Genomic DNA, 56,368 nt, shown 5'->3' with positions numbered 1-56,368 from the left:
CGCAAGCAATACCCACCTAGGCGCGAGATCGAGGGGCTGGCAGTGCGCTTGCACGGGGAGGCGCCGCAGTTGGCACAGTTGGTCAGTGCCTTGGGTGGGGTGTTGGTCTAAGCAAGCCTTGTCTTGATCTTGCAGGTAGGTGCGGTTGCCCGTTGGGGCGGCCAAGCCCACTGGCTGGGCAGATAAAAACCCGGCGCAAGCGCCGGGTTGCAAAGAATTCGCCGATCAACCTTTGCGTACGCGCTCGACACGGCTTTCTTCCAGGGCCTTGCAGGCCTGCTGGATCATCTGCTCGGTGATCGGCACTTCGCGCCCCTTGGCGTCGATGATCGAACCGCATACTTGCTGTTGCGGGGAGGTCTGGGGCTTCTGGTTATCACTGCCATGCTGCAAGCTCATGCACTGTCTCCTCTTCAGGTTCAAGCTCAGGGTAGCCCTGCGCCGTGACTGGCCTGTGACAGCTTCCGGGTCACGGCAGCAACAGTCCAGCAGAAACCCTGTGAAAGCTCCATAAGCTGTTTAGATCGATGCGTTATAGCAACCTTCATGCAGTCTCCCGACCGGGATGAGTGGTAGGCTGCCGCTTCCCCACCTTTTGTGGTCGTCGTCATGCCCGAATCGGTTTCCCCGCGCCAACGCCGCGCCTTGCGCCTGGCTTGGCAGTTCGTTCGCCCTTATCGCCGCCAGGTGCTGCTGGCATTGCTGGCGCTGGTGGTCACCGCTGCCATCACCCTGTCGATGGGCCAAGGTATCCGCCTGCTGGTGGATCAAGGCTTCATGACCCGCTCCGCGCACCAGCTCAATCAAACCATCGGGCTGTTCCTGCTGCTGGTGCTGGCGCTGGCGGTGGGTACCTTCAGCCGTTTCTATCTGGTGTCGTGGATTGGCGAGCGTTGTGTGGCCGATATCCGTCGTGCCGTCTTCAATCACCTGATCGGCCTGCACCCAGGTTTTTTCGAGGACAACCGCAGCTCCGAGATCCAGTCTCGGCTGACTGCGGACACCACCTTGCTGCAATCAGTGATCGGTTCATCGCTGTCGATGTTCCTGCGCAATGCGCTGATGGTCATTGGCGGTGTGGTATTGCTGTTCATCACCAACCCCAAGCTCACCAGCATCGTGGTGGTAACGCTGCCGCTGGTGTTGGCACCGATCCTGTTGTTCGGCCGTCGTGTGCGCAGCCTGTCGCGGCAGAGCCAGGACAGGGTCGCCGATGTGGGCAGCTACGTGGCTGAGACGCTGGGGCAGATCAAGACCGTGCAGGCCTACAACCACCAGGCGCACGACCGCGAACTGTTCGCCGATACGGTCGAAGCAGCGTTTACTGTTGCCCGCAAGCGGATTACACAGCGTGCCTGGCTGATTACCCTGGTGATCGTACTGGTGTTGGGGGCGGTGGGGGTGATGCTGTGGGTCGGCGGCATGGATGTGATCGCCGGGCGTATATCCGCAGGCGAGCTGGCTGCATTCGTGTTCTACAGTCTGATCGTCGGCAGCGCCTTCGGTACCCTCAGTGAGGTGATCGGCGAACTGCAACGGGCCGCGGGTGCCGCTGAGCGCATTGCCGAACTGTTGGCAGCGCGAAGTGCCATCCTGCCGCCCGCCGTGGCGCAGCTGCTGCCACAGCAGCGGGCCAGCGGGCGAATCGAACTGCAGCAGGTGGTGTTCGCTTACCCCTCACGGCCCACGGTGGCAGCTGTCGACGGCCTGAGCCTGACCATCGAGCCCGGGCAGACCGTCGCCCTGGTTGGCCCTTCCGGGGCAGGCAAGTCGACCCTGTTCGATTTGTTGCTGCGCTTTTACGACCCACAGCAAGGGCGCATCCTGCTCGATGGCCAGCCGGTTACCGAATTTGATCCCGACCAGCTACGCCGGCAGTTCGCTTTGGTGGCACAAAACCCCTCGCTGTTCCGTGGCACAGTGGAGGCCAACATTCGTTATGGCCGGCCCGAGGCGACCTTGGCCGAAGTCGAGGCAGCAGCCCGCGGCGCCCATGCCGACGAATTCATCCGGCAACTGCCCCAAGGCTACCAGACACAACTGGGGGAGGGCGGCATCGGCCTTTCTGGCGGGCAACGCCAGCGCCTGGCGATTGCCCGGGCCTTGCTGGTCGATGCGCCGATCCTGTTGCTCGACGAAGCCACCAGTGCCCTTGATGCACAAAGCGAATACTTGATCCAGCAAGCGCTACCCAGCCTGATGGCCGGCCGTACCACGCTGGTGATCGCCCATCGCCTGGCCACGGTGCAGCATGCCGAGCGCATCGCGGTCATCGACCAAGGCCGGCTGGTGGCGGTCGGCACCCACCGTCAGTTGATCGAGGACAGCCCGCTGTATGCGCGGCTGGCAGCGCTGCAGTTCACCACGGCCTAGCGTGTCGTGGCTTTGTAACATTTCTGTAGTAATTGCCTGAGAAGATTTGCCTCAACTGTTGCGTAAGTGCTCGACCTGGCTGCCATTGCGTGATGGCAGCTTTTTTTTGGCCTGCCAGTAATGAGGCTGTACAGCGGCCTCAGCCTACTCCCTCTGGTTCCGAGACCCTCGATGTTGCGTAAATCCCTCAGAGTGCAAATTCTCTCGCTGCTCGGCGGCAGTGTGCTGGCGATGCTGCTGATCGCCCTGGTGTGTTTCCAGTTCCTGTCGTCCAGCGTGCGTGGCTACGCCGAGCTGGTCGACGGGCCGCTGCGGGCCTCGCAATTGATTGACGAAGCCAACCTGCAGTTCAAGATCCAGGTGCAGGAATGGAAGAACGTGCTGCTGCGCGGGCGCCAGCCTGCGGAGATGGACAAGTACTGGCAGCAGTTCCAGGCCCGCGAACAGCAAGTACAGCAACTGCTCGGGCAATTGATCGACAACAGCGATGCCAGGCTCAAGGTGTCGCTGCAGCAATTGCGCGACAGCCACCGCCAGTTGGGCCAGGCCTATGCGCAAGGCCGCCAGGCCTTCCTTGCGGCAGGCGGCGACCCGGTAGCGGGCGACCGGGCGGTCAAAGGCGTGGATCGTGCCGCCAGTGAGCAGATGAGCGAACTGGTCGAGCAACTGCGCGCCGATGCTCGCCAGCGTGCAGCCAGTATCAATGCCAGTGCCGAGCGCACGGTATGGTTGGGCCTGGTGGTGATGCTGGCTTCTGCGGGGCTGGTGGGGCTGCTCAGCCTGTGGCTGGTCAACCGAAGCTTGATCGAGCCGATCCGCCAGTTGATCGAGTACGTCGCGCAGCTCAGCCAGGGCTGCTTTGCTGCCCGGGTCGACAGCCGTCGGGAGGATGAGCTGGGGCGCCTGGCGCGAGCGGCCAACACCCTGCGTGACTTCCTTGCCGATACCGTCGGCCGGCTGCAGGACAACGCTCAGGAGCTGGAAGGTGCCAGCGGCCAGTTGCGCAGTATTGCCGGTGACATGGCCCGCGGTACTCATGACCAGTTCCAGCGTACCGACCAGGTGGCCACGGCCATGCACGAAATGTCCGCCACTGCCCAAGAGGTCGCTCGCCACGCCGCCGAGGCTGCCCGCGCGGCCGATGACGCCGACCACAGCGCCCAGGCCGGCGAGCAGGTGATGCAGCAGACCATCGACATCATCGGGCTGGTCAACCGCGAAATCGCCGGCACGGCAACGGTAATTCGCGATCTGGAGCATGACAGCACACGGATAGGCAAAGTGCTGGAAGTGATCCGCGGCATTGCTGAACAGACCAACCTGCTGGCGCTTAACGCGGCCATCGAAGCAGCCCGCGCTGGCGAAGCCGGGCGTGGTTTTGCGGTGGTCGCCGATGAAGTGCGTAGCCTGGCCCAGCGCACGGCAGCGTCGATTGCAGAAATTCACCAGATCATCGAGGCGGTACAGTCGGGGGCTGTGGAGGCGGTCAAGGCCATCGAAAGTGGCCAGCAACGTAGCCGGGAAGGGGCTGAGCAGGTCGAGCAGGCCGGCCAGATGCTGCAACGTATCACCCAGGCGGTGGAGGCGATCCGCGACATGAACCGGCAGATCGCCACAGCGGCCGAGGAGCAGACCAGTGTGGCCGAAGATATCTCGCGCAACCTGATCGAAATCACCAGAATTGCCACGGCCAACCAGGAAGCGGTGCAGCATACCGAGCAGGCGGGGCAGCGCCTGCATGGTTTGTCAGGGCAGTTGGGCGAAGTCACCTCCCGCCTGAGTGCCTGACTGGATCTGCAGGGGTTGCAGGTGCCCATATAGGCTGAAACCGCGCACTGACGTATTTTTCGCACACAACAAAAAGCCCGCACATGGCGGGCTTTCTGACAAGGATTTGGTCGGAGAGACAGGATTCGAACCTGCGGCCTTCTCGTCCCGAACGAGACGCGCTACCTGGCTGCGCTACACTCCGATGAACAAAATCCTACTGCATCCCGTTTTTGCTCGCAAGCCCTTGTTGTTTAAAGGGCCATAGCCTGAACGGGGCCTTGATCAGAGCTCTTTGACGGTGCGGATCTGGTCCTTGTTCAGGCGTGTGCGCTTGCCGTCGAGTTGCTCGAATTCATAGAAGCCAGAGTCTTCGTCGTAGGACGGTTTGTCGGTTGCCTGGATCTCCCGGCCATCGTTCAGGGTAATGACGGTTGGGGTCGAGCAGCCAGCAAGGGCGCCCAAACCCAAGGCAAGCAGGAAGGCGGGTAGGGTCCGTTTGATCATCGTGTTTCTCCAAGTGCGATGGTGCTAGATGACATTTATGACGCAGGACGTTAGTGCAAGTTCACTCCAAGTGCAGCATAGCGACTAATTTGTCCCCTTGACCCAAGGCAAGGCTTAGGGGGGCAACGCTGGAAAAGGTGCGCTGTGATATAACTGCGTCCATCTCATCCTGTTGTGACGGACACCCATGAAAGCCAAGGCAGATACCCCCTTCGTGGCGCTAAGCATCGCCGTACTCACGGTCAGCGACACCCGTACCTTCGACACCGACACCTCTGGCCAGATGTTCGTCGACCGCCTGAGCGCCGCCGGTCACCGCCTTGCCGAGCGCGTGCTGCTCAAGGATGACCTGTACAAGATCCGGGCCCAGGTCGCCACATGGATCGCCGATGACAACGTGCAAGTGGTGCTGATTACGGGCGGTACCGGGTTTACTGGTCGCGACAGCACCCCAGAGGCGGTGGCGTGCCTGCTGGACAAGCAAGTAGACGGCTTTGGTGAGCTGTTCCGGCAGATTTCCGTGGCCGACATTGGCACCTCCACCGTGCAGTCGCGTGCCTTGGCCGGGCTGGCAAACGGCACACTGGTGTGCTGCCTGCCGGGCTCCACCAACGCTGTGCGTACCGGTTGGGATGGCATCCTGGCCGAGCAGCTCGATGCCCGTCATCGCCCTTGCAACTTCGTGGCGCACCTGAAGCAGGCAGCGGCCTGTGACAGCCGTGGCTGAGGTCAGCCAGGCCCGGCCGCTGATGCCGGTGGAACAGGCGCTGGAGCAACTGCTGGCGCTGGCCGAAGCTGCACCGATCCGCGAGACCGAAAACCTGCCGCTGGCCGAAGCCGAGGGCCGCGTGCTGGCCACCGACCTGATGGCCTCGCTCGACCTGCCGCCCTGGCCGAACAGCGCCATGGACGGCTATGCCTTGCGCCTGGCTGACTGGCAGGGACAGCCGCTGCCGGTCAGCCAGCGTATTTTCGCCGGTCATGCGCCCCAGCCGCTGCAACCGGGTACCTGCGCGCGGATATTCACCGGTGCGCCTGTGCCGGAGGGAGCCGACTGCGTCGAGATGCAGGAAAACACCGAAGTACTCGAAGATGGCCGGGTGCGCTTTCTCGAAGTGTTGCGCGCCGAGCAGAACATACGCCCTCAAGGCCAGGAAACCCGCAAGGGCGAGCAGGTGATGAGCGCCGGCACCCGCCTTGGGCCGATCGAACTGGGCCTGGCGGCGACCTTGGGGCATGGCCGTCTGGACGTGGTGCGCAAGGTGAAAGTGGCGGTGCTGTCGACCGGCGACGAACTGGTCGAGCCAGGCCTGCCGCTTGGGCCCGGGCAGATCTACAACAGCAACCGCAGTCTGCTGATCAGCTGGTTGCAGCGGCTGGGTTGCGAAGTGGTCGATGCCGGCATCCTGCCGGATGACCTGGCGCGCACTCGCACCTGCCTGGCTGAACTGGGTGGTGTAGACCTGATTCTGTCCACCGGAGGTGTCTCGGTGGGCGAGGCCGACTACCTCGGTGCTGCCCTGCGCGAGGCCGGCGAACTGGCGTTGTGGAAGCTGGCGATCAAACCGGGCAAGCCGCTGACCTTCGGCCACTTCCAGGGCGTGCCGGTGATTGGCTTGCCGGGCAACCCCGCCTCGACCTTGGTCACCTTCGGTCTGCTGACCAGGCCCTACCTGCTGCGTCGTCAGGGTGTGATTGACGTTACGCCGTTGCGTTTCGACATGCCGGCTGGGTTTGACTGGCCCAAGCCGGGTACGCGCCGCGAATATCTGCGCGCGCGCATCGAGCAAGGCCGGGTGAGCATCTACAAGAACCAGAGCTCGGGTGTGCTGCGCAGCGCCGCCTGGGCGCAGGGGCTGGTGGAAGTGCGTGAGGGCAGCACGCCGAAGCAGGGCGACAACGTGCCATTCATCCCCTTCAGCGAGCTACTTGGCTGAGCGGCCCAGCCAGGCACTGGCCAGCGGCGCGGCCTCGGCCGGTGCCGCCTGAGTCAGGCGTATGTGCACAGTTTCCAGTTGTTGGGCAGCCACGCTCCAGTCGTGGCGCTGGCGGGCAAACTGGCGCCCGGCATCGCTCAACTGGCTCATGCGCCAGGGCTGATTGAGCAACTGGGTGATCAGCAATGCCAGTTGATCACCGTCGTCACTGCCCAGGTAGTGCTCGCCGTTATTCACGGTCAGGCCTGAAACGCCCTTTTCGGTGGTGATCACGGGTAAGCCTGCGGCCATCGCTTCGAGGATTTTCACCTTCGAGCCACCGGCATAGCGCAGGGGGGCAAAGAACAGTGCGGAACGTCGTTGCAGTTCACGCAGGTCGGGGCGGTAGCCGAACCATTCAATGCGTGGGTCGTTCCAGTGAAGCTTCCAGTTGGCCGGCATGGCATGCCCGGCGATCGCCAGACGCACCGCCGGGTTGCTCATCCACACCTTCGGCATGATGTCGTCCAGTGCCCACTCGATGGCCTCCAGATTGGCGCCATATTCGAAATTGCCGACGAACAACAAACGCTGGCTGTGCAGCGCAGGTTGCACCTGCTGGTAAAAATCACAGTCCACGCCGTTGACCACCACATTCACCGGGCGCCCGCTGATCTGCGCGATCAGCTCGGCATCGTGGGCGCTGACAGCCACCAGTTCGGTGGGCTGGCGCAGCACACGGTGTTCCCAGCGCCGGTAGCGCCAGCGGTCGAAGGCGTTGAGCGGGCGCAGCCACAGCGGCAGGCGATCGTGGCAGGCACCGCCCATTACCGACTCCAGGGTGTGCTCGCTAAGCATGTAGGGCAGCCTGCGAGCCTGCAGGGCTTTTTCGAACGGCTGGAAGCTGTAGCTGTGCTCGATCTGGATCACGTCCCAGGGTTCGTCCAGCAGTTGCTCGAACCGGTGCCGCAGGCAAGGCGCCAGGCCATTGATGATTGCCCGCATGGGGTAGTCGATGATGGGGGATGCCAGTAGGTTGAGTGGGCTGTGCAGCGGCCTGCGGGGTAGCACGATCAGGCGTTCGAGGAGTGGCTCGAGGGCCTCGCGTGCTGCATCGCTGAGAGGGATTTTCGACTGCACCAGCAGGGTGATCCGGTGACCGCGCTGGGCCAGCGCACGCAGCAGATGGTATTGCCGGGTCTTGTGGCCGCTGGTGGTCGGCCAAGGCAGGTAGGGCAGTGTCCAGAGAATGCGCATGACCCGAAGTCCTCAAGAAAGGCTGCAGATAGCAAAACGCGCCCGTTGGCAGCAGTGGGGGAGCCACTGCCGGGCGCGTCCATGGCAATAGGGGTATTTTCTGAGCATAGCCGGGATTGCCAAGTGTGGAAAAAATGACCGGCGACGCGATCAGTTGCCGGCGTGGCGCCGGCCCAGTGTTTTTTCCAGGGCATGCAACGATCCGGGCGGGCCAGTGGTCGAGATAGGGGGTGGTCCATTTTACGGAGACGCATACATGCAAGGGCGCAAGGCAATGCTGGTGCTGCACGGCAAGCAGGCGATGAACGAAGACGTGCGCAGCGCCGTGGGCGACCTGCGCGATAGTGGCTGGGTGCTGGACGTACGGGTTACCTGGGAGGCGGGCGACGCCCAACGGCTGGTCGCCGAGGCACTGGCAGCGGGCTACAGCCATATCGTCGCCGGTGGCGGGGACGGCACGTTGCGTGATGTGGCTGAGGCAATGGGCCTGGCTGCTGCTCAAGCCAGCCTGGCCTTGTTGCCCTTGGGGACGGCCAACGATTTTGCCAAAGCCGCTGGCATCCCCTTGGAGCCGGCACCGGCGCTGGCCTTGCTGAATGTCGCGCCACAACCGATAGACCTGGGGCAGGCTGGCGATCAGCTGTTCCTCAATATGGCCACGGGTGGCTTTGGCAGCCAGGTCACTGCCAATACCTCCGAAGACCTCAAGAAAGTGCTGGGCGCTGCGGCTTACCTGTTCACCGGGTTGTCCCGCTTCAGTGAGCTACAGGCGGCTTCGGTGGAGCTACAGGGGCCGGGCTTCCATTGGCAAGGGGATTTGCTGGCGCTGGGTATCGGCAATGGCCGACAGGCTGGGGGAGGGCAGGTGCTGTGCCCCGAAGCCATGGTCAACGACGGTTTGCTTGACGTCGCTATTCTGCCTGCCCCACAGGAAGTGGTGGGGGCTCTGCGGGACCTGTTGGGTGGTGACGGCCTGTTCGTTCGGGCCAGGCTGCCATGGGTCGAGATCAAGAGTTCGCAAGGGTTGGACATCAATCTCGATGGCGAGCCGTTGCAGGCTGCCAGCCTGCGCTTTCAGGCAAGGCCGGCGGCGTTGCACCTGCACCTGCCGGCCGGGTCGCCGTTGCTCAGTCATCCAGGCTGATGATTTTTTCGCGTACGGCGAACAGCACCAGGCCGGCCACGTCGTGAATCTGCAGGCGCTTCATGATTTGCGAGCGGTGAGTTTCCACGGTCTTGATGGACAGGCCCAGGCCCCCAGCGATCTCCCGGGTGGACTTGCCGCGCACGATCAGGCGCAGGATCTCAAGTTGCCGTGAAGTCAGATTATGCCGTTCGCCAGCGCTTGGCTTGCCTTGTTGGGTGTGCCGCAGCGCCTGGTTGATGACGGTGTGGGCGATGGCCGGGCTGAGGTAGCGCTCACCGTGGCGGACGGCACCCAGCGCCTGTTCCAGCTCGTTGGCGCTGGTATCCTTGAGCAGGTAGCCGTGGGCGCCGCTTTCCAGGGCCCGCATGATCAGGTCCGGGTCGGTGTGCATGGACAGGATCAGCACCTTGCAGGTACTGCCGCTGGCCCGCAGTTGGGTGAGGGCGTCCAGGCCACTGGTCGAACGCATGGAGATGTCCAGCAAGATGATGTCGGGCGCCAGTGCGCGCACCTGGTCCAGTAGCTGGTTGCCGTCGTCGGCTTCGCCGACCACGTCATAGCCGGGGATGTCGCAGACCAGTGCGCGCACCCCGGCGCGGATCAGCGAGTGGTCATCTACCAGCAGTAGTCTACAGGTCATGGTTGATAATACTCCTGGCGCGTTGCTGGGTGCGCGGGGACCACGGGAACATCGCTTCGATCTGCGTGCCTCGGCCAGGCTGACTGGTGATCTCGAGGCTGCCCTGCAGCGCGATTACCCGCTCCTGCATGCCGGCCAGGCCGCGCTGACCGGCCTCGGCCGGGTGCCGGGCAGGGGCGAAACCACGACCATCGTCGTGGATCGACAGCGCCAGCCCCTCAGGGGTGCGTTGCAGGCGGATGACCAAGTTGTGTGCCTGGGCGTGGCGCAGCATGTTGGTCACTGCCTCCTGGGTAATACGGAACACTGCCATGGCCACGGCTTCGTCGATGCCGCCCAGGCGCTGGTTGCACGCCAGGCTCCAGTGCACGCCGCTGCTGGCCAGGGTGCGTACCAGGTGTGCGCGCAGGCTGGCTTCCAGGCCAAGGCTGGCCAACTGCCGGGGGTTGAGCAGCGCGGAAACATCGCGCACGTTACCGAGGGTGTCATCCAGCGTGCTGTGCAGGGCGTCGCAGTGCCCCTGCAACTCGTCGGGCATGCGCCGTTGCAGCCACTGCAGTTGCAGCTTGGCAGCGGTGAGCAGTTGACCGATGTCGTCGTGCAGTTCCCGGCCCAGATGCTGGCGCTCGTCTTCTTGCACCTTGAGCATGCGCTCGGCCAGCTCGGCGGGGCGCAGGTGGATCGATCTGGCGCCCAGGCCCAGTTGTACAACAGCCCCCAGCGTGGCGACCAACTGCAGCACCAGCAGGCTGGCCGGGATTGTCTGGTTGGCCAGGTACAGCGCCATGTTGGCAACCAGTGAGGCCACGCACAGCCCGACTGTTGCCCAGCGCAGCACGGCGGCGCGGGAGCAGCAATGCAAAGAAGTCTTCAAGCGTGGAAACATAGGTAGGGAGGCCACTGAAGTATTGCTGATGGAGGCCTTGCACAATGCTGCTCAGAGGCTTTGGCGCAGTACTTTCGTTGTTTTTTTGAACACGTATTCTTGCCACCGTTGTTCCGGTCGCAAGCGTTTGTGGGGGCGCATATTACCACTTTGCATTGCATCGGTCGCGGCCGGGTAACGCGTTGAAACGCCTACTGGTCGGGCGCTTTCGGGTAGCAAAGTGCCACCCTTTAATCGCGCTGTACCCACTTGTGCTGTAACTAGCGCGGCAATGATTCAACGGCATGCACCGAAAGCCTGGTGAACTTTCAAAGTTCGACCATGGTCGGGTTTCAATAAAGTTGCTTAGTTGCACTTTGCGTCAGGTTAATGCATGCGGTTAGAGCGGTTGGGGAGAGTGCCGGTTGCCGCGTCACTGTGCGGGTGAATACACGCGTTGCCTTCTTCATCGCAGGACGCACAGGCTGGCGCAAAGGGGGGTTGTACGACCTTGGCCAATTCACCCAGCAGCACCAGTTGCTCGCCGATGTCCAGGTTCAGCCGCCCTGTACGGCTATCGACCAGCTCCAACTGCCAGGCCAGCAAGGTCAGGCACGCCCCTATCGCGGGTAGGGCTTCACGCTGCAGGCAGCCACCGTGACAGGCCGGGGCGAGCAACTGTTGCAGGGCGGTGGTGTAGTGGGCAACTTCACGCAGGCCCAGGCGCGTAGCTTGACGGGCGATAGTGTCGAGGGTGTTGTTCAGGCAACTGCAGGCATCCGGGTCATTGTCTATAAGCTCCAGATGCTGCAGGCATTCCTGGGCCTGGGTCAGCAGTACCTGGGCATCCAGCAGAAAGCCCTGCAGGGCGTCATCGAACGATAAGGCAGTGTCCATCATCATATCCCCGCGCGTGGGGTAGGCGCAGGGGGCGGGCACGCCGAAACGATAGCTAGCAAAAGCCTGACTCCATTCATGCAATGAGAATGGCGTCACATTAATGGCTAAAGGATATCGCGAACATCAGGTTGCACCCGATTGCTGCTAAGGGTTTCCCTGATCAACGGCTAGGGTAGGGAACTTTTGTCGTGCCCCTGATTTGCCCCGGCGTGTCGGCAGTAAAGCATGATGGTAAAGTGATATCAATTATCCGCGCGGCATTTTCCTGCAAGGGTCAAGGTGTGCGTGAAGCCGCCGATACAGGGTAGATGACTTCACCTTTTACGACTCAAGCCTGGGGGCTTTCCAATGGCTGGCATTCTCGACACGGTAGACCAACGCACACAACTGGTGGGTGAGAACCGCCTGGAAATTCTGATGTTTCGCCTGGCCGGTCGCCAGCTGTTCGCGATCAACGTGTTCAAGGTGCAGGAAGTACTGCAACTGCCCAAGCTGACCCTGATGCCCCAGCGCCACGCCTATGTCTGCGGTGTGGTCAACCTGCGTGGGCAGACCCTGCCGGTGATCGACCTGTCCCAGGCGATCGGTATGCGCCCGCTACAGCCGGGGCCGGACAGCACCATCATCGTCACCGAATACAACCGCTCGGTGCAGGCCTTCCTGGTGGGCGGTGTCGACCGCATCGTCAACATGAACTGGGAGTCGATCATGCCGCCGCCTTCCAGTGCCGGTCGCCAGCACTACCTGACTGCCATCACCAAGGTCGATGAGAAGCTGGTGGAGGTGATCGACGTGGAAAAGGTGCTGGCCGAGATCGTGCCCTACAACGCCCGGGTCTCTGGCGACAAGCTCGCCGACCCAGTGCTGGCCCGCGCCCGCGGCCGCGAAGTGCTGCTGGTGGACGACTCCAGTGTGGCCTTGGCGCAATTGCGCGATACCCTGTCCCAGCTGGGCATGAAGCTGCATGTGGCCAGTGATGGCCTGAAGGCGCTGCGCATGCTCAAGGCTTGGGCCGACGCCGGCGAGGACGTGTGCGAAAAGCTGCTGATGGTGTTCACCGATGCAGAAATGCCGGAGATGGACGGCTATCGGCTTACCACCGAGATCCGCAGCGATGCCCGTCTGCGCCAGCTCTATGTGGTGCTGCACACTTCGCTGTCGGGCAGTTTCAACGAATCCATGGTGAAGAAGGTGGGCTGTGACAACTTCCTTTCCAAGTTCCAGCCTGATCGCCTGGTCGATGTGGTCAAGCAGCGCCTGCTGCTGGATACCACCGCTGCGTGAACGTTGTGCCGGCCAGGTATAAGCTTGGCTTTTGGCATGAAGCGAGGCAGCAGGGATGTTTCTCAGTGAGTTGTATCGATACCCGGTGAAGTCGGGGCAGGCGCAAAGCCTGAAGGCATCACCGGTGGGGTTGCTGGGGTTGCAAGGCGACCGGCGCTGGATGGTGGTCGAGGAAGAAAACGGACGCTTCCTGACCCAGCGTGCCTGGCCACAACTTGGCCAGATCGACGCGAGCGATGACGACAGCGGCCATTTGCTGCTGCAAGCCCCTGGACAGGCGCCGTTGCGGGTGCCAGTGCCGCCTGCCGATGACGCCCTGCGCGGCGTGACGATCTGGCGCGATACCCTGCGTGTGCCGGACGCTGGCGATGCCGCGGCGGCCTGGTTGAGTGAGTTGCTGGGCAAAGCCGTACGCCTGGTACATTGCCCGGAGCAGCGTGCGCGTTACCTGCCCAATGGATACGGCTTCAACAGTGACCGTGCGGCGTTTCCGGATGGTTTCCCCTTGCTGCTGATTGGGCAGGGCTCGCTGGATGAGCTTAACCGGCGTATTGGCCGCCCCATGTCGATGCGGCGCTTTCGGCCCAACCTGGTGGTGCAGGGCGCGGAGCCGTTTGCCGAGGATGGCTGGAAGCGGATTCGCATCGGCAGCTTGGTGTTTCGCGTGCTCAAGCCCAGTGTGCGGTGCATCTTCACGACCATCGATCCAGCCACCGGGGAGCGCAGCGCTGACCGTGAGCCGATGGTTACGTTGAAGACTTTCCGCGAAAAAGAAGGCGACGTGCTGTTCGGCCAGAACCTGGCTGTGGATGGCAGTGGGTGGCTGGAGGTGGGGATGGAAGTAGAAATCCTGGAATAGGTGTGTTGCCTGTGCCGGCCTCTTCGCGGGTGAACCCGCTCCTACAACGACCGCGTAACCCTTGCAGGAGCGGGTTCACCCGCGAAGAGGCCGGTTCAGGCTCAACAGCAATCACATGTCATCGAAATACCGTTCATGCCAATCCACCAGTGGCTGCGGTGAATTCAGCTTCTGCCCGTATATCACTGAATACGACAGCACGTTCTGTACATACTGGCGCGTTTCGTCGAACGGGATCGACTCCACCCACACATCGAAGCTCAGGTGCTTGGCCCCTTTGAGCCACTGTCGAACGCGCCCGGGCCCGGCGTTGTAGGCTGCCGAAGCCAGCACCCGGTTGCCGTTGAACTGGCTGTGTACCTGGCTCAGGTAGGCCGCACCCAGCTGGATGTTCTTGTCCGGGTTCAGCACTTGCGCCGGTGAGGCCAGCGGGATGTTGAACTTGCGTGCGGTTTCCTTGGCGGTGGCCGGCATCAGTTGCATCAGGCCGCTGGCGCCCACGGGTGAGCGTGCGTCTTCCATGAAGGCGCTTTCCTGGCGAGTGATGGCGAATACCCAGCTCGAATGCAGGCCGCGAACCTTGGCTTCACGCACCAGCGTGTCGCGGTGGGCCATGGGGAAGCGGATGTCCAGGTCGTCCCAGTACCGGGCCTGGCTGATGGTGCGGATGGCCGGGAAGTACCAGCGCAGCTCATAGCCCAGGCGTGCCTGTGCAACCATTTCGTCACGGGTGAAGTGGCGGCTGACGTGGTACCACTCACGACGGCCGTCGACGATCTGACCGCGGGCGTGGAATTCCAGTGCGCGCTGGATGCCGGGCGTGTTGCGAACCTTCTTGACCAGCTGGGGGCTCAGCAGCAGCGGCTTGTTGTTCAGCTGGTACGGTGTTTGTGACCGGTCGGCGGCGAGGAAGCCATAGAAGTCACGCTCACGCGCTGCGGTCTTGTACAGCAGCGGGATCTGCGGGTTGTTGGGCTGTGCCAGCTCCAGGCTGCGAGCCTGCCAGTACTTCCAGCGGCTGGTGCTGGCCAGGTCCTGGGGAAGGCGCTTGGTCAGCTCGTAAGCGTCCTCCCAGCGGCCCAGGCGCAGCAGCAGGCGAAGGCGCCATTCGCTGACAGTGTTGTCACGCAACTCGGGGTCATAGCGGGTCATCAGGTCGAGCGCGCGTGGGTCGTAGCGGCGCGCGAGGGTCAGGCCGATTTCGCGGGCGATGGCCACCTTTTCGTCACGCGAGAAGTGCATGCGCTGGGCGTAATCGTCGAGCAGTGCCATGGCCCGCTCCGGGTTCTGCCGGGCCAGGCGACGAAGGCCGAGGCTGACCACGTCGGACATGGCCTCGTTGACCGGGGTAAAGCGCGACGGCTGGTTGAGCAGCTCGGGCTTCTGCGCGACGTCGACCAGCAGGCGCCCCTGCGGGCCGAGGGTGGTCAGGGTCTTGACCAAGGTGTTGGCCAGGCCGTAGTTGCGTGCCTGGGCTGCCAGCTTGGTGCGTTCCCAGCGCTTGGCCTCGGTCAGCTGGCCTTCGGCTGCCCACATGCCGAACAGCGTGTCGCAGGCGGCAGGTTGCGATTTGCCGACGTTCCACAGCTTGTCGGCGGTGGCGTAACCTTCGGCGCGCAAGCCGTGGCTGAGCTGGTATTGGCCGTTGAGGCAGTCCAGTTCGGTGAAGTTGAGCTTGGGGTCGTAGTACTTGACGAAGGTATCCCACTCGCCGCGTTCGGCCAGCCAGCGCAACCAGCGCAGTTTCATCCAGTTGGCCTGGGGCAGGTCGCCATGCTTGGCCAGGAAACCTTCGATTTCCTGGTTGCTGGCGCTTTTCAGGCGGGCGGTGAGTTCGTCGTAGGCCAGGTAGGGCGTCAGCGGGTAGTCGCTCAACGCCTGGGCATAGCGCAGGTACGGGCCTTTGTCGCCTTTGGCCAGCGCTCGCTTGGCTTCGTCATAGTACTGGCGTTGCAGGGTCAGGTCGGTGGCCTGCGCCGCGCTGGTGGCAGCGGTAAGCAGCAGGCAGGATGCGATATGTAACAGGCGGCTGCGCATGATACGTCCGGGCAGTTGAACCATGGGAAGTGTCGGCGGAGCCAGCACTGTTGAAAGCTATTGCCTTAGCTTAGCTGTTTGCCGGCCGTGGGTGAAAGCACTGTGCTTGTATCGGGATATTAAGTTCGACCAGATGTCGCCAGGTGCCCACCGGTTGGCCTGGCGGATGCCGTCGGGGGCCAAGTCAGGTAGAATGCGCGCCCGATTTATGGAGACGAACATGACCCTGCTCAAATTCAGCGATGTGTCCCTCGCATTCGGCGCCATGCCGCTGCTGGACAAAGTGTCCTGGCAGATCGCTCGTGGCGAGCGGGTGTGCATCATCGGCCGCAACGGCACCGGCAAGTCGAGCATGCTGCGCCTGGTCAAGGGCGAGCAGAAGGGCGACGACGGCGAAATCTGGCGTGCGCCTGGCCTGAAGATCGGTGAGTTGCCACAGGAACTGCCGGTGGCCGACGAGCGCACGGTGTTCGACGTGGTAGCCGCTGGTCTGGACGGCGTGGGCGAGTTGCTGGCGCAGTTCCACCACCTGAGCATGAACATCCAGGGCGATGAAGACCTGGAAAAACTCATGCACGTCCAGCACGAGCTGGAAGCCCGCGACGGCTGGCGCCTGCAACAGGTGGTGGAAAGCACACTCAGTCGCCTGCAACTGCCGGCCGACAAGACCCTGGCCGAGCTGTCCGGTGGCTGGCGCCGCCGCGTACTGCTGGCCCAGGCGCTGGTGTCCGAGCCCGACCTGCTGCTGCTCGACGAACCGACCAACCACCTGGACATCGGTGCCATCGCCTGGCTCGAAGAGGCCCTGCGTGGCTTCAACGGCGCGGTATTGTTCATCACCCACGACCGTTCGTTCCTGCAGAACCTGGCCACCCGTATCCTCGAACTGGACCGCGGCGGCCTGATCGACTGGAACGGTGACTACGCCAGCTTCCTGGTGCACAAGGAGGCCGCACTGGCCGCCGAAGAAACCGCCAACGCGCTGTTCGATAAGCGCCTGGCCCAGGAAGAAGTGTGGATTCGCCAGGGCATCAAGGCCCGCCGTACTCGCAACGAAGGCCGCGTGCGTGCACTGAAGGCCCTGCGTGTAGAGCGTGGCGAGCGCCGTGAACGACAGGGCAAGGCCAACATCCAGATCGAAGCCGCGGATAAATCCGGCAAGCAGGTGATGGTGTTGGAAAATGTCAGCTTCCATCACGCGGACGGGCCCCTGCTGGTCAAGGACTTTTCCATGGTCCTGCAGCGCCAGGATCGCATCGGTCTGCTGGGCGCAAACGGCACTGGCAAGACCACGTTGCTCAAGATGATGCTGGGCGACCTTGAGCCCACTGCGGGCAAAGTGGAGCGCGGCACCAAGCTTGAGGTGGCCTATTTCGACCAGATGCGCCACCAGCTCGACCTGGAAAAGACCGTGATCGACAACCTGGCTGAAGGCCGTGATTTCATCGAGATCGATGGCCAGAACCGCCACGTGCTGAGCTACCTGGGCGACTTCCTGTTCAGCCCCCAGCGCGCGCGTACGCCGGTCAAGGCGTTGTCGGGTGGTGAGCGTGCACGGTTGCTGCTGGCCAAGCTGTTCAGCAAGCCGGCCAACCTGCTGGTGCTCGACGAACCGACCAACGACCTGGACGTGGAAACCCTCGAGCTGCTGGAAGAGGTGCTGTCCAACTACAAGGGCACCGTGCTGATGGTCAGCCACGACCGGGCCTTCCTCGACAACGTCGTGACCAGCACCCTGGTGTTCGAAGGCGAGGGCAAGGTGCGTGAGTATGTGGGCGGTTACGAGGACTGGATTCGCCAGGGCGGCTCGCCGAAGCTGCTGGGTGTGACCGAGAGCAAGGGTGGTAAGTCTGCACTCAACAGCGCGGTGGTGGAGAAGGTCGAGGCCAAGCCTGAGCCTGTTGCGGCGCCGGTGGTGGAAGAAGCTTCGAAGAAGAAGCTCAGCTACAAGCTGCAGCGTGAGCTGGAGATGCTGCCGGGGCAGATCGATGAGCTGGAGCAGCGTATGGCTGAAGCCCAGGAAGAAGTGAATGCGGCGGGCTTCTATCAGCGGCCGATTGCAGAAACTTCGGCGGTGCTGGCACGGATCGAGAAGCTGCAGGGTGAGCTGGATGTCTTGGTGGAGCGCTGGGCTGAGCTGGAAGGCTGATTGGCGTTAGCCTGTTCCGCCTTCTTCGCGGGTAAAGCCGCACCTGGAGGGATTGTCATACCCTCGCAGGTGCGGGCTGGCCCGCGAAGAGGCTGGCTCAGGTCCAGTCAATCCTTCTTCAGCAAGCGTACCGCCAGCACGTCACACGGCGCACCGTGCAGCACATCGTTGGCCGTGGAGCCCAGCAACAATGCCAGGCCGTGACGGCCATGGCTGCCGACAACGATCAGGTCGCACTTCTGGTCCTTGGCCAACTGGTGGATTTCCTGGCGAGGCTGGCCGTAGGTCAGGTGCGAGTCGCCGCGGTTGATTTCCGGGTATTTGTTGAACAGCCGGTCCATGCGCTCCTTGGCCTGGTCGAACTGCTGCTGTTGCAGCTGCGACAGGTCCATCGGTACGTCACCGCCGAAGGCCATGGCCATCGGCTCGACGATGTGCACCAGGGATACCTTGGCTTTCGAAGGCTCTGCCAGCGCCATGGCGCGCTTGATCACCGGGTCGCATTCTTCGGTCAGGTCGACGGCGACCAACAAATGTTCGTATTGCATGAGCGGTACTCCTGACAATCGCGATAGAAGAAGTATGGTCGCTTTAGGGCGGGTCTACCGTGAAAAATGGCTAACCAGCTCATTTGCAACGCTTTATGGGAACTACTGATATGACGGTATTGCTGGTGGTGTCAATCCTTGCGCTGATTCTCAGTCCGCTTTCCTGGCTGCGCAGCTCGCGCAAGCAGAGCGAGCAGATGAAGTTGCGCCTGGAGGCGCGGCGCATGGGTTTGGCCATGCAGCTGGCGCCGCAGCAGTGGCCGCACTGGCTGGAAAAGGAGCCGCCAAGCCCTTGCCCGCAGTATCACCGAGCCCGGCGCCGTGGGCATGAGGACAGCTTCAGCTTCTGGCAGGTCAGCCCTGGGGTGTGGTGGAACCAGTGGCGCGAACCCTGCGAAGACCCACGCTTCATGGGCGCCTTGTCGCGTTTGCCGGCGAGTGTGTACAAGGTCGAGGCCGATGCGCGGATGATTGCCCTGTACTGGACCGAGCGCGGCGATACTGCTGTGTTGCAGGATGTTGCCTACGCCCTCGAAACCTTGGCTTGAGCGCCGCCCATGCGCGCCCCCGGTAGGCGCGGATTCGCCTGCGAACACCGGCAGAGCCGGTGCCAAACTGCGCGGTGCCTGCTTCGCGGGTAAACCCGCTCCTACGGGGGGGCGGCGTCCAGGCTGGTCAATCTGTTCTGTAACGACAAAGCGGCGGCTCGGCATAACCCCGAAGGGGTGGGGTGCCAAGTCGCCGCTTTGCGTTCTGCTGCGCAGAAAAGGCCAGGCAGGCCGGGTTATTCATTCAAGCAAGTGCCAGTGTAGTCGCCTTGGCTTGTCGCGCAAGCGCAAAGCAATCAGCCAATGATTGTGGTCAATCGCTGACATGAATGACCGGCGATCACTGTCATCATGTTTTGTACCCGCACGATAGAAAATGACTGGAAAGTCGCGTTTTCGCCATGCTCGTGAGCATTTGACAACGCCCATCTTTTCGGAGAATGTGTGCACACCCAAATCAAACGGGCGTATGAATTGAGCGTTTGTATGTCATGACGCCAAGCCATACGTCCGACTAGCGCGCTGACGGGTGTGCCTGGGGCAAGGCAGCTTAGGCCTGCTTCTGCTGCAGCGATCGGCGTGTACAGTTCAGCTTCCATATCGTGGAGATCAGTTGATGATTTACGAAGGTAAAGCCATCACGGTTAAGGCTCTTGAAAGTGGCATCGTCGAGCTCAAATTCGACCTCAAGGGTGAGTCCGTCAACAAGTTCAACCGCCTTACCCTGAACGAGCTGCGCCAGGCCGTCGATGCCATCCGGGCCGATGCTTCGGTCAAGGGCGTGATCGTCAGCAGTGGCAAGGACGTGTTCATCGTCGGCGCCGACATCACCGAGTTCGTCGACAACTTCAAGCTGCCTGAGGCCGAACTGGTCGCTGGCAACCTGGAAGCCAATCGCATCTTCAACGCCTTCGAAGACCTCGAAGTGCCGACCGTGGCTGCCATCAACGGCATCGCGCTGGGCGGCGGCCTGGAAATGTGCCTGGCGGCCGACTACCGGGTCATGTCCACCAGCGCCAGGATCGGCCTGCCGGAAGTCAAGCTGGGTATCTACCCGGGCTTCGGCGGTACCGTGCGCCTGCCGCGCCTGATCGGCTCGGACAACGCCATCGAGTGGATCGCCGCCGGTAAGGAAAACCGTGCCGAAGATGCCCTGAAAGTGGGGGCCGTCGACGCCGTGGTCGCCCCTGAGCTGCTGCTGGCCGGTGCCCTCGACCTGATCAAGCGTGCCATCAGTGGCGAGCTGGACTACAAGGCCAAGCGCCAGCCGAAGCTGGAAAAGCTCAAGCTCAATGCCATTGAGCAGATGATGGCCTTCGAGACTGCCAAGGGCTTCGTCGCTGGCCAGGCCGGCCCGAACTACCCGGCCCCGGTCGAAGCGATCAAGAGCATCCAGAAAGCCGCCAACTTCGGTCGCGACAAGGCCCTGGAAGTCGAAGCCGCAGGCTTTGCCAAGCTGGCCAAGACCTCGGTCGCCGAGAGCCTGATCGGCTTGTTCCTGAACGATCAGGAACTCAAGCGCAAGGCCAAGGCGCATGACGAGATCGCCCACGACGTGAAGCAGGCCGCCGTGCTCGGCGCCGGCATCATGGGCGGCGGTATCGCCTACCAGTCGGCGGTCAAAGGTACGCCGATCCTGATGAAAGACATCCGCGAGGAAGCCATTCAGCTGGGTCTGAACGAGGCCTCCAAGCTGCTCGGCAACCGCGTCGAGAAGGGCCGCCTGACCCCGGCCAAGATGGCCGAGGCCCTCAACGCCATTCGCCCGACGCTGTCCTATGGCGATTTCGCCAATGTCGACATCGTCGTCGAGGCTGTGGTCGAGAACCCGAAGGTCAAGCAAGCGGTACTGGCGGAAGTGGAAGGCCAGGTGAAGGACGATGCGATCCTCGCTTCCAACACCTCTACCATCTCGATCAATCTGCTGGCCAAGGCGCTCAAGCGCCCGGAAAACTTCGTCGGCATGCACTTCTTCAACCCGGTGCACATGATGCCGCTGGTTGAAGTGATCCGTGGCGAGAAGTCCAGTGACGTGGCGGTCGCCACCACCGTGGCCTACGCCAAGAAGATGGGCAAGAACCCGATCGTGGTCAACGACTGCCCGGGCTTTTTGGTCAACCGCGTGCTGTTCCCGTACTTCGGTGGTTTTGCCAAGCTGGTCAGCGCCGGTGTCGACTTCGTGCGCATCGACAAGGTCATGGAAAAGTTTGGCTGGCCGATGGGCCCGGCCTACCTGATGGACGTGGTCGGCATCGACACCGGTCACCATGGCCGTGACGTCATGGCCGAAGGCTTCCCGGATCGCATGAAGGACGAGCGCCGCTCGGCGGTCGACGCGTTGTACGAGGCCAACCGCCTGGGCCAGAAGAACGGCAAGGGCTTCTACGCCTACGAAACCGACAAGCGCGGCAAACCGAAGAAGGTCTTCGATGCCACCGTGCTCGACGTGCTCAAACCGATCGTGTTCGAGCAGCGTGAAGTCACTGACGAAGACATCATCAACTGGATGATGGTCCCGCTGTGCCTGGAGACCGTGCGTTGCCTGGAAGACGGCATTGTCGAAACCGCCGCCGAAGCTGACATGGGCCTGGTCTACGGCATTGGTTTCCCTCCCTTCCGCGGTGGTGCGCTGCGTTACATCGACTCGATCGGTGTGGCCGAATTCGTCGCCCTGGCCGATCAGTATGCCGACCTGGGGCCGCTGTACCACCCGACCGCCAAGCTGCGTGAAATGGCCAAGAACGGCCAGCGCTTCTTCAACTGAGCGGTCAACGAGCTAGAGCGAGAGATTTGATATGAGCCTGAATCCAAGAGACGTGGTGATTGTCGACTTCGGTCGCACGCCAATGGGCCGCTCCAAGGGTGGCATGCACCGCAATACCCGCGCTGAAGACATGTCGGCGCACCTGATCAGCAAACTGCTGGAACGCAACGGCAAGGTCGACCCGAAAGAAGTCGAGGACGTGATCTGGGGCTGCGTCAACCAGACCCTGGAGCAGGGCTGGAACATCGCCCGCATGGCTTCGCTGATGACCCCGATCCCGCACACCTCTGCGGCGCAGACCGTCAGCCGCCTGTGCGGCTCGTCCATGAGCGCCCTGCACACTGCTGCCCAGGCGATCATGACCGGTAACGGTGATGTGTTCGTGGTGGGTGGCGTGGAGCACATGGGCCACGTCAGCATGATGCACGGCGTCGACCCCAACCCGCACCTGTCCTTGCATGCCGCCAAGGCTTCCGGGATGATGGGCCTGACTGCAGAGATGCTCGGCAAGATGCACGGCATCACCCGTGAGCAGCAGGACCTGTTCGGCTTGCGCTCGCACCAGCTGGCCCACAAGGCCACGGTCGAAGGCAAGTTCAAGGACGAGATCATCCCGATGCAGGGCTACGACGAGAACGGCTTCCTGAAGGTGTTCGATTTCGACGAAACCATTCGCCCGGAAACCACCCTCGAAGGTCTGGCGTCGCTCAAGCCTGCGTTCAACCCGAAAGGCGGTACGGTCACGGCCGGTACCTCGTCGCAGATCACCGACGGCGCCTCGTGCATGATCGTCATGTCCGGTCAGCGTGCCATGGACCTGGGTATCCAGCCATTGGCGGTGATCCGTTCGATGGCAGTGGCCGGTGTCGACCCGGCAATCATGGGTTACGGCCCGGTGCCATCGACCCAGAAAGCCCTCAAGCGTGCGGGCTTGACCATGGCCGATATCGACTTCATCGAGCTCAACGAAGCCTTCGCTGCACAGGCCCTGCCCGTGCTGAAAGACTTGAAAGTGCTCGACAAGATGGATGAGAAGGTTAACCTGCACGGCGGCGCCATTGCTTTGGGCCACCCGTTCGGTTGCTCCGGGGCGCGGATTTCCGGCACCCTGCTTAACGTCATGAAGCAAAATGGCGGTACGTTGGGTGTTGCGACCATGTGCGTCGGCCTGGGCCAAGGTATCACCACTGTCTTCGAACGCGTCTGATCGCGTAGCGGGACAGCAGCCGGGGCCTAGTGCCCCGGTTTTGTTTTTTCAGGTTTTATTCAGGAGGTGTGCAACATGCAGATACAACCAGGCGTATACCGGCATTACAAAGGGCCTGAGTACCGTGTCTTCAGTGTTGCGCGGCACTCCGAAACCGAAGAGTGGATGGTGTTCTACCAATGCCTGTATGGTGATTACAGCTTCTGGGTACGTCCCCTGTCGATGTTCCAGGAGTCCGTCGAATTTGACGGCGAGCAGGTGCCACGCTTTGCTTTGGTCAAGGCCGAAGAGGGGCTGCCCGGGTTGCTGGGCAAGTCGCACGCGTGATCGTCCGAGCTTGACCTCACACTTTTGCCACTATATATAGCGGTGCCGCGTCTGGCACTTGGCGCGTTTTTTATCTTCAGATTCAGGAATACTCCGATCCATGGGCAAATCGCTGGTCATTGTGGAATCCCCGGCCAAGGCCAAGACCATCAACAAGTACCTGGGCAACCAGTACGTGGTGAAGTCGAGTATCGGCCATATCCGAGACCTCCCCACCAGCGGTTCGGCCAGCGCGAGCAAAGAGCCGGCCGCCAAGCGTGGCAAGGCTGCGGGTGAGGCGCCGGCGCTTTCGCCGAAAGAGAAGGCCCGCCGTCAGCTGGTGGCACGCATGGGCGTCGACCCCGACCATGGCTGGAAGGCCAAGTACGAGATCCTGCCTGGCAAGGAAAAGGTGATCGAAGAGCTGCGCCGCCTGGCCAAGGATGCCGACACCATCTATCTCGCAACCGACTTGGACCGCGAAGGGGAAGCCATTGCCTGGCACCTGCGCGAGGCCATTGGGGGTGACGACACCCGCTACAAGCGCGTGGTGTTCAACGAAATTACCAAGAAGGCCATTCAGGAGGCCTTCTCTCAGCCAGGCGAGCTGGACATCGACCGGGTCAACGCCCAGCAGGCGCGGCGTTTCCTCGACCGCGTGGTCGGTTACATGGTTTCGCCGCTGCTGTGGGCAAAGATTGCCCGTGGTCTGTCCGCTGGCCGTGTGCAGTCGGTAGCGGTGAAGCTTGTGGTAGAGCGCGAGCGTGAAATCCGCGCGTTCATCCCGGAAGAGTACTGGGAGATCCACGCCGACCTCGGCACCGCCAAGAACGCCAAGGTGCGTTTCGAGGTGGCGCGCGAGAAGGGCGAGGCCTTCAAGCCGCTGAATGAAGCTCAGGCCATGGCTGCGCTGGAAAAGCTCAAGGCTTCCAGCTACAGCGTGGTCAAGCGTGAAGACCGCCCGACCAGCAGCAAGCCATCGGCACCGTTCATTACTTCTACCTTGCAGCAAGCGGCCAGTAACCGCCTGGGCTTCGGTGTGAAGAAAACCATGATGATGGCCCAGCGCTTGTACGAAGCGGGTTACATCACCTACATGCGTACCGACTCGACCAACCTGTCGGCTGACGCCCTGGATATGGCACGCAGCTACATCGAACGGGAGTTCGGCAAGCAGTACCTGCCGGAGGCGCCACTGGTTTACGGCAGCAAGGAGGGCGCCCAGGAGGCGCACGAAGCGATTCGGCCTTCTGACGTGAATACCCACCCGACCAAGCTCAGCGGCATGGAGCGTGACGCCGAGCGCCTGTACGAGCTGATCTGGCGCCAGTTCCTGGCGTGCCAGATGCCGCCAGCGCAGTACCTGTCCACCAGCGTTACCGTCGCTGCCGGCGATTTCGAGCTGCGCGCCAAGGGCCGCATCCTCAAGTTCGACGGTTACACCCGTGTGCTGCCACAGCAGAGCAAACCGGGCGAAGACGATGTGCTGCCAGAGATGGTGCAGGGTGAAGCACTCAAACTGATCCAGATCGACCCGAGCCAGCATTTCACCAAGCCACCTGCACGCTTTACCGAAGCCAGCCTGGTCAAGGAAATGGAAAAGCGCGGTATTGGCCGCCCATCGACCTACGCGGCGATCATTTCCACCATCCAGGACCGTGGCTATGTGACGCTGCACAACCGCCGCTTCTACTCCGAGAAGATGGGCGACATCGTCACCGAGCGTTTGTCGGAGAGTTTCTCCAACCTGATGGACTACGGCTTCACTGCCGACATGGAAGAGAACCTCGACGACGTGGCCCAGGGCGAGCGTGACTGGAAGAACGTGCTCGACGAGTTCTACGGCGATTTCAGCAAAAAGCTGCAGACTGCCGAGTCCAGCGAAGACGGCATGCGTGCCAACCAGCCGACCATGACCAACATTCCGTGCAAGGAATGTGGTCGGCCGATGATGATTCGCACGGCCTCTACAGGTGTGTTCCTGGGTTGCTCTGGCTACAGCCTGCCGCCGAAAGAGCGCTGCAAGGCTACCGTCAACCTGGTGCCGGGCGACGAGATTGCCGCTGACGACGAGGGCGAGTCGGAATCGCGCGTGTTGCTGGGCAAGCACCGTTGCCCGATCTGCGCCACGGCGATGGACGCCTACCTGCTGGACGAGAAACACAAACTGCACATCTGCGGCAACAACCCGGATTGCGCCGGTTACGAGATCGAAGAAGGCAACTACCGCATCAAGGGTTACGAAGGGCCGAGCCTGGAGTGCGACAAGTGCGGTAGCGAGATGCAATTGAAGACCGGCCGTTTCGGCAAGTTCTTCGGCTGCACCAACCCGACGTGCAAGAACACCCGCAAGCTGCTCAAGAGCGGCGAGGCGGCGCCACCGAAGATGGACAAGGTGGACATGCCGGAGCTCAAGTGCGAGAAAGTCGACGATACCTACGTGCTGCGCGACGGTGCTTCCGGGTTGTTCCTGGCTGCCAGCCAGTTCCCCAAGAACCGCGAAACCCGTGCGCCGCTGGTGATGGAAATTGTGCCGCACAAGCATGAGATCGACCCGAAGTACCACTTCCTGTGCGATGCGCCGCAGAAAGACCCGGATGGCCGCCCGGCGGTGATTCGCTACAGCCGCAAGACCAAGGAGCAGTATGTGCAGTCCGAGGTCGATGGCAAGCCGACCGGCTGGAAGGCGTTCTACGACGGTAACGCCTGGAAGGTTGAAGACAAGCGCTGATCCATCGGTGCTGTAATGTGGGGCCGCTTTGCGGCCCTTCGCGGGCTTGCCCGCTCCCACCAGTACAGCGCCACATTCAAGGGCGGCGCGATACCTGTGGGAGCGGGCAAGCCCGCGAAGGGGCGCAAAGCGGCCCCAATCATTTATGATGCAGATATCCGCCTTGTAGCCTTATGGGAGGGCACTGAAATGGCCCAGGAACTCTACACCCGTACCAACCAGAAACTGTTCTTCGCCGGCCTCGCCCTTGAGTCCATGGCCAAGGCGGAACAAAGCCAGGCCATGAATGCCCAAGGCCTGGTTCAGGCTGAGCGCGAGTCGGCGCTGTTCCACCTGTATGGTGCTCTGTTGGGGCTGTGCCATGAGATCGGGGGCTTTTACCGCCTGCCGGTTGTCGCAACGGTGGAGCAAGCCCTGGCTGACGATGCCCTGAACGGTATCGCCATCCCGGAGGTGGCCGAGTTGCTGGAGCTGGCCCGTCAGCGGGAAACCTGGCTGGCGCAAATGCTCGGTGCTTATGCCGATTTGTTCCGACCGCCGGTCGCCAGAAAAGCGCCGAAAACCGACGTTACCCAGCCCCTGATTCAAGCTGTCAATCTTGATGAGCCTGAGCATCCAGCGCTGTCGCGTGCCGAGCTGGAAAGCTGGCGCAATGACCTTAAAAGTTTGGTGAGACGTTTCCGTGACGCGTTGAGTGAGTGCTGATAGCCGCAACGGCTGGTACAATAATCGCCTTTCGCGGAGAACTGCCATTTATGTCTACGTCTTTTCTGGAAATTGTCGAGTTGCCTGACGGCCGCATCGAACTTCGTCGCGCCGAGGATGAGGGCTCTCTGGTAACCCTGGATTTCTCGGAAGACGCCAAGGTGTTCCTGCAGGGTCAGCATGTGGAAGTGGCCAAGGCCATGCTCAGTGTGGGTGTGCAGATGGCCGGTCGCCTGATGGATGGCGAACTCGAGCGTGATGAAGGGCCGCGTGTGCTGCACTGAGTGTGCAGCAGCGTATCAGGCTATTTGAAGTGACAGGCAAAGCCTGAACATCAGCCGAGGCGGATGTTCAGGCTTTGTGCGTTTCCGGCACTGGCTGCACGTAGCAGTTGCTGGCGTGCAGTGGCATTGACGTTGCCCAGCCAGCTCACCACGGTGTGGCTGAGGCCCAGGTGCAAAGCCTCACAGGCCAGTTGCAGCGCGCTTTGATTGCTGCGGGGTTGCAGCAGCAGAATACGTTCACGGTTGAGCCCGGCATCGCGCAGCCAGGCATGGGTCAGGCTTGGCGGTGGGGCGATCAGGGTCAGCCAGCGGGTCTCGTCCTCTTCGCTCAGTTCGCGCAGCACGGGTGCCAGCAGGCTTTGGCAGTGGCCAGGGGCACCGCGCAGCGACAGTTCGCTGAACAGCTCGGGCTGACTGCTCTTGCGCGCCGGTTCCCTGGCTTTCAGGCCAGGCAGCACAGGCTGGGCGAGGAATGCTTCGAACAGGGGCAACTGGGCTTGCTCGGGTGCGTGAATGAACTGCTGCATGACGCCTCCTGGATCAGCGGCGAATAACGCCGACGCTCAAGCCCTCAATCACCAGCTCCTGTTCTTTCAGGTCGACTTCGATGGGGGCGAATTCGGGGTTTTCGGCAAGCAGCCAGACTTTGCTGCCTTCGCGCTTGAAGCGCTTGACGGTGACTTCGTCACCGATACGCGCTACCACGATCTGGCCGTTGCGGGCTTCACGGCAGGTGTGCACAGCCAGCAGGTCACCGTCGAAGATGCCGACGTCCTTCATGCTCATGCCGTGTACACGCAGCAAATAGTCGGCTTGGGGGTGGAAGAAGGCAGGGTTGATGTTGCAGGATTGCTCGATGTGCTGTTCGGCAAGAATCGGCGCACCGGCAGCGACCCGGCCGATGATGGGCAAGCCGGCTTCTTCGGCCTTGGCTTCCAGGCCAGGGATGCGGATGCCGCGGGAAGCGCCCGGCGTCATTTCGATCGCGCCCTTGCGGGCAAGGGCCTTGAGGTGCTCCTCGGCGGCATTGGGCGACTTGAAGCCCAGCTCCTGAGCAATCTCGGCGCGAGTAGGCGGGAAGCCGTTGTCTTCCAGGCAGCGCTTGATGAACGCGAGAATTTCGGCTTGGCGTGGCGTCAGTTTCAACATGGTAAGCGCTCTGTCTTTTTGTACAGTGACTGGGATTATATACAGTACTGGGTGCGCTGCAAGCCAAAAGGCGCAATAAACAGAAGAGGTGGCGCTTGCAGTGGGCCGGCTGGCGCTTTTAAATGGCGACCGCCCAGTCATGGAGCCTTGACAGAAGCAGGGCTGAAACGTATGTTTCAAACACCTGTTTGTCTGACGGAGTAGTCGGAGTAGTCATGGCCCAATCGGAAACCGTTGAACGCATTCTCGACGCTGCCGAGCAGCTGTTCGCGGAAAGGGGGTTCGCCGAAACCTCGTTGCGGCTGATTACCAGCAAGGCCGGGGTCAACCTGGCGGCAGTCAACTATCATTTTGGCTCCAAGAAGGCGCTGATCCAGGCTGTTTTCTCGCGTTTCCTTGGCCCATTCTGCGCCAGTCTCGAGCGTGAACTGGAGCGCCGCCAGGCCAAGCCGGAACACAAGCCCAGCCTCGAAGAACTGCTGGAAATGCTCGTAGAGCAGGCGCTGGCCGTGCAGCCGCGCAGCAACAACGACCTGTCGATCTTCATGCGCCTGCTGGGCCTGGCATTCAGCCAGAGCCAGGGTCACTTGCGGCGCTATCTGGAAGACATGTACGGCAAGGTGTTCCGCCGCTACATGCTGCTGGTGAACGAGGCTGCGCCACGCATTCCGCCACTGGAACTGTTCTGGCGTGTGCACTTCATGCTGGGTGCCGCGGCCTTCAGCATGTCCGGTATCAAGGCCCTGCGGGCGATTGCCGAGACCGACTTCGGCATCAACACCTCGATCGAGCAGGTGATGCGCCTGATGGTGCCGTTCCTGGCGGCAGGCATGCGCGCTGACAGCGGTGTGACCGACGAGGCGATGGCCACTGCGCAGCTGCGCCCGCGAACAAAGACCGGTTCGGCTACCGCCAAGGCCTGAAGGCTGGGCGTGGCGGGGCGCTTCCGATAAGCTAGCGCCCATGCCCGATTTCGATCTACTTCGCATCACCCTTGCTGACCAGTGCCTGTATGGCTCCGCCTGTGGCCAACGGCGCGTGTCTGCCGGTGTCTGCTGCCCCCCGGTGGGCCTCTCTCTGTCTTCAATGAAGGATTACCCATGACTGTCAGCCTGCAAGGCTCCCTGATGGTGGATATCGCCGGTAAATGGCTGACCGCCGAAGACCGTCAACTGCTTCGCCAGCCGGAAGTGGCTGGCCTGATCATCTTCGCCCGCAATATCGACAACCCGCGCCAGGTGCGCGAACTGTGCGCGTCCATCCGCGCCATTCGCCCCGATCTGATCCTGGCAGTGGACCAGGAAGGCGGGCGCGTACAGCGTCTGCGCCAGGGCTTTGTGCGCCTGCCGGCCATGCGTGCGCTGGCCGATAACGACAATGCCGAGTACCTGGCTGAGCAGTGCGGCTGGCTGATGGCGACCGAGGTACTGGCGGTTGGCCTGGACCTCAGCTTCGCTCCGGTGCTCGACCTGGACCACCAGCGCAGCGCCGTGGTGGGCAGCCGCGCCTTCGAGGGGGACCCGCTGCGGGCAACGCGCCTGGCCGGCGCGTTCATCCGTGGCATGAATGCGGCGGGTATGGCCGCGTGTGGCAAGCATTTCCCGGGGCATGGCTGGGCCGAAGCCGATTCGCACGTGGCCATCCCCACCGATGAGCGCAGCCTGGAACAACTGCGCCAGGCCGACCTGGTGCCGTTTACCCGCCTGAGTGGGCAGCTGGCGGCAGTGATGCCGGCGCATGTCATCTACCCGCAGGTTGACAACCAGCCCGCTGGCTTCTCGCGGCGTTGGTTGCAGGACATCCTGCGTGGCGAGCTGGGCTTTGACGGTGTGATCTTCAGTGATGACCTGTCGATGGCCGGTGCGCATGTGGTTGGCGATGCAGCCAGCCGTATCGAAGCGGCGCTGAGCGCCGGTTGTGATATGGGCCTGGTGTGCAATGACCGGGCGGCGGCGGAGCTGGCACTGAGTGCAGCGCAGCGCATGAAGGTCAAGCCGTCGCCGCGGATTGCGCGGATGCGTGGGCAAGGGTTTGCGCGAACCGATTATCGCCAACAGCCGCGCTGGCTGGAGGCGTTGGGGGCGTTGAAGGAAGCTCAGCTGGTCGATTGACTGCGCGGGCCTGTCCGTTCCCGCAAGTCGGGTTTGTCCGCGAATACGGTGGCGGCAACGGTGAACGGCGAGGGGGGAATTGGCCAGCAGGCCCGGCCCATTCGCGGGTGAACCCGCTCCTACGCTCTATCCCCCTTTGGCCTGCCGTCCGCGCTTTCCGGGCAATGGCGCAAACAGGGCCTCGATTTCTTCATCGCCAAGCCGCCACTGCCCAGCCTGCCCGCCGTCCAGCAGGCTGGCTGCCAGTGCTGCCTTTTCCTGCTGCAACAACTGGATCTTCTCTTCCACCGTACCCCGGGTAATCAGTTTGAACACGAACACCGGCTTGTCCTGGCCGATGCGGTAGGCACGGTCGGTAGCCTGGTTTTCGCTGGCCGGGTTCCACCAGGGGTCGAAGTGGATCACGGTGTCCGCCGCCGTCAGGTTCAAGCCTACGCCCCCCGCCTTGAGGCTGATCAGGAACACTTCGCTTTCACCTTGCTGGAACTGCTGCACTGGCGTGCGACGGTCGCGAGTGTCGCCGGTCAGCAGGCTGTAGCGGATCTTGCGCTTCTCGAGCTCCTGCTCGATCAGCGCCAGCATCGAAGTGAACTGTGAGAACAACAACACCCTGCGCCCTTCGCTGAGCAGTTCTTCGAGCATTTCCAGCAGCGCACCCAGCTTGCCCTTGTCGGCCTGGTTGCCTTTGCTTTCTACCCCCTTGACCAGGCGCAGGTCACAGCACACCTGGCGCAGCTTGAGCAACGCGTCGAGGATCACGATCTGGCTGCGTGCGGCGCCATTGCGGGCGATTTCGTCGCGGACCTTCTGGTCCATGGCCACTCGCACGGCCTCGTAGGTATCGCGCTGGGCATCACTGAGCTCGACCCAGTGCACCATCTCGGTCTTGGCCGGCAGTTCTGTGGCCACCTGCTCCTTGGTGCGGCGCAGCAGGAACGGCCGGATGCGGCTGGCCAGGTGGGTCAAGCGCTCGCTGTCACCGTGGCGTTCGATCGGGTTGCGGTAATCCTGGTTGAAGCGCTTCAGGTCGCCCAGCCAGCCGGGCATCAGGAAGTGGAAGATCGACCACAGTTCGCCCAGGTTGTTTTCCATCGGCGTGCCGGTCAGGCACAAACGCTGCCCGGCCTGTAGCTCGCAGACGGCGAGGGCAGCCTTGCTGCTGCTGCTCTTGATGTTTTGCGCCTCGTCCAGTATCAGCACGTGCCAGGCCTGGGGGCGCAGCTGTTCGAGGTCGCGTGGCATCAGGGCGTAAGTGGTCAGGACCAGATCGTACTCATGCAGCTTGGTGAAGTGCTTGCTGCGCCCCGGTCCATGCAGTGCCAGGACGCGCAGGTCGGGGGCGAAGCGCTGGGCTTCGTCCAGCCAGTTGGGTATGAGGCTGGTCGGCATGACTGCCAGGGCCGGTGCACTCAGGCGCCCGGACTGTTTCTCCAGCAGCAGATGGGCCAAGGCCTGCAGGGTCTTGCCCAGGCCCATGTCGTCGCCGAGGATGCCGCCGGTACCCATCTCGCGCAGGGCCTGCAGCCAGTTCAGGCCTTGCTGCTGATAAGGGCGTAAGCTGGCCTGCAGCCCGGTGGGCGGTTCTACCTGCAGGTCCCGGGCATCGCGCAGACGCCGGCCCAGATCGCGTACGTGCTCGCCACCTTCCCAGTGCAGGGGCAGGCCTTCGATTTCGTTCAGGCGCGCGGCGTCGGCACGCTCCATGCGCAGGGACGGGCCTGCCGTGTCCTCGTGCAGGTAGAGCTCGCCCAGGGTACCCATGACTGCCTTGATGCGGCCGTAGGGCAGGGCGACGCGCAAAGCCGGGGCATCGAGACGGCCGCGATTGAGGTCGATCAGCAGATGTTCGTCATCACTGCGCCGGGCCAGTTCGCTAGGGCGTAGCAGCTCCGGGCTGCTGCGCAGCAGGTGCAACACGATCGGCAGCAGGCTGTGGCGCTGGCCATCGACCACGATGCCTAGTTCCAGGTCGAACCATTCATGGCCAGGCGCTTCGTCGATGGTTGCATACCAGTCGTCCACCTCCTGCAGGTTGAAGGCGAAGTCGCGGTGAATATCGATGTCCCAGCCGGCTTCGCGCAGGCGCGGCAGGCCTTCGCGGGCAAAGCGCAGCCAGGCTTCGTCGTCAGGCAACTGGTGCATTTCGCCGGCGCTGTCGGGTAGGGCCTTGCTCTGCCGTGTGGCGGGTTTGAAGCCGAAATCGCGCAGCACCTTGCGCAGCGCCTGCTCGGCTTGAGCCTGGCGGCGAATGCGCTGGCTGGTGCTGCCTGCCAGGCGGGTCAGCGGCTTCTCGTCGGTGCCGCTGGCCTGCAAGCCGTCATAATCGAACGCCAATGCGGCGCGGTGTTGCATCTGCCGTTGCATGCGACCGGTTTTCGGCATGTAGGCGGTGTATTCAAGGCTGCCGAGAGCAAGAAGGGGCTTTGGCTGGATGTTATCGAGCAACTGCTCCTGCACTTGCGTCGGGGTCGGCACCTTGTGGCTGAGGGCATTGAGCTTGTGGCTCAGGGGTACGACCAGGTGTTCCGGTACATCGGGTGCGATAGTCAGCTGCACGGCGACGTGCGGATCCAGGCTGTGCTCGACCTTGCCCACTTCACGGGTCGGCAGGTCCAGGTAGTAAAGCGGCAGCAGCGGGATGACGCAGCGCAGCATCGCTTCGCCGCTGTACCACCGCCCCCGGTAATTTCCGTTGTCCAGGCGTACCCAGCGAAACTCGGCGTGGCGCACCGGGCCTTCATGAAGCAGGGGAAGGTCGGTATCGAAGAACATTCGGCCGGTTTCGAGGGCGCGCTGGAACAGCTCGCCACCCTCATGGCCCTTCAGTTTGTAGCCGCGATCCTGGCCTCCGCCCTGATTCAGGGCCGAGAGCAGGCGCAGAATGCGGATGTCTTCGTCTGTTACGAAGCGCGGTGGCTCGTAGAGAAAATCGTAAAGGGACTGGACGCGGCTGAAGCGGATGCCGTCCTCCGTCCGCGTGCCCTTGCGCACAAGCAGGGCGCAGCCGGCATCGTCGGTAAGCTGCAGCTGATAGCACACCATGCGCCCACGCTTGTCTTCGGTAGCGTCGGCTTTGGGCGGGGCCTGCTCCAGGCCGCTCAACCAGTGCTGCAATTCGGCAGACAAGGCGCCTGGGGTGGCTTGCGTGACCTCGCTACGGGAAAAGCGGTCGCTCACACAGAAAAGGACAGCGGCGCAATGCTTGCAATTGTGACGTACCGGGCAATCGCAGTCACCGCGCACATGGCAGCGGCCGCCCGCTACGTGCAACTCGATGCGTTGCCGGTAGTGGTTGTTGCCGCTCCCTTGGCAACTGGCCGTTATGATTGGCCCATGAATGCCTTCCAGTTCGGCCCTGCCTTCCTCGGCATAGCGCTCACCGCGCTGCAGGGCAGCTTTGCTGAACGATTGAATCCAGTTCGGATAGGCGTTCACCATTTCGGCGGCATCGTCCTTCATGGGCTTACTGCTCCATCATCTCCGGGTCCATCACCGGCATTTTCGGCGTGCCTGGTGGGGTCACCTTCAGCAGCACCGCCAGGTGCCCGCCGTCGAGAAAGGTCAGCTGGCCGCCCTTGACGTTGCTGTTGCTCTGCCTGAACTGCTCGCTTTGCAGCACGCTGCCGTTGCCATCCAGCTGGTTGACCCAGAAGTTGGCCTCGACGGTAATGAAGCGGCCTTCAGCGATGCTCAGGTTGCCTTCGATAGGGAAGTGCCCGAACTGTTCGGTGCCTTCGCCCAGGGCGATGCGGCTGGGTTCGCTGCCCACCTGCTGTTGCCAGGCCTTGTGCATCAGCACCGTGTAGTCGGCGGTGGCTTCCAGGCGGGTGGCTTCATCTTCCAGTGCGGGGCGGCGCTCGGCGTCTTTCGCCAGGCGTGGGGCGCCAGCGCTCCAGTCTTCGGGGGCGAACGGGCTGGTGAAGGCGGGCACGCTGTTCTGCCGCACCAGAATCATTTCTACCTGATACAGGCCTTCGGCGAAGGCAGCTGGGGCGAACAGCGCCAGCAGCAGGGTCAGGCAACGGATGGCACGCATGAGTCTTCCTTAGGCAGGCTGTGGGGTCAGGCGCTCGAACAGCGCCTCCAGGGTATTGAAACGTTCGTCGGGGCGTTCCATCGGTACCAGGAAGCGGAACTGGGTGGCGCCTTCGAACTTGTAACGTTTGGGCTGACCCTGGATCAGCTTGATCAGGGTCAGTGGGTCGACCGGTGTTTCGGCTTCGAACTCGAGCTTGCCACCGTTGGGCCCCGCATCGACTTTCTTGATGCCGAGCTTTTCCGCGTGCAGCTTGAGTGACGTCAGGCGCATCAGGTTCTTGGTCGGCTCTGGCAGCAAGCCGAAGCGGTCGATCATCTCGACCTGCAAGTCCTTGAGGCCTTCTTCGTCGGCAGCCGAGGCGATGCGTTTGTACAGGATCAGGCGCGCATGCACGTCAGGCAGGTAGTCCTCGGGGATCAGTGCCGGCAGGCGCAGGTTGATCTCCGGGCCGCCGCCCAGTGGTTGCTCAAGGTTCGGCTGGGTGCCTTTACGGATTGCCTTGACCGCACGTTCGAGCATTTCCATGTACAGGGTGAAGCCCACCGCCTGGATCTGCCCGCTCTGGCCTTCGCCCAGTAGCTCGCCGGCACCGCGGATTTCCAGGTCGTTGGTTGCCAGCACAAAGCCTGCGCCAAGGTCTTGCGTGTTGGCGATCGCCTCCAGGCGTTTTTCGGCGTCGGCGCTCACCTTCTGACGGGTAGGTGTGAGCAGGTAGGCGTAGGCCTGGTGGTGGCTACGGCCAACCCGGCCACGCAGCTGGTGCAACTGGGCCAGGCCGAACTTGTCGGCGCGCTCGATGACAATGGTGTTGGCGCTGGGCACGTCGATACCGGTTTCGATAATGGTCGAGGCCACCAGCACGTTGAAACGCTTGTGGTAGAAATCGCTCATCACCTGTTCCAGCTCGCGTTCGCGCATTTGCCCGTGGCCGATGCCGATGCGTGCCTCGGGCACCAGCTCGGCAAGGTCGGCGGCGCATTTTTCGATGGTTTTCACATCGTTGTGCAGGTAGTACACCTGGCCACCGCGCAACAGTTCGCGCAGCAGCGCCTCCTTGACCGTGCTCTTGTTCTGTTCCATGACGAAGGTGCGCACCGACAGGCGGCGTGCTGGCGGCGTGGCGATGATCGACAGGTCGCGCATGCCCGCCACCGCCATGTTCAGCGTGCGCGGAATCGGCGTGGCGGTCAGGGTGAGGATATCGACCTCGCTGCGCAGCGCCTTCAGCTGTTCTTTCTGGCGCACGCCAAAGCGGTGCTCTTCATCGATGATGGCCAGGCCCAGGTCTTTGAAGCGCACGTCGTCCTGCAGCAGCTTGTGGGTGCCGATGAGGATGTCGATCTTGCCTTCGGCAAGGTCCGCAGCGGCGGCGGCCACTTCCTTGGCCGACTTGAAGCGGCTCATCACTTCCACGGTCACGGGCCAGTCGGCAAAGCGGTCGCGGAAGCTGTTGTAATGCTGCTGGGCGAGCAGGGTGGTGGGCACCAGTACGGCCACCTGGCGGCCACTGTGCACGGCGATGAACGCCGCGCGCATGGCCACTTCGGTCTTGCCGAAGCCCACGTCGCCGCAGACCAGGCGGTCCATTGGCTTGGGGGCCAGCATGTCGGCGCGCACGGCCTCGATGGCGGCCTGCTGGTCCGGAGTTTCCTCGAACGGGAAGCCGGCGCTGAAGGTGGCGTAGTCGGCCGACGGGTCGGCAAACGCGTAGCCCTTGCGCGCGGCGCGGCGAGCATAGATATCGAGCAGTTCGGCGGCCACGTCGCGGACCTGTTCAGCGGCCTTGCGCTTGGCCTTCTGCCAGGCCTCCGAACCCAGCCGGTGCAACGGTGCCAGGGCGTCGTCGCTGCCGGTGTAGCGGGCGATCAGGTGCAGGTTGGCCACCGGCACATACAGCTTGGCGTTCTCGGCGTATTCCAGCGTCAGGAATTCGGCGGCCTGGCCATCGATTTCCAGGGTGGCCAGGCCCAGGTAGCGGCCGACGCCATGGTCGATGTGCACCACCGGCGCACCTTCGCGCAGCTCGGTGAGGTTCTTGATGACCGCGTCGTTGGCGGTTTCGCCGCGCTTGTCACGGCGCCGGCGCTGCATCACCCGCTGGCCGAACAGTGGGCTTTCGGCAATCAGGGCCAGCCCTGGATCGTCCAGCAGCAGGCCGTCGTCCAGCGGGGCGATGGTGATCGCCAGGCGCTCGGCACCGGTAATGAAGTCGTCCCAGCCTTCGACGGTATGCGGGCGCAGCTTCAGACGTTCGAGCAGCTCCAGCAGCACTTCCCGGCGGCCTGCTGATTCGGCGGTGAAGAGTACGCGGCCGGGGAACTGGTCGAGGAAGTTGGCCAGCTCGGCCAGCGGCTGGTTGGCCTTGGCCTCGATGGCCAGGTTGGGCAGGGCGCGCGCCGGGAAGCGCTCGCGGCCCACGCCAGGCTCCAGCTCTTCGCTGCTGACCACCACCCGGGGCCATTGCTTGAGCCGGGCGAAGCAATCTTCCACCGGCAGGAACAGCTCGGCCGGCGGCAACAGCGGCCGGCTGAGGTCGCCGCGGCGGTCTTCATAACGCCCGCGCACGTCGTTCCAGAAGTGCTCGGCGGCCTGTTCCACACCGGGTAGCGAGAACACCTGGGTGTCGGTCGGCAGGTAGTCGAACAGGGTCGAGGTTTCTTCGAAGAACAGTGGCAGGTAGTACTCGATACCGGCGGGGATGATGCCGCTGGCCAGGTCCTGGAAGATTGCACTGCGGCGGAAGTCGACGTCGAAGCGCTCGCGAAAGCGTGCCTTGAAGCGGGTCACTTCTTCCTTCTGCATCGGGAATTCGCGTGCTGGCAGCAGGCGCACCGAATCCACCTTGTCGATCGAGCGCTGGGTCTCGGGGTCGAAGGTGCGCAGCGTCTCGATCTCGTTATCGAACAGGTCGATGCGGTAGGGCAGTTTGCTGCCCATCGGGAACAGGTCGATCAGCGCGCCGCGCACGGCGAACTCGCCATGCTCGTAGACGGTGTCGACACAACGATAACCGCTGGCCTCCAGGCGCAGGCGCATCTGTTCCACGTCGATGGTCTGGCCCACATCCAGCACCAGGCTGCTGCCCAGCAGAAAACGCGTGGGCGCCAGGCGGTGCAGGGCGGTGGTGATCGGTACCACGAGGATGCCGTGGCTCAGCTCCGGCAGGCGGTACAGGCTGGCGATGCGCTGGGAGATGATGTCCTGGTGTGGCGAGAACAGGTCGTAGGGCAGGGTTTCCCAATCGGGGAACGGCAGCACGGGCAGGTCCGGGGCAAAGAAGCGCAGCTCCTGCTCCAGACGGTCGGCGGCCTGGCTGTCGGCCGTCAGCAGCAGGGTGAAGCGGCCAGCGCTGCTGGCGGCTTCGGCGATGGCAAGGCTGAGGGCGGCACCGGGCAGGTTGCCCCAGGTTTGTTTGCCGGCCGTGGCCGACATTTGCGGTAGGCGCAGAACTGACACGGGAGATTGCACTCCAAGCGTTGCGGCAAAGAGACCGATTGTACCGGTGACGGTGCCGGCTGTCAGGCTCGAAAGGGCATGAACGCTGGCTTGCGTCACTGCGTCAGGCACTCATTGCCGGTTCCGCGTTGGGGCGTCATAATGTAGCCCCTTTTTTCTGTCCCTACATGTGGAAGGTTCCCGTGACTCAGAAGCCCGACCAGTGTCTTGGTGAGTGGATTGATCGTGAAGCCCTGGCTGAAGCGATGATCCCGCTTATCGGTCAGCTCTACCGCAATAACAATGTGGTGAGCTCGATTTATGGCCGCAGCCTGATCAACCGTTCGGTTATCTCGATTCTCAAGGCGCACCGCTTTGCGCGCCACCGCCAAACCGACGAAACCGAACTGTCCGTCCACGAGACATTCCCCCTGCTCAAGGCCATGAGCGAGCTGAAACTGGGCGCCGCATCGGTCGACCTGGGCAAGCTGGCCAACAAGTTCAAGCAGGAAGGCAATGGCCGCACTGCCGAGCAGTTCGTCCGTGAAGAGTTGGCCGACGTGGTCGGTCAGCAGAACGCTTCGGCGCGCAAAGGCACCGACGTTGTCCTGTACGGCTTCGGTCGCATCGGCCGCCTGCTGGCGCGCATCCTGATCGAGAAGACCGGTGGTGGTGACGGCCTGCGTCTGCGTGCCATCGTCGTGCGCAAAGGCGCCGAAAACGACCTGGTCAAGCGTGCCAGCCTGCTGCGCCGTGACTCGGTGCACGGCCCGTTCGATGGCACCATCACCATCGACGAAGCCAACAACACCATCACTGCCAACGGCAACCTGATCCAGGTTATCTACGCCAAGAGCCCGAGCGAAGTCGACTACACCCAGTACGGCATCGACAATGCGCTCATCGTCGACAACACCGGCGTATGGCGTGACGCCGACGGCCTGGGCCAGCACCTGGCCTGCCCGGGTGCTGCCCGCGTGATCCTCACCGCACCTGGCAAGGGCGCGCTGAAGAACATCGTGCACGGTATCAACCACGGTGATATCACTGCCGATGACAAGATCATCTCGGCGGCCTCCTGCACCACCAACGCCATCGTGCCGGTGCTCAAGGCCATCAACGACCAGTACGGCATCGTCAACGGCCACGTCGAAACCGTTCACTCGTTCACCAACGACCAGAACCTGATCGACAACTTCCACAAGGGCAGCCGCCGTGGCCGTGCCGCGCCGCTGAACATGGTAATCACCGAAACCGGCGCCGCCACCGCTGCTGCCAAGGCACTGCCAGTGCTGAAGGGCAAGCTGACCGGCAACGCCATTCGTGTCCCGACGCCGAACGTTTCGATGGCCATCCTGAACCTGAACCTGGAAAAGGCCACCACCCGCGACGAGATCAACGAGTACCTGCGCCAGACCGCCATGCACTCGGAGCTGCACAAGCAGATCGACTACGTGGCTTCGCAGGAAGTGGTTTCGACCGACTTCGTCGGCTCGCGCCACGCCGGTGTGGTTGACGCAGAGGCGACCATCGCCAACGACAACCGCGTTGTTCTGTACGTCTGGTACGACAACGAATTCGGTTATAGCTGCCAGGTGGTTCGTGTGATGGAAGACATGGCCGGTGTGAACCCGCCAGCGTTTCCACGCTGATTCGCTTGTAAGGAAATGAAAAAACGGGAACCTTCGGGTTCCCGTTTTTTTTATTCTGAATGTGTGTTGTCAGAGCCGGCCCTTTCGCGGGTAAACCCGCTCCTACAGGACTATCGCTGCCCCTGTAGGAGCGGGTTTACCCGCGAAGAGGCCAGCCCCGGCAACCGAGAAACCAAACCTTGCGCACAGCCCTACTGTTCATTCTGCTGCTACTCACCGCCTGCAACCAAGGCCCCACCCTGGAGCGCCTGGGTGACCCGACCATGGGCAGCAGCTACAGCATCCAGTACGTCCGCGAGCCTGGTGGCCCGCTGCCGGCCCAGGTGCAGATGGCGGTGGAAACCATCCTGCACGACATCGATCACCACTACTCGACCTACCGCGGCGACTCCATCGTAAGCCAGTTCAACCGCTTACCTGCGGGCCAGTGCCTGGCCTTGCCGCCTGATATGCTCGAGTTGGTCAGCCTGGGCCAGCACCTTGCCGAGCAGAGCGATGGCGCTTTCGATCTCACGGTAGAGCCATTGCTCGACTTGTGGGGCTTCGGCCCTCAGGCCCGTCACGAGCAAGTGCCCGAACCACAGGCACTGGCCCAGGTGCGCCAGCGCGTGGGTTACCAGCACTTGCGCGTCAAAGGTCGAGCCCTGTGCAAGGATGCCCCGGTGCAGCTCGACTTCAACAGCATCGTCGCCGGCCATGCTGTCGACTTGATCGCTGCGCGCCTGCAGGCCATGGGTATCAGCAGTTTTGTCGCCGAGGCCACTGGCGAGCTGAAGGCGGTTGGCCGCAAGCCTGACGGCAGCCCTTGGCGTATTGCCCTGGAACTGCCCCGCGAAGACCGTCAGATCGCCCGCCAGATCATCCCGGTCAATAGCCTTTCAGTATCAACCTCGGGTGACTATCGGCACTATTTCGAGCAGAATGGCCGGCGCTATTCGCACACCTTCGATGCCCGCCTCGGGCGCCCGGTCGAACATGACCTGGCTGCCGTTACGGTGCTGGACGCCTCAGCACTGCTGGCCGATGGCTATTCGACGCTGCTGCTCATCCTGGGCCCACAGCGAGGCTGGGATTTTGCCGTGGCGCATGATCTGGCTGCGGTTTTGGTGACTCGAGCAGAGGGAGGCTTCGTCTCCCGAGCTACGCCCGCGTTCGAACGGGCAGTGAAAGGCCAGTGAAAGCACAAGCAGGGATGATTGCCGCCAGGGAATGGGTGAAGCATATGTAGTGCGGGCAAAATTGGCCTACGACGCGACCAAGGGTTAATGTGCGCGGCGTTCAGGGTTGATTAGACTGCACCCGAATTTTCTCATGGCGCCCCGGCGGCATGATCGTGCCCCGCGAGCGACCGTGGCTTGCGGGCCAGTTCTGAAGGAGTACGCATGGCTGTCTACAACTACGACGTAGTGGTGCTGGGTTCCGGCCCGGCCGGTGAAGGCGCGGCAATGAACGCCGCCAAAGCAGGGCGCAAGGTAGCGATGGTCGATGACCGTCGCCAGGTCGGTGGCAACTGCACCCACTTGGGTACCATTCCGTCCAAGGCACTGCGTCACTCGGTGCGGCAGATCATGCAGTTCAACACCAACCCGATGTTTCGTGCCATCGGCGAGCCGCGCTGGTTCTCGTTCCCGGACGTGCTGAAAAGCGCCGAGAAGGTCATCGCCAAGCAGGTGGCATCGCGCACCGGCTACTATGCCCGTAATCGCGTCGACGTGTTCTTCGGCACTGGCAGCTTTGCCGACGAGCAAACCGTGGAAGTGGTGTGCCCGAACGGCGTGGTCGAGAAGCTCAACGCCAAGCACATCATCATCGCGACCGGCTCGCGCCCCTACCGCCCGGCCGACATCGACTTCCACCACCCGCGCGTGTACGACAGCGACACCATCCTCAGCCTCAGCCATACCCCGCGCAAGCTGATCGTGTACGGTGCCGGCGTGATCGGTTGCGAGTACGCTTCGATCTTCAGTGGCCTGGGCGTATTGGTCGAGCTGGTCGACAACCGTGGCCAGCTGCTGAGCTTCCTCGACTCGGAAATTTCCCAAGCGCTGAGCTACCACTTCAGCAACAACAACATCACCGTGCGCCACAACGAAGAGTATGAGCGCGTCGAAGGCCTGGACAACGGGGTGATCCTGCACCTCAAGTCGGGCAAGAAGATCAAGGCTGACGCCTTGCTGTGGTGCAACGGCCGTACCGGCAATACTGACAAGCTGGGCTTGGAAAACATCGGCATCAAGGTGAACAGCCGCGGCCAGATCGAGGTCGACGAGGCCTACCGTACCACCGTGCCGAACATCTACGGTGCCGGCGACGTGATCGGCTGGCCAAGCCTGGCCAGTGCCGCTCATGACCAGGGCCGGTCGGCCGCTGGCAGCATTGTCGATAACGGCAGCTGGCGCTTCGTCAACGACGTGCCGACGGGTATCTACACCATTCCCGAGATCAGCTCGATCGGCAAGAACGAGCAGGAGCTGACCCAGGCCAAGGTGCCGTACGAAGTGGGCAAGGCCTTCTTCAAGAGCATGGCGCGTGCGCAGATCGCCGGCGAGCCGCAGGGCATGCTGAAGATCCTGTTCCACCGCGAAACCCTGGAAATCCTCGGCGTGCATTGCTTCGGCTACCAGGCTTCGGAAATCGTCCACATTGGCCAGGCGATCATGAACCAGCCGGGTGAGCAGAACAACCTGAAGTACTTCGTCAACACCACATTCAACTACCCGACCATGGCCGAAGCCTATCGGGTAGCTGCCTATGACGGCCTGAACCGGCTTTTTTGAGCGGCTCCGACCGGTGGCCTGAGCCGGTCGGAGAGACCGATTTCAACCCTACCCGAGGGTGGTCTTGGCCAAACCGGGAAAGTCTGTAATCAGGCTGTCCACACCAAAGTCAGCAAGCCGGCGCATCAGTGCCGGCTCGTTGACCGTCCATACCGACACATGCAAACCCTGGCCCTGTGCTTTGAGCAGGCGCTCGGGGGTGCACAGCGTCCAGTTCAATGCCAGCAGTTCGCAGCCGTAGTTCTGTGCCACCTTCAGCGGGTCGAGCCAGGCGTATTCGGCCACAAGCCCACGCTTCACGTCTGGCACCAGTTCCAGGGCGGCGCCCAGTACTTCGCGTGAACTTGAGGTGATGGTCACCTTGTCCAGCAGGCCATATTGCTGGGCCAGTTCACGGATCGCCAGGACGGTGGTGGCCGCGCGGGTGCGCGAGGCGCTTTTCACCTCCAGTTGCCAGTGCTCGAACGGGCATTTTTCGAACAGCTCTTCCAGTTTCGGGATCGGGCAGGGCTGCACATGGCCCGGGCCGCCTTTGCGGGCATCGATCTTGACCAGTTCGGCGGCCGGGTGCTCGACCACTTTGCCGCGCCGGCCCGTGGTGCGCTTGAGGGTGGGGTCGTGGATGACCATCAGTTCGTTGTCGGATGACAAGTGCAGGTCCAGCTCGCAGCGGGTCACGCCATGGGACAGGCATTGCTGAAAGCTCTTCAGGGTGTTCTCGGGTGCTTCGCCCTTGGCGCCGCGATGGCCGTAGATCAGGGTCACGTTCGTTCCTTCAAATCAGGGAGAAATTGGCTCAGGAGGCGGAGTCGTTCAGTTCCAGCTGCTGGCGCCGTTGCTGTTGCTGGCGCTGCAGGATGTAACGGGCCAGCAGTTGCCGTTGGGCGTCGGTCATGTCGATGAACTCGGTGCCGACCTCGAAGCCGCCCTCAGGGCGAGGGTCGCAATGGGTGACCTTGCCGCGCAGCAGCAGGCCATGGGCGCGCGGCATCAGCACCATTTTTACTTTCACTCGGGTACCGGGGGCAATCTGTGTGGCTTGGGCGAATTCGATGCCGCCTTCGGAGATGACCACCGGCAGCGGCTCGCCGACCTCGCCAAGCAGGGTTTGCCCAACCACCGCGCTGAGCAAGTCGAGGCGCTTGTTCTGTGCCCGCAGGAACGCGGCGAGCGTACGGTCCTTGTCGCTTAGCTGGCGCAACAGGTGTTGCGACTCGAAGTCGGCCAGGTGCAGCTCGCTGAGCAGGTTGAATAGCGGCGAATCATCTTGCAACACATCTGGGTCAAGGGCTTCGGCCGCGCTAAGGGGGCTTATTTGAAGTGCGATCCGATCTTCGATGCGGTAGTATTCGCGGCGATCTTCTTCGTCTAATGTCGTCATGGCGAACCCAAGGTAGCGGCGGTGGTCCGAGTGTAAAGCCGCCGTAGGCGCCTCGCCACAAGGACGTTCCCTTTCATCCGAACAAGCCCCGACATGTTCAGACCTCTTTTCGCATTCATCGGCACGCGTTATACCCGTGCCAAACGTCGCAATCACTTCGTCTCGTTCATTTCCCTGACCTCGATGATCGGCCTCGCCCTGGGCGTGGTGGTAATGATCGTGGTGCTGTCGGTGATGAACGGTTTCGACCACGAGATGCGCACCCGCGTGTTGGGGATGATTCCCCATGCCACGCTGGAGAGCGGCCAGCCCATTGCCGACTGGCAGGCCCTTGCCCAACAAGTAAAGCAGAATCCGCAGGTGGTAGCGGTTGCGCCGTTCACCCAGATGCAGGGCCTGCTGACCCATGATGGCAAGGTGCAGAAGGTGCTGCTCAATGGCATTGACCCCGCTCGCGAGCGCGAGGTGTCGATCATCGACAACTTCGTCTTGCAAGGCCGCCTGGACCAGTTGGCGCCGGGCGAGTGGGGCATCATGATCGGCGACAAGGCGGCGGCCAAGCTGGGCGTTGCCATCGGCGACAAGCTCACCTTTGTCGCCCCCGAGGTCAGCGTGACCCCCGCCGGCATGTTCCCGCGCATGAAGCGCTTCACTGTGGTTGGCACCTTCCACGTTGGCGCGGGCGAGATCGACGGCTACCTGGGCCTGACCAACATCAGTGACCTGTCCCGCCTGCACCGCTGGAAGCCCGACCAGGTCCAGGGCCTGCGCCTGAAGTTCGACGACCTGTTCCAGGCGCCGCGCGTAGCCTGGAGCATCGCCCAGCAGCTGGGCGACCAGGAATTCTATAGCCGTGACTGGACCCGTACCCACGGCAACCTGTACCAGGCGATCCGTATGGAAAAGGCCATGATCGGCCTGCTGTTGCTGCTGATCGTGGCGGTAGCGGCGTTCAACATCATTTCCACCCTGGTGATGGTGGTCAACGACAAGCGCGGTGACATCGCCATCCTGCGCACTCTGGGCGCCACGCCCGGGCAGATCATGCTCATCTTCATGGTCCAGGGCACGGTGATCGGGGTGATCGGTACCCTGATCGGCGCCGTGGTCGGGATCTTCGCGGCACTGAACGTGAGCGCGGCGATCGCCGGCATCGAGACACTGATCGGCCACAAGTTCCTCAACGCCGACGTGTATTTCATCGATTACCTGCCGTCGCAGATCCTGGCCCAGGACGTGTACATGGTCTGTGGAGCGGCACTGGTCCTGAGTTTCTTCGCCACCCTGTATCCGGCCTGGCGTGCGGCCCGCACCCAGCCTGCAGAGGCGCTACGTTATGAGTGAGTCGCGCATGAGTGATAAAGCCGTTCTGAGTTGCCGCAACCTGGGCAAGTCCTACGACGAGGGCCCGGAGTCGGTGCAGGTGCTGTCCGGGCTCAACCTGGAACTGCGGGCCGGTGAGCGGGTGGCCATCGTTGGCAGTTCCGGCTCGGGCAAGAGTACCTTGCTCAACCTGCTGGGCGGCCTCGACCGGCCGACCCAGGGCAGCGTGTGGCTGGCAGGCGAAGAGCTGTCGGCACTGGGCGAGCGTGCCCGTGGCCTGCTACGCAACCGCGAGTTGGGCTTCGTCTACCAGTTCCACCACCTGCTGCCGGAATTCACCGCTATCGAGAACGTGTGCATGCCGCTGCTGATCGGCCGGACGCCCATCCCCGAGGCCCGGGAGCGTGCCGAGGCGCTGCTCAAGCGGGTAGGCCTGGGCCACCGCTTGAACCACAAGCCGGCCGAGCTTTCCGGCGGCGAGCGCCAGCGTGTGGCGATTGCCCGGGCGCTGGTCAACCGCCCCGGCCTGGTGATGCTCGACGAGCCGACCGGTAACCTCGACCACCATACCGCCCAAGGCATCCAGGAGCTGATGCAGGAGCTGTCCAGCGCTTCGCGCACGGCATTCCTGGTGGTCACCCACGACCTCAACCTGGCGCGGCAGATGGACCGTGTGCTGAAGCTCGACGATGGCCACCTGGTGGCCATCTGATCGACTGCCGGGGTGGCAGGTGCTGCCCCGTTTTCCTGTTTCCATTGGGTGATTTCGTACATGTTCAGACCCTTGCCCATCTTTATCGGCGCGCGCTACACCCGAGCCAAGCGTCGCAACCACTTCATCTCGTTCATTTCGATGACTTCGATGATCGGCCTGTCGCTGGGCGTGCTGGCAATGATCGTGGTGCTGTCGGTGATGAATGGCTTCCAGCGCGAAATGAGCTCGCGCATTCTCGGCCTGGTGCCGCATGCCGCCATCCTCGGCGTGCAGCCGCTGGACGATTGGCACAAGGTGGCCGACGCAGCCATGAAAAATCCGGCGGTGATGGCTGCGGCGCCGATTACCGAGATGGAAGGCATGCTGTCGTACAAGGGCGCCATGCAGCCGATCCAGGTGGGTGGTATCGACCCGGCCGAGGAGGGCAAGGTTTCCATCGTTGGCCAACACATCGTCCAGGGCCGCCTGCAGGGCTTGCAGCCAGGTGAGTTTGGCGTGGTCATCGGTGAACTGACCGCACGCCGCTTTCGCCTGAACACCGGCGACAAGCTGACCTTGATCGTGCCGGAAATCAGCAAGGAACCGGGTGGCATCACCCCGCGCATGCAGCGCCTCACCGTGGTTGGCATCTTCAAGGTCGGCGCCGAACTGGATGGGTCGCAGGCCTATATCCATGTTGCTGATGCAGCCGAGATGCAACGCTGGGCGCCAGGCCAGGTGCAAGGTGTGCGGCTTAAGCTGCACGACCTGTATGCCGCTCCGCAGGTGTCCAAGGCGATTGCTGCCGGGCTTGGTGACGCCTACCGGGCCGATGACTGGTCGCATACCCAGGGCAGCCTGTTCAGCGCCATGAAGATGGAAAAGACCATGATCGGCCTGTTGCTGATGATGATCATCGCGGTCGCGGCGTTCAATATCATCGCCACCCTGGTAATGGTGGTGAACGACAAGGGCCCGGACATTGCCATCCTGCGTACCTTGGGCGCCACACCGGCGCAGATCATGGGCACTTTCATGGTCCAGGGCAGCCTGATCGGCATTGTCGGCACACTGATTGGTGGCGTACTGGGCGTGATTGCGGCGTTCAATGTCAGCCAGATCGTCGGCTGGCTGGAGCGGGTGAGCGGGCAGCACATCTTTACGTCGGATGTGTACTTCGTCAGCAGCTTGCCGTCGCAGTTGCAGTGGGGGGATGTGGCGATCATCTGCACCGCCGGCCTGGTGATGAGTTTCCTGGCGACCATTTACCCGGCCTACCGGGCATCGCAGGTGCAGCCGGCGATTGGCCTGGCGGTTTGATGTTTGCCTGAGATCCTGGGGGCGTAAAGCGCCCCTGGGTTACCGATCTTGAGTGAACTCGATCAAGAATCGGGTCCACCCATCCTCGCATTCTGCCCGTATACGTCCGCCATGGGCCTGCACGATCGACCGGGTAATCGCCAGGCCCAGCCCCGCATGCTCGCTGCTGCCTTCCCGTCGAGCCGGGTCCACCCGGTAGAAGCGGTCGAAAAGTCGCGGTAGCGCGGCCGGGTCGATAGCCAGCCCGGAATTGGCCACGTTGATCTTCGGCCCCGGCCCCAGGGTTACCTTGATCTGTCCGCCTGCCGGGGTAAAGCGCATGGCGTTGTCCAGCAGGTTGGACAGTGCCCGGCGCAGCATATGCCGGTCACCGTGCACTACGGCTTCACCCTCGCGCAGCATCTGCACGTCCCTGTCTTCTGCCAGGGGCGCGTAGTACTCCAGCAGCGCATCCACCTCGTCATGCAGCGCCAAAGGCGCGTCCCCCGGTACCAGCAGGCCGTGGTCGGCCTTGGCCAGAAACAGCATGTCGTTGATCATCTGCGCCATCCATTGCAGTTCTTCCAGGTTGCCATGCAGCGCCTCTCGGTATTCTTCGAGGCTGCGTGGGCGGGTGAGGGTGACCTGGGTGTGCGTCAGCAGGTTGGACAGCGGCGTACGCAACTCGTGGGCGATATCGGCAGAGAACGCTGAGAGGCGCTGGAAGGCATCGTCCAGGCGCTGCAGCATCGCGTTCATGCTGCTGGCCAGCTCGGCCAGCTCTTCGGGCATCTGCGCCACCGGCAAACGGGTGGTGAGCGAACGCGCTGACACGCTGGCGGCTACCTGGCCCATCTGCCGCAATGGGCGCAGGCCGCTGCGAGCGGCCCAGGCACCCAGTAGTGCGGTGGTTAGCGCCGACAGGCCGACAGTCAGCCAGATCAGCCGTTGCATGCCCTGCAGGAAGTGCTGGTGGTGGGTGATGTCGAGGTACAGGGTCAGTCGCGGCGACTGCATGGTGCCCTGTTTCAGGGGGACGGACAGACTACGGTAGTCGATGCCTGGCGCATGCAGGGTGGCCAGCCCGGTGGCCAGCGCTGCTTGCGGCAGCCCGCTGCGGCTTTCGAACCAGGTGGCGCCATTGCTGGCACTGATGCGCAGGGCCAGGTCGGCCTGGTGACTCAGTTCATCGCGCAGGGCAGGCAGGCGGGCCTGGAGCTCATCAGCCGTGCTGACACCAGCCAGTTGCGTGCGAAACAATGACAGGCGCGAGTCCAGCAGTTGTTGGTCAAGTTCGACGAAGTGCTGCTCGCTGGCCCGGCTGAACAGCAGGCCGGCGCCCAGCGAGACGGTGGCGGTGCAGGCGGCGAACAGCAGGGCCAGGCGGCTGCCGAGGGAAACCCGGCGCATCACTCGTTGCGCTCTTCGAGTACGTAACCCATGCCGCGTACGGTGTGGATCAGCTTATTGGGGTGCGGGTCGTCGATCTTCAGGCGCAGGCGGCGGATGGCCACTTCGATCACATTGGTGTCGCTATCGAAGTTCATGTCCCACACCTGCGAGGCGATCAGCGATTTTGGCAGCACCTCACCCTGGCGGCGCAGCAGCAGCTCAAGGAGTGAGAATTCCTTGGCGGTCAGGTCGATGCGCAGCCCGGCGCGCTCGGCGCGGCGGCGGATCAGGTCCAGGCGCAGGTCGGCCAGGCTCAGGATCGTGTCCTGGCTCGGGCTGGTGCCACGGCGTAGCAGGCTGCGTACCCGGGCTAGCAGTTCGGAAAAGGCGAACGGCTTGACCAGGTAGTCGTCGGCGCCCAGTTCCAGGCCATGCACGCGATCCTCGACGGCGTCGCGGGCGGTCAGGAACAGCACTGGCGTATCCAGGCCAGCCTGGCGCACGGCCTGAAGAATCTGCCAGCCGTCGCGGCCAGGCAGCATCACGTCGAGGATCAGCAGGTCGTGGTCGCCGGTCAGGGCCAGGAACTGGCCGGTCTCGCCATCGGTAGCCAACTCGGTGGCAAAGCCGGCCTCGCTCAGGCCTTGGCTCAGGTACTGGCCGGTGCGGGCCTGGTCTTCGACGATCAGCAGTTTCATGCACTGTCCATATTCTGAAAGATTGTGCGTAGCCTATGGCGTCGCTTTACCGCTAGCACAGAGGTAATGGGGTGGGTGAAATGATACGTGACGATGTGCCCGCTCGCCCAAGCTGACGAAGTTGTAATGTGCCTGTCAGGTAGCTGCCAGTCGCCCCCGGCTAATGTGGCTTCATCCTGCTGTGTATTTCCGGAGTCATCATGAAACACCTGTTCATTGCCGCCACACTTGCCCTGGGCAGCCTGCCGGCTTTCGCTGGCCAGGCCCAGACCTTTGCCTTTGGTGAGCCTGCCCCGGCGGCCAAGGCCACCCGTACGGTCAACGTGGTGCTCAAGGACATCGCCTTCGAGCCCAAAAGCCTGCAGGTAAAAGCCGGTGAGACGGTGCGCTTCGTACTGGTCAACGAGGGCAAGCTGCCGCACGAATTCAACCTGGGCGACAAGGCCATGCATGCCGAACACCAGAAGGAAATGGTCGCCATGCAAGGCAAGATGTTCACCGAGGCGATGAACCACGAAGGTATGGATCACGGCAAGATGATGAACCACGGCCAAATGATGGGCCATGGTGACGGCCATGGTCACGGGGGTGGCAACACTGTGATGGTCATGCCCGGCCAGCGCGCCGAGCTGACCTGGACCTTCCGCCAATCGGCACCCATCGAGTTTGCCTGCAACGTGCCGGGTCATTACCAGGCGGGTATGGTCGGGACATTGACCATTGAGTGACTGGCCCTGCAAGGCGGGGTGCAAAACCGGTAGACTAGGGGCATTTTCGAACCTCTAGGTCAGTTTCCATGCATCCCGCTGCCGAACATTCCCCGCTGGGCAAGTCCAGCGAATACATCGCCACCTACTCCCCGGAGCAATTGTTCCCGATCCCGCGTACTGCCAAGTGGGCCGAGCTGGGCGTCACTGCACAGACCTTGCCCTGGCAGGGGGTGGATTACTGGAACTGCTTCGAGCTGAGCTGGCTGCTGCCTTCGGGCAAGCCGGTGGTTGCGATCGGCGAATTCGCCATCCCGGCTGATTCGCCAAACATCATCGAGTCCAAGTCATTCAAGCTGTACCTCAACTCGCTGAACCAGACGGTGTTCACCTCGCTGGGCGCGTTGCAGGCATGCCTGGAAAAAGACCTTACCGCCGCTGCCGGCAAGCCAGTGGGGGTGAAGGTGCGCACTTTGGCCGAGGTTGAAGCCCAGGGTGTGGTGGCGTTGCCGGGGCAGTGCATCGATGCACTGGATGTGGCCATCAGCAATTACGAGCAGCCGCAGCCAGAGCTGTTGCGCTGCGACCCGGCGCGGGTGGTGGAAGAAACCCTGCATAGCCATCTGCTGAAGTCCAACTGCCCGGTCACTGGCCAGCCGGATTGGGGCAGCGTAGTGGTCGAGTACAAGGGCAGGGCGCTGGACCACGCCAGCCTGCTGACCTATCTGATCAGCTTCCGCCAGCATGCAGACTTCCATGAGCAGTGTGTGGAACGGATTTACCTGGACCTGAAGAAACTGCTGCAGCCGGAGCACCTGACGGTCTATGCGCGCTATGTGCGCCGGGGTGGGCTGGACATCAACCCGTATCGCAGCACCGGGGCGATCAGCCCGGACAACAAGCGCCTGGTTCGGCAGTAATTACAGGGGGGGCCGCTTAGCGGCCCCCGCTATTTCAGATCCCCATGCTGTGCAGCGAGTTGGCAATGCTGCGCAGGGTGGCTGTGAGGTCGGGGTGGTCGGCCTCGAAGCGTTCGATCGCCAGGTTTACGCCGTCCACCAGGTTGTTGTCTGGCGTGGCTTCCTCAAGTTTCAGTTGCGCCTCGATCTGGCGCGCCTCTTCGTGCAGGGCGGCCAGCTCTTCTTCCGAAAGCGGTACGTTGCGGTCCAGTTGCTCGCGCAAGCTGTTCAGGCGCTCTTGCAATTCGCGGGCAGGCATTGGCTATTCTCCATCAATGGCTTGGCAAGCCATGGACCTCGGCGACGTGGCAAAGGTTCTGGCCTGTCTTCAGGGTAATCTACCTGCTGGCGATTTGCATGATCCGCGTCAAGGCTGCTGTATCAGGGTTTTTCACCCTTGCGCCGGCGCTGGGCGATGTCCACCAGGCAGGTGTCCAGCGCTTCCAGATGGTCGATCACCGAGTGCACGCCCAGGCTGAATAGCGCCAGCGTCGCCTTGCTACGCGCCAGATCCTGCTCTTGCGGGCTCATGGCTTGCCATTGCGCAGAAGTGCGGTCGCATAACGGGCTGCAGGCGGCCAGGCCTACCGTCCACAAGCCGGCGTTAAGGCCAGACTGCAGTAGGCGCGGGTCGCCGCTGACCAATACGCAGCCATCCAGGCGCTCGCTGTCCAGCGCCATCAGTGCCTGCCAGCAAGCGTTCGGCGCTGGCCAGTGCACGCCATTGACCGCATGCCCTGGAAGCCAGTCGGGCAGCACATGGGCCAGGCGCTCGCTTTGTGCGGTATTGAGGTCATCCAGCCAGATGCACGGCACTTGGCGCTGACGCAGGCTGGCAAGGGTGGCGAGGGCGCCGGGGGCGGGTGATGGCGCGCCATGGGTGGCCTGCACCAGGCAGCCGCGCAAGCCGAACAGTACAGCGGTGAAGGCGGGCGCAGTGTCCATGGCAACTTCCCTCAAATGGTTCGAAGGCTATGCGTTGATTGTTACCGTCCTGTGACATCGGTCGCCGAGCAACAGTTGTTCACAAAATATGGAGCAAAAATGTGTAAGGCTGTTTATCAGCCCGCAAGTCTCTATACTGCCGCCTTAACAGCAGCGCGACCTGTTGCGCTTGCGGCCGAGAAATTCGATGGAGAAACATCTATGCGTAGGATCGGTGCCAGTGTGATCGAACGAGTCACCCAGGCCTGTGTCTGTGCCAGCATGCTGCTGGCGCCCGTGGCAGCCACCCAGGCGGCCACCGAGGAAGATCCCTGGGAAGCGGTCAACCGCCCGATCTTCCGCTTCAACGATACCCTCGACACCTATGCCCTCAAACCCTTGGCCAAGGGCTACCAAGCGGTCACTCCACAGTTCCTCGAAGATGGCATCCACAACATCTTTCGCAACCTGGGGGACGTGACCAACCTGGCCAACAACGTGTTGCAGCTCAAGCCGCATGCGGCGGGCGTTGATACGGCGCGGTTGATCGTCAACACCACCTTCGGCCTGGGTGGCTTCTTCGATGTGGGTACCAAGATGGGCCTGCAGCGCAACGACGAGGACTTTGGCCAGACCCTGGGCTACTGGGGTGTGCCGAGCGGGCCGTATGTGGTCATCCCGCTGCTGGGCCCAAGCACTGTGCGTGATGGTGTGGCCAGGTACCCGGACACCTACACCAAACCTTATCGCTACATCGACCACGTGCCTACGCGCAATTCGATCTTCGCGCTGGACCTGATCGACACCCGTGCCAGCCTGCTCTCGGCCGAAAAGCTGATTCAGGGTGACAAGTACATCTTCATTCGCAACGCCTACCTGCAAAACCGCGAGTTCAAGGTGAAGGATGGCGAGGTCGAAGACGACTTCTGATCTGTGAACCTGGGGCCGCAAAGCGGCCTCAGGATCAATGCATGGCCAGGATCCGCAGCCCGAACTTCTGCTGCCCGCCCGGCTGGTCGGCAATCCATACCACTTCGGTGCTGGCATGCAGCCCCTTCAGCGCCGGATGGTCGGAATCGATCCGTACCTCGATCAGATCACCCACCAGAAAGCGCTGCGGCGCCTGCACCTGCATGCCACCGCTGGACAGGTCCAGGCACACCGCCGCAATCACCTGGCCTTCGTGCAAAAGGCTGACCTCGGTGTCGATGCGCATGCGAATGAAGTCGCGTTTCTCGCTATGGCTGGAGGGCGTGTGGGGCATGCTGCATCCTTCCCGTCGGGTTGCGCTGGTCAACTTTCTTATAACTCCCGGTGATTTGCCCTGTAAAGAGCGGCGAGGTCGACCCCAGCATGCTTGAAACCCCTGCCGGATGGGAGTACCGTCTGCGCCTTACAAGGTACCTCTGACAGTTGCCGGGCAGGTGTTCTTGTCCTACAACTCAAGTAGAGTGTGACCATAAAGAATTCCCGTAGCTGGCCGTCTGCCTTGCCGACACCGCTGCACCAACCTAAATCGGCGCCGTTCGCCCACATGCAGAAAACCAGTGCAACGCTGCTGATCATCGATGACGACGACGTGGTCCGTGCCAGCCTCGCCGCCTATCTTGAAGACAGTGGTTTCAGCGTCCTCCAGGCCGGTAATGGCCAGCAGGGGCTTCAGGTCTTCGAAGAACACCAGCCCGACCTCGTGATCTGCGATCTGCGCATGCCGCAGATGGGCGGCCTCGAACTGATCCGTCAAGTCAGCGAGCGCGCGCCGCAGTTGCCGGTGATCGTGGTGTCCGGTGCCGGCGTCATGAGTGATGCGGTGGAAGCGTTGCGCCTGGGCGCCGCCGACTACCTCATCAAGCCGCTGGAAGACCTGGCCGTACTCGAGCATTCGGTGCGCCGCGCCCTCGACCGCTCGCGCCTTGTGCTGGAAAACCAGCGCTACCGCGACAAGCTCGAAGCCGCCAACCGCGAACTGGAGGCCAGCCTGCACCTGTTGCAGGAGGACCAGACCGCCGGTCGCCAGGTGCAGATGAACATGTTGCCGGAAAGCCCCTGGGTGGCCGGCGAGTTCGCCTTCGAGCACCAGATCATCCCGTCGTTGTACCTTTCGGGTGATTTTGTCGATTATTTCCGCGTGGACGAGCGGCGCATTGCTTTCTACCTCGCCGATGTATCCGGGCATGGGGCGTCGTCGGCCTTTGTCACCGTGCTGTTGAAATTCATGACCACGCGCCTCATGTTCGAGCTCAAGCGCAGCAGAATGCGTGAGTTCAAGCCGTCTGAAGTGCTCAGCCACATCAACCGCGGCCTGATCAACAGCAAGCTGGGCAAGCACGTCACCATGGTCGGCGGGGTAATCGACGAAGAGTCCGGCCTGCTGACCTACGCTGTCGGCGGCCATTTGCCGTTGCCGGTACTGTACACCCCCGAGCATTGCCGCTACCTGGAAGGCCGCGGCCTGCCGGTGGGGTTGTTCGATGAGGCCACCTACCAGGACCTGGTGGTGGAACTGCCCCCGCAGTTCAGCCTCAGCCTGATGTCCGATGGCATTCTGGACCTTTTGCCGGGTGATACGCTCAAAGATAAAGAAGCCGCCTTGCCGGAGATCGTCAAGGCAGCAGGTGGCAGTCTGGATGGGCTGCGTCAACGATTTGGATTGGCTACGCTTGGGGAGATGCCGGATGATATCGCCCTATTGGTGTTGAGCAGGAACCTTCAATGAGTACCGGTAGAATTCAGTTCGCCGAGCAGAGCGGTACCTTCGTACTGAAATTCGTTGGTGAAGTGCGCCTGACCCTGTGTTCGGCGCTGGATGCGACGATCGAGAAGATTTTCACTGCGCTGAACTTCTCGGCGATTGTCATCGACCTGACTGAAACCGAGAGTATCGACAGCACCACGCTGGGCCTGCTGGCGAAGCTGTCGATCCTGTCACGGCAGAAGGTGGGCCTGCTGCCGACGGTGGTGACTACCAATCCGGACATTTCACGGTTATTGCAGTCGATGGGCTTCGATCAGGTGTTCAACATCGTCGATCGGCCGATACCCTGCACCGATTGCCTGACCGACTTGCCGTCGCAGGACCAGAATGAAGATGTGGTGCGCTCCAAGGTGCTGGAGGCGCACAAGATCCTCATGGGCCTGAATGACTCCAACCGCGAAGCCTTCCATGATCTGGTCAATGCGCTGGAGCGGAGCTGATTTATAGCCTGTGCGGGCCTCTTCGCGGGTAAACCCGCTCCTACACAGGGATCTTAACCCTCCGTAGGCGCGGGTTTACCCACGAAGAGGCCGGCACAGGCTGTAAAAATTCTGAATCTCACTGCTCCCGGTTTTTAAACTCTGTAGCCTCACCCCCGCCCGCATCCAGCTGATACACCCGCGCTGGCCGCCCCTGTTCATCAAAAAACACCTGTCCCAGCCCGGCACCATTCCACAACCGTTCCCCCGCCTTGCTATGGTTCGGCGTGCGCGGCACCACTTCCATCTCCCGCCGCTTGGTAAACCAGTTCAGTGGTGAACGCGGCGCATACAGCCAGCGGTTGAGCCGGTCGAGCACATCCAGCAAACGGCGGGGGAACTCGTTCTTGATTCCGCTGCTGGTCACCTGCCACAAGTGCGGGCTGCGCTGGCGGTGGCGAATCAGCACCTCATACACGAACGAGTAATGCACATCCCCCGACAGCACCACGTAGTGCCCCGGCGTGCGCGAGTGGCGGAAGATATTGAGGATGACCTGCGCTGCACCGCGGTGGGCCATCCAGTTCTCGGCATCCACCAGCAGCGGGTAGCCCAGCCAGCTGAACACCTTCTGCACCGTCTCGATCAGCTTCACCCCGAAAATCGGCGCAGGCGACACGATGACCGCCGAGGGGTGATCGAGCAGTGCTTGCTGCAATTCACTCAGCGCTTCCCAGTCCAGCAGGCCGGACGGCTTGGCCAGGTTACTTTCGCTGCGCCAGCGCCGCGTACGGGTGTCCAGTACCAGCAGCGGTGGTTCTGTAGGCAGGCTGAACTGCCAACCCTGGAAGCGCAGCAGCTCGCCGATCAGCTCATCCTGGTTCTGGCGGGTCAGCACCTGGCACTGCTTGATCAGCGGATTGCAATCGTCCGGGTTGTTGCCCCAGGCCTGGCAGAGCAGGTAGCCGAGCAAGGCGTTGCCAATGATCCTTCGCGAGAATGGGTGGCCGTAGGCAGTTTCCTCCCACTGCGCCGAGAGGTTCCAGTCGTCGGTGATGTCGTGGTCGTCGAAGATCATCAGGCAGGGTAGGTGGGCCATCACTCGCGCCACCTGACCGAGATTGTCGGCAAACCCCTGGATCAGCGGCAGCTCTTGCCGGTATCGGGCTTGATGCTCGTCGCTGAGCCCGCTGGGGATGCCCAGGTCCACCAGTTGCCAGGGCAGCGGCGACCACACCAACAGGTACATGGCCATGACTTCGGCGAACGTCACCAGGTGGTTGTCGGCGTTGCTGGACGAGAAGATCGGCTTGCGCTTGCCGCCGAAGAAACGCTCGCGCAGGGTGTCGTTGCGCTCCAGCGCCGGCAGCAGGTCGGCACGGTGGTAGTAGCTGGCCGGGTGCTGGTACAGCGCCTGGCTGTCGGCTACCACCGCACCCTCCAGTTGCTCGTCGAACAAGCCCAGGCGCGAGATCAGGCTATGGATGGCGCGCAGCATGGGGCCAGCGACATCGTCGGCGTAAACCTGGTCGCCCGTCATCACTAGCACGGCGGGGCGGTCTTCGGGCTTCTTGCACCCCTGCAGCAGCCGGTCGGCGCACAGCAGGCCGTCGGCAGCAGGGTGGTGCGGCTTGCGGCAGGAGCCGTGCAGCAAATGGTCGAGGCGCTCACGCAGCACCAGGCTCGGGCGTGGGTTGCCGGGGTAGAGCAGGTGTGGGGCCCAGTCGGCGATACCCTGGCCGTTGATCAGCAGGTCGTAGTCGAGCAGCTGGTTGCAGGGCAGGGGGCTGGCGAATTGGATGTCCAGCAGGTGAACGTAGGCATGCCGGCCAATAGGCACCACTTGGCAATCGACTTGGG

The 56,368-nt window shown here is 62.5% G+C and carries 50 protein-coding genes and 1 tRNA gene (1 of these 51 cut by a window edge); 29 read left to right on the top strand and 22 right to left on the bottom strand.

The genetic code is table 11. The features are described from left to right. A protein-coding gene (pdxB, locus tag QYE47_RS21685) for a 4-phosphoerythronate dehydrogenase PdxB (RefSeq protein WP_014591797.1) crosses the window boundary here: on the top strand, positions 1-111 show its 3' portion. 1,032 nt of this gene lie to the left of the window's left edge; the window shows 111 of its 1,143 coding nt (coding positions 1,033-1,143); the start codon falls outside the window, past its left edge; its stop codon occupies positions 109-111. Positions 112-225: 114 nt separating this feature from the next. On the opposite strand, the gene QYE47_RS21680 is transcribed toward pdxB, so the two are convergent. Further along, positions 226-399 (bottom strand): PA1571 family protein, encoded by a 174-nt coding sequence (locus QYE47_RS21680; RefSeq protein ID WP_014591796.1) that lies wholly within the window; start codon positions 397-399, stop codon positions 226-228. Positions 400-609: 210 nt separating this feature from the next. On the opposite strand from QYE47_RS21680, the gene QYE47_RS21675 reads away from it, so the two are divergent. Further along, positions 610-2,373: an ABC transporter transmembrane domain-containing protein gene (locus QYE47_RS21675; RefSeq protein WP_070384158.1), complete on the top strand. Its 1,764-nt coding sequence runs from the start codon at positions 610-612 to the stop codon at positions 2,371-2,373. Positions 2,374-2,544: 171 nt separating this feature from the next. Next, the gene (locus QYE47_RS21670; RefSeq protein WP_014591794.1) at positions 2,545-4,161 is read left to right on the top strand and encodes a methyl-accepting chemotaxis protein; all 1,617 of its coding nucleotides are present in this window, start codon (positions 2,545-2,547) and stop codon (positions 4,159-4,161) included. Positions 4,162-4,268: 107 nt separating this feature from the next. On the opposite strand, the gene QYE47_RS21665 is transcribed toward QYE47_RS21670, so the two are convergent. Beyond that, positions 4,269-4,345, bottom strand: a tRNA-Pro gene (locus tag QYE47_RS21665). Between the two features lie 80 nt (positions 4,346-4,425). Next, positions 4,426-4,647 carry a YgdI/YgdR family lipoprotein gene (locus QYE47_RS21660; protein ID WP_003248738.1) on the bottom strand — a complete coding sequence of 74 codons (222 nt, stop codon included), beginning with the start codon at positions 4,645-4,647 and terminating at the stop codon, positions 4,426-4,428. Between the two features lie 187 nt (positions 4,648-4,834). Between QYE47_RS21660 and moaB the strand changes: the two genes are divergently transcribed. Beyond that, entirely contained in the window at positions 4,835-5,374 is a 540-nt protein-coding gene (moaB, locus tag QYE47_RS21655) for a molybdenum cofactor biosynthesis protein B (protein WP_014591793.1), read from the top strand. Further along, positions 5,358-6,584: a gephyrin-like molybdotransferase Glp gene (gene glp, locus QYE47_RS21650; RefSeq protein WP_019437642.1), complete on the top strand. Its 1,227-nt coding sequence runs from the start codon at positions 5,358-5,360 to the stop codon at positions 6,582-6,584. Before moaB ends, glp begins: the two co-directional genes overlap by 17 nt. Here glp and QYE47_RS21645 read toward each other — a convergent pair. Continuing rightward, complete coding sequence (locus QYE47_RS21645; protein ID WP_019437643.1) at positions 6,573-7,820, bottom strand: glycosyltransferase family 4 protein; 1,248 nt, start codon at positions 7,818-7,820, stop codon at positions 6,573-6,575. The genes glp and QYE47_RS21645 overlap by 12 nt on opposite strands. Before the next feature lie 256 nt (positions 7,821-8,076). On the opposite strand from QYE47_RS21645, the gene yegS reads away from it, so the two are divergent. Then, complete coding sequence (gene yegS, locus QYE47_RS21640; RefSeq protein WP_053868121.1) at positions 8,077-8,964, top strand: lipid kinase YegS; 888 nt, start codon at positions 8,077-8,079, stop codon at positions 8,962-8,964. On the opposite strand, the gene QYE47_RS21635 is transcribed toward yegS, so the two are convergent. From QYE47_RS21635 to QYE47_RS21625, 3 genes are all read right to left on the bottom strand, one after another. Beyond that, positions 8,948-9,607 (bottom strand): response regulator transcription factor, encoded by a 660-nt coding sequence (locus QYE47_RS21635; protein WP_019437645.1) that lies wholly within the window; start codon positions 9,605-9,607, stop codon positions 8,948-8,950. The two genes, yegS and QYE47_RS21635, sit on opposite strands and share 17 nt — an antisense overlap. Continuing rightward, positions 9,597-10,493: a sensor histidine kinase gene (locus QYE47_RS21630; protein ID WP_070384157.1), complete on the bottom strand. Its 897-nt coding sequence runs from the start codon at positions 10,491-10,493 to the stop codon at positions 9,597-9,599. The genes QYE47_RS21635 and QYE47_RS21630 overlap by 11 nt, the downstream gene beginning before the upstream one ends. A 366-nt stretch (positions 10,494-10,859) precedes the next feature. Further along, positions 10,860-11,369: a hypothetical protein gene (locus QYE47_RS21625; RefSeq protein WP_026031879.1), complete on the bottom strand. Its 510-nt coding sequence runs from the start codon at positions 11,367-11,369 to the stop codon at positions 10,860-10,862. A 351-nt stretch (positions 11,370-11,720) separates the two neighbouring features. On the opposite strand from QYE47_RS21625, the gene QYE47_RS21620 reads away from it, so the two are divergent. Further along, on the top strand, positions 11,721-12,656 hold the full coding sequence (locus QYE47_RS21620) for a chemotaxis protein CheV (RefSeq protein ID WP_014591786.1): 936 nt from the start codon (positions 11,721-11,723) through the stop codon (positions 12,654-12,656). Positions 12,657-12,711: 55 nt separating this feature from the next. Beyond that, a complete protein-coding gene (locus tag QYE47_RS21615) occupies positions 12,712-13,515 on the top strand; it encodes an MOSC domain-containing protein (protein ID WP_014591785.1) in 804 nt (267 codons plus the stop codon). Positions 13,516-13,626: 111 nt separating this feature from the next. Here QYE47_RS21615 and QYE47_RS21610 read toward each other — a convergent pair whose 3' ends face one another. Then, positions 13,627-15,552 (bottom strand): transglycosylase SLT domain-containing protein, encoded by a 1,926-nt coding sequence (locus QYE47_RS21610; protein ID WP_019436904.1) that lies wholly within the window; start codon positions 15,550-15,552, stop codon positions 13,627-13,629. 220 nt (positions 15,553-15,772) lie between these two features. On the opposite strand from QYE47_RS21610, the gene QYE47_RS21605 reads away from it, so the two are divergent. After that, positions 15,773-17,701, top strand: a complete 1,929-nt coding sequence (locus tag QYE47_RS21605) for an ATP-binding cassette domain-containing protein (RefSeq protein ID WP_014591783.1) — start codon at positions 15,773-15,775, stop codon at positions 17,699-17,701. Between the two features lie 107 nt (positions 17,702-17,808). Here QYE47_RS21605 and QYE47_RS21600 read toward each other — a convergent pair whose 3' ends face one another. Continuing rightward, positions 17,809-18,249, bottom strand: a complete 441-nt coding sequence (locus QYE47_RS21600) for a universal stress protein (protein WP_014591782.1) — start codon at positions 18,247-18,249, stop codon at positions 17,809-17,811. 110 nt (positions 18,250-18,359) lie between these two features. On the opposite strand from QYE47_RS21600, the gene QYE47_RS21595 reads away from it, so the two are divergent. From QYE47_RS21595 to QYE47_RS21565, 7 genes are all read left to right on the top strand, one after another. Then, positions 18,360-18,797, top strand: coding sequence for a hypothetical protein (locus tag QYE47_RS21595; protein WP_003248762.1), 438 nt, complete (start codon positions 18,360-18,362; stop codon positions 18,795-18,797). A 616-nt stretch (positions 18,798-19,413) separates the two neighbouring features. Beyond that, positions 19,414-21,561, top strand: coding sequence for a fatty acid oxidation complex subunit alpha FadB (fadB, locus tag QYE47_RS21590; RefSeq protein WP_014591781.1), 2,148 nt, complete (start codon positions 19,414-19,416; stop codon positions 21,559-21,561). A 31-nt stretch (positions 21,562-21,592) separates the two neighbouring features. Beyond that, a complete protein-coding gene (gene fadA / locus QYE47_RS21585; protein ID WP_010953128.1) occupies positions 21,593-22,768 on the top strand; it encodes an acetyl-CoA C-acyltransferase FadA in 1,176 nt (391 codons plus the stop codon). A 75-nt stretch (positions 22,769-22,843) separates the two neighbouring features. Beyond that, positions 22,844-23,095 carry a DUF1653 domain-containing protein gene (locus QYE47_RS21580; protein ID WP_003248769.1) on the top strand — a complete coding sequence of 84 codons (252 nt, stop codon included), beginning with the start codon at positions 22,844-22,846 and terminating at the stop codon, positions 23,093-23,095. Between the two features lie 100 nt (positions 23,096-23,195). Continuing rightward, positions 23,196-25,805: a type I DNA topoisomerase gene (gene topA / locus QYE47_RS21575; protein WP_014591780.1), complete on the top strand. Its 2,610-nt coding sequence runs from the start codon at positions 23,196-23,198 to the stop codon at positions 25,803-25,805. Positions 25,806-25,994: 189 nt separating this feature from the next. Beyond that, positions 25,995-26,510, top strand: coding sequence for a DUF6586 family protein (locus tag QYE47_RS21570; protein WP_003248773.1), 516 nt, complete (start codon positions 25,995-25,997; stop codon positions 26,508-26,510). Positions 26,511-26,560: 50 nt separating this feature from the next. After that, positions 26,561-26,794: a hypothetical protein gene (locus QYE47_RS21565; RefSeq protein WP_003248777.1), complete on the top strand. Its 234-nt coding sequence runs from the start codon at positions 26,561-26,563 to the stop codon at positions 26,792-26,794. Positions 26,795-26,844: 50 nt separating this feature from the next. Here the strand turns inward: QYE47_RS21565 and sulA are convergent, their stop codons facing one another. Both sulA and lexA read right to left on the bottom strand, forming a co-directional pair. After that, complete coding sequence (gene sulA, locus QYE47_RS21560) at positions 26,845-27,321, bottom strand: SOS-induced cell division inhibitor SulA (RefSeq protein ID WP_014591779.1); 477 nt, start codon at positions 27,319-27,321, stop codon at positions 26,845-26,847. A gap of 13 nt (positions 27,322-27,334) precedes the next feature. Next, positions 27,335-27,943, bottom strand: a complete 609-nt coding sequence (lexA, locus tag QYE47_RS21555; RefSeq protein ID WP_010953131.1) for a transcriptional repressor LexA — start codon at positions 27,941-27,943, stop codon at positions 27,335-27,337. A 215-nt stretch (positions 27,944-28,158) separates the two neighbouring features. Between lexA and QYE47_RS21550 the strand changes: the two genes are divergently transcribed. After that, positions 28,159-28,866, top strand: coding sequence for a TetR/AcrR family transcriptional regulator (locus tag QYE47_RS21550; RefSeq protein WP_010953132.1), 708 nt, complete (start codon positions 28,159-28,161; stop codon positions 28,864-28,866). A gap of 189 nt (positions 28,867-29,055) precedes the next feature. Continuing rightward, positions 29,056-30,054, top strand: a complete 999-nt coding sequence (gene nagZ / locus QYE47_RS21545) for a beta-N-acetylhexosaminidase (RefSeq protein ID WP_172830957.1) — start codon at positions 29,056-29,058, stop codon at positions 30,052-30,054. A 126-nt stretch (positions 30,055-30,180) separates the two neighbouring features. Here nagZ and QYE47_RS21540 read toward each other — a convergent pair whose 3' ends face one another. The 3 genes from QYE47_RS21540 to mfd are packed head-to-tail and all read right to left on the bottom strand — an operon-like array spanning position 30,181 to position 37,549. Beyond that, a complete protein-coding gene (locus QYE47_RS21540) occupies positions 30,181-33,513 on the bottom strand; it encodes a DEAD/DEAH box helicase (protein WP_014591777.1) in 3,333 nt (1,110 codons plus the stop codon). A gap of 4 nt (positions 33,514-33,517) precedes the next feature. Beyond that, entirely contained in the window at positions 33,518-34,090 is a 573-nt protein-coding gene (locus tag QYE47_RS21535; RefSeq protein WP_014591776.1) for a CsiV family protein, read from the bottom strand. 9 nt (positions 34,091-34,099) lie between these two features. After that, positions 34,100-37,549, bottom strand: coding sequence for a transcription-repair coupling factor (gene mfd / locus QYE47_RS21530; protein WP_010953136.1), 3,450 nt, complete (start codon positions 37,547-37,549; stop codon positions 34,100-34,102). Between the two features lie 167 nt (positions 37,550-37,716). Between mfd and QYE47_RS21525 the strand changes: the two genes are divergently transcribed. The 3 genes from QYE47_RS21525 to sthA all read left to right on the top strand — a co-directional run bounded on the left by QYE47_RS21525 (position 37,717) and on the right by sthA (position 41,957). Next, on the top strand, positions 37,717-39,180 hold the full coding sequence (locus QYE47_RS21525) for a glyceraldehyde-3-phosphate dehydrogenase (RefSeq protein ID WP_010953137.1): 1,464 nt from the start codon (positions 37,717-37,719) through the stop codon (positions 39,178-39,180). Positions 39,181-39,359: 179 nt separating this feature from the next. Next, the gene (locus QYE47_RS21520; protein WP_070384156.1) at positions 39,360-40,358 is read left to right on the top strand and encodes an FAD:protein FMN transferase; all 999 of its coding nucleotides are present in this window, start codon (positions 39,360-39,362) and stop codon (positions 40,356-40,358) included. Between the two features lie 204 nt (positions 40,359-40,562). Further along, positions 40,563-41,957 carry a Si-specific NAD(P)(+) transhydrogenase gene (sthA, locus tag QYE47_RS21515; RefSeq protein ID WP_003248797.1) on the top strand — a complete coding sequence of 465 codons (1,395 nt, stop codon included), beginning with the start codon at positions 40,563-40,565 and terminating at the stop codon, positions 41,955-41,957. A gap of 48 nt (positions 41,958-42,005) precedes the next feature. On the opposite strand, the gene QYE47_RS21510 is transcribed toward sthA, so the two are convergent. Together QYE47_RS21510 and QYE47_RS21505 are read right to left on the bottom strand one after the other, a co-directional pair. Then, entirely contained in the window at positions 42,006-42,722 is a 717-nt protein-coding gene (locus tag QYE47_RS21510; protein WP_003248799.1) for a glycerophosphodiester phosphodiesterase family protein, read from the bottom strand. A 31-nt stretch (positions 42,723-42,753) separates the two neighbouring features. Next, on the bottom strand, positions 42,754-43,338 hold the full coding sequence (locus QYE47_RS21505) for a PilZ domain-containing protein (RefSeq protein ID WP_019436882.1): 585 nt from the start codon (positions 43,336-43,338) through the stop codon (positions 42,754-42,756). Positions 43,339-43,431: 93 nt separating this feature from the next. Here QYE47_RS21505 and QYE47_RS21500 point away from each other — a divergent pair, with 93 nt between their 5' ends. The 3 genes from QYE47_RS21500 to QYE47_RS21490 are packed head-to-tail and all read left to right on the top strand — an operon-like array spanning position 43,432 to position 46,675. After that, complete coding sequence (locus tag QYE47_RS21500; RefSeq protein WP_010953141.1) at positions 43,432-44,682, top strand: lipoprotein-releasing ABC transporter permease subunit; 1,251 nt, start codon at positions 43,432-43,434, stop codon at positions 44,680-44,682. A 7-nt stretch (positions 44,683-44,689) separates the two neighbouring features. Next, positions 44,690-45,373 (top strand): lipoprotein-releasing ABC transporter ATP-binding protein LolD, encoded by a 684-nt coding sequence (gene lolD, locus QYE47_RS21495; RefSeq protein WP_172830932.1) that lies wholly within the window; start codon positions 44,690-44,692, stop codon positions 45,371-45,373. Between the two features lie 60 nt (positions 45,374-45,433). Beyond that, a complete protein-coding gene (locus tag QYE47_RS21490; RefSeq protein ID WP_014591771.1) occupies positions 45,434-46,675 on the top strand; it encodes a lipoprotein-releasing ABC transporter permease subunit in 1,242 nt (413 codons plus the stop codon). A gap of 39 nt (positions 46,676-46,714) precedes the next feature. Here the strand turns inward: QYE47_RS21490 and cinS are convergent, their stop codons facing one another. Together cinS and cinR are read right to left on the bottom strand one after the other, a co-directional pair. Further along, the gene (gene cinS / locus QYE47_RS21485; RefSeq protein ID WP_070384155.1) at positions 46,715-48,067 is read right to left on the bottom strand and encodes a two-component system sensor histidine kinase CinS; all 1,353 of its coding nucleotides are present in this window, start codon (positions 48,065-48,067) and stop codon (positions 46,715-46,717) included. After that, on the bottom strand, positions 48,064-48,744 hold the full coding sequence (gene cinR / locus QYE47_RS21480; RefSeq protein WP_014591769.1) for a two-component system response regulator CinR: 681 nt from the start codon (positions 48,742-48,744) through the stop codon (positions 48,064-48,066). Before cinR ends, cinS begins: the two co-directional genes overlap by 4 nt. 200 nt (positions 48,745-48,944) lie before the next feature. On the opposite strand from cinR, the gene QYE47_RS21475 reads away from it, so the two are divergent. Both QYE47_RS21475 and queF read left to right on the top strand, forming a co-directional pair. Further along, positions 48,945-49,472 carry a plastocyanin/azurin family copper-binding protein gene (locus tag QYE47_RS21475; protein WP_070384154.1) on the top strand — a complete coding sequence of 176 codons (528 nt, stop codon included), beginning with the start codon at positions 48,945-48,947 and terminating at the stop codon, positions 49,470-49,472. 68 nt (positions 49,473-49,540) lie between these two features. Further along, complete coding sequence (queF, locus tag QYE47_RS21470) at positions 49,541-50,371, top strand: NADPH-dependent 7-cyano-7-deazaguanine reductase QueF (protein WP_070384153.1); 831 nt, start codon at positions 49,541-49,543, stop codon at positions 50,369-50,371. Between the two features lie 34 nt (positions 50,372-50,405). Here the strand turns inward: queF and QYE47_RS21465 are convergent, their stop codons facing one another. Next, the gene (locus QYE47_RS21465) at positions 50,406-50,669 is read right to left on the bottom strand and encodes a DUF4404 family protein (RefSeq protein WP_003248815.1); all 264 of its coding nucleotides are present in this window, start codon (positions 50,667-50,669) and stop codon (positions 50,406-50,408) included. A gap of 122 nt (positions 50,670-50,791) precedes the next feature. Beyond that, positions 50,792-51,355, bottom strand: coding sequence for a hypothetical protein (locus QYE47_RS21460; RefSeq protein WP_014591766.1), 564 nt, complete (start codon positions 51,353-51,355; stop codon positions 50,792-50,794). A 201-nt stretch (positions 51,356-51,556) separates the two neighbouring features. Between QYE47_RS21460 and QYE47_RS21455 the strand changes: the two genes are divergently transcribed. Continuing rightward, the gene (locus QYE47_RS21455; protein WP_014591765.1) at positions 51,557-52,264 is read left to right on the top strand and encodes a VacJ family lipoprotein; all 708 of its coding nucleotides are present in this window, start codon (positions 51,557-51,559) and stop codon (positions 52,262-52,264) included. A gap of 34 nt (positions 52,265-52,298) precedes the next feature. On the opposite strand, the gene QYE47_RS21450 is transcribed toward QYE47_RS21455, so the two are convergent. Beyond that, the gene (locus tag QYE47_RS21450) at positions 52,299-52,598 is read right to left on the bottom strand and encodes a PilZ domain-containing protein (RefSeq protein WP_003248821.1); all 300 of its coding nucleotides are present in this window, start codon (positions 52,596-52,598) and stop codon (positions 52,299-52,301) included. 270 nt (positions 52,599-52,868) lie between these two features. On the opposite strand from QYE47_RS21450, the gene rssB reads away from it, so the two are divergent. Together rssB and rssC are read left to right on the top strand one after the other, a co-directional pair. Beyond that, a complete protein-coding gene (rssB, locus tag QYE47_RS21445) occupies positions 52,869-54,050 on the top strand; it encodes a two-component system response regulator RssB (protein WP_010953151.1) in 1,182 nt (393 codons plus the stop codon). Beyond that, positions 54,047-54,529 carry an anti-sigma factor antagonist RssC gene (gene rssC / locus QYE47_RS21440; RefSeq protein ID WP_010953152.1) on the top strand — a complete coding sequence of 161 codons (483 nt, stop codon included), beginning with the start codon at positions 54,047-54,049 and terminating at the stop codon, positions 54,527-54,529. The genes rssB and rssC overlap by 4 nt, the downstream gene beginning before the upstream one ends. Before the next feature lie 118 nt (positions 54,530-54,647). Here the strand turns inward: rssC and QYE47_RS21435 are convergent. Next, positions 54,648-56,368, bottom strand: a 1,721-nt coding sequence (locus QYE47_RS21435) for an alkaline phosphatase D family protein (RefSeq protein ID WP_301159128.1), incomplete at its 5' end; no start/stop codon positions are given.

Origin of the sequence: Pseudomonas sp. 2,4-D, from assembly GCF_030418155.1 — a bacterium.
Classification (GTDB): domain Bacteria; phylum Pseudomonadota; class Gammaproteobacteria; order Pseudomonadales; family Pseudomonadaceae; genus Aquipseudomonas; species Aquipseudomonas alloputida.
The sequence above is the reverse complement of the archived record's forward strand: the minus strand, read 5'-3'. Positions and strand labels throughout refer to the sequence as shown.

What these genes read in the sequence shown, in the direction of transcription:
- fadB (WP_014591781.1), top strand. Translation starts at nt 19,414, where the DNA reads ATGATTTACGAAGGTAAAGCCATCACGGTTAAGGCTCTTGAAAGTGGC.
- QYE47_RS21645 (WP_019437643.1), bottom strand. Translation starts at nt 7,820, where the DNA reads ATGCGCATTCTCTGGACACTGCCCTACCTGCCTTGGCCGACCACCAGC.
- yegS (WP_053868121.1), top strand. Translation starts at nt 8,077, where the DNA reads ATGCAAGGGCGCAAGGCAATGCTGGTGCTGCACGGCAAGCAGGCGATG.
- QYE47_RS21675 (WP_070384158.1), top strand. Translation starts at nt 610, where the DNA reads ATGCCCGAATCGGTTTCCCCGCGCCAACGCCGCGCCTTGCGCCTGGCT.
- QYE47_RS21600 (WP_014591782.1), bottom strand. Translation starts at nt 18,249, where the DNA reads ATGCAATACGAACATTTGTTGGTCGCCGTCGACCTGACCGAAGAATGC.
- QYE47_RS21615 (WP_014591785.1), top strand. Translation starts at nt 12,712, where the DNA reads ATGTTTCTCAGTGAGTTGTATCGATACCCGGTGAAGTCGGGGCAGGCG.
- QYE47_RS21525 (WP_010953137.1), top strand. Translation starts at nt 37,717, where the DNA reads ATGTGGAAGGTTCCCGTGACTCAGAAGCCCGACCAGTGTCTTGGTGAG.
- QYE47_RS21540 (WP_014591777.1), bottom strand. Translation starts at nt 33,513, where the DNA reads ATGAAGGACGATGCCGCCGAAATGGTGAACGCCTATCCGAACTGGATT.
- QYE47_RS21450 (WP_003248821.1), bottom strand. Translation starts at nt 52,598, where the DNA reads ATGCCCCACACGCCCTCCAGCCATAGCGAGAAACGCGACTTCATTCGC.
- QYE47_RS21500 (WP_010953141.1), top strand. Translation starts at nt 43,432, where the DNA reads ATGTTCAGACCTCTTTTCGCATTCATCGGCACGCGTTATACCCGTGCC.
- QYE47_RS21630 (WP_070384157.1), bottom strand. Translation starts at nt 10,493, where the DNA reads ATGTTTCCACGCTTGAAGACTTCTTTGCATTGCTGCTCCCGCGCCGCC.
- QYE47_RS21670 (WP_014591794.1), top strand. Translation starts at nt 2,545, where the DNA reads ATGTTGCGTAAATCCCTCAGAGTGCAAATTCTCTCGCTGCTCGGCGGC.
- QYE47_RS21505 (WP_019436882.1), bottom strand. Translation starts at nt 43,338, where the DNA reads ATGACGACATTAGACGAAGAAGATCGCCGCGAATACTACCGCATCGAA.
- QYE47_RS21490 (WP_014591771.1), top strand. Translation starts at nt 45,434, where the DNA reads ATGTTCAGACCCTTGCCCATCTTTATCGGCGCGCGCTACACCCGAGCC.
- rssC (WP_010953152.1), top strand. Translation starts at nt 54,047, where the DNA reads ATGAGTACCGGTAGAATTCAGTTCGCCGAGCAGAGCGGTACCTTCGTA.
- QYE47_RS21550 (WP_010953132.1), top strand. Translation starts at nt 28,159, where the DNA reads ATGGCCCAATCGGAAACCGTTGAACGCATTCTCGACGCTGCCGAGCAG.
- lolD (WP_172830932.1), top strand. Translation starts at nt 44,690, where the DNA reads ATGAGTGATAAAGCCGTTCTGAGTTGCCGCAACCTGGGCAAGTCCTAC.
- QYE47_RS21565 (WP_003248777.1), top strand. Translation starts at nt 26,561, where the DNA reads ATGTCTACGTCTTTTCTGGAAATTGTCGAGTTGCCTGACGGCCGCATC.
- QYE47_RS21680 (WP_014591796.1), bottom strand. Translation starts at nt 399, where the DNA reads ATGAGCTTGCAGCATGGCAGTGATAACCAGAAGCCCCAGACCTCCCCG.
- QYE47_RS21595 (WP_003248762.1), top strand. Translation starts at nt 18,360, where the DNA reads ATGACGGTATTGCTGGTGGTGTCAATCCTTGCGCTGATTCTCAGTCCG.
- QYE47_RS21620 (WP_014591786.1), top strand. Translation starts at nt 11,721, where the DNA reads ATGGCTGGCATTCTCGACACGGTAGACCAACGCACACAACTGGTGGGT.
- rssB (WP_010953151.1), top strand. Translation starts at nt 52,869, where the DNA reads ATGCAGAAAACCAGTGCAACGCTGCTGATCATCGATGACGACGACGTG.
- queF (WP_070384153.1), top strand. Translation starts at nt 49,541, where the DNA reads ATGCATCCCGCTGCCGAACATTCCCCGCTGGGCAAGTCCAGCGAATAC.
- QYE47_RS21605 (WP_014591783.1), top strand. Translation starts at nt 15,773, where the DNA reads ATGACCCTGCTCAAATTCAGCGATGTGTCCCTCGCATTCGGCGCCATG.
- QYE47_RS21535 (WP_014591776.1), bottom strand. Translation starts at nt 34,090, where the DNA reads ATGCGTGCCATCCGTTGCCTGACCCTGCTGCTGGCGCTGTTCGCCCCA.
- QYE47_RS21660 (WP_003248738.1), bottom strand. Translation starts at nt 4,647, where the DNA reads ATGATCAAACGGACCCTACCCGCCTTCCTGCTTGCCTTGGGTTTGGGC.
- topA (WP_014591780.1), top strand. Translation starts at nt 23,196, where the DNA reads ATGGGCAAATCGCTGGTCATTGTGGAATCCCCGGCCAAGGCCAAGACC.
- QYE47_RS21465 (WP_003248815.1), bottom strand. Translation starts at nt 50,669, where the DNA reads ATGCCTGCCCGCGAATTGCAAGAGCGCCTGAACAGCTTGCGCGAGCAA.
- QYE47_RS21460 (WP_014591766.1), bottom strand. Translation starts at nt 51,355, where the DNA reads ATGGACACTGCGCCCGCCTTCACCGCTGTACTGTTCGGCTTGCGCGGC.
- cinR (WP_014591769.1), bottom strand. Translation starts at nt 48,744, where the DNA reads ATGAAACTGCTGATCGTCGAAGACCAGGCCCGCACCGGCCAGTACCTG.
- QYE47_RS21610 (WP_019436904.1), bottom strand. Translation starts at nt 15,552, where the DNA reads ATGCGCAGCCGCCTGTTACATATCGCATCCTGCCTGCTGCTTACCGCT.
- QYE47_RS21570 (WP_003248773.1), top strand. Translation starts at nt 25,995, where the DNA reads ATGGCCCAGGAACTCTACACCCGTACCAACCAGAAACTGTTCTTCGCC.
- QYE47_RS21625 (WP_026031879.1), bottom strand. Translation starts at nt 11,369, where the DNA reads ATGGACACTGCCTTATCGTTCGATGACGCCCTGCAGGGCTTTCTGCTG.
- QYE47_RS21580 (WP_003248769.1), top strand. Translation starts at nt 22,844, where the DNA reads ATGCAGATACAACCAGGCGTATACCGGCATTACAAAGGGCCTGAGTAC.
- lexA (WP_010953131.1), bottom strand. Translation starts at nt 27,943, where the DNA reads ATGTTGAAACTGACGCCACGCCAAGCCGAAATTCTCGCGTTCATCAAG.
- QYE47_RS21635 (WP_019437645.1), bottom strand. Translation starts at nt 9,607, where the DNA reads ATGACCTGTAGACTACTGCTGGTAGATGACCACTCGCTGATCCGCGCC.
- moaB (WP_014591793.1), top strand. Translation starts at nt 4,835, where the DNA reads ATGAAAGCCAAGGCAGATACCCCCTTCGTGGCGCTAAGCATCGCCGTA.
- sthA (WP_003248797.1), top strand. Translation starts at nt 40,563, where the DNA reads ATGGCTGTCTACAACTACGACGTAGTGGTGCTGGGTTCCGGCCCGGCC.
- QYE47_RS21455 (WP_014591765.1), top strand. Translation starts at nt 51,557, where the DNA reads ATGCGTAGGATCGGTGCCAGTGTGATCGAACGAGTCACCCAGGCCTGT.
- QYE47_RS21475 (WP_070384154.1), top strand. Translation starts at nt 48,945, where the DNA reads ATGAAACACCTGTTCATTGCCGCCACACTTGCCCTGGGCAGCCTGCCG.
- fadA (WP_010953128.1), top strand. Translation starts at nt 21,593, where the DNA reads ATGAGCCTGAATCCAAGAGACGTGGTGATTGTCGACTTCGGTCGCACG.
- sulA (WP_014591779.1), bottom strand. Translation starts at nt 27,321, where the DNA reads ATGCAGCAGTTCATTCACGCACCCGAGCAAGCCCAGTTGCCCCTGTTC.